43 protein-coding genes (1 of these 43 cut by a window edge) are annotated in these 53,262 nt (G+C 68.3%); 22 read left to right on the forward strand and 21 right to left on the reverse strand.

What is annotated here, in order from left to right:
- On the reverse strand, nt 1–34 hold the start of the coding sequence (locus tag GXY47_15695) for an APC family permease (GenBank protein ID NLV32585.1). 1,304 nt of this gene lie to the left of the window's left edge; the window shows 34 of its 1,338 coding nt (coding positions 1–34); it begins with the start codon at nt 32–34; its stop codon lies beyond the left edge, outside the window.
- Nucleotides 35–263: 229 nt separating this feature from the next.
- On the opposite strand from GXY47_15695, the gene GXY47_15700 reads away from it, so the two are divergent.
- Nucleotides 264–992, forward strand: coding sequence for a PIG-L family deacetylase (locus tag GXY47_15700; GenBank protein ID NLV32586.1), 729 nt, complete (start codon nt 264–266; stop codon nt 990–992).
- Nucleotides 993–1,164: 172 nt separating this feature from the next.
- Entirely contained in the window at nt 1,165–1,377 is a 213-nt protein-coding gene (locus GXY47_15705) for a cold shock domain-containing protein (protein NLV32587.1), read from the forward strand.
- A 58-nt stretch (nt 1,378–1,435) separates the two neighbouring features.
- On the opposite strand, the gene GXY47_15710 is transcribed toward GXY47_15705, so the two are convergent.
- The 9 genes from GXY47_15710 to GXY47_15750 all read right to left on the reverse strand — a co-directional run bounded on the left by GXY47_15710 (nt 1,436) and on the right by GXY47_15750 (nt 12,042).
- Entirely contained in the window at nt 1,436–2,440 is a 1,005-nt protein-coding gene (locus tag GXY47_15710) for an alpha/beta hydrolase family protein (GenBank protein NLV32588.1), read from the reverse strand.
- Between the two features lie 77 nt (nt 2,441–2,517).
- A complete protein-coding gene (locus GXY47_15715) occupies nt 2,518–3,516 on the reverse strand; it encodes a VWA domain-containing protein (GenBank protein NLV32589.1) in 999 nt (332 codons plus the stop codon).
- A 93-nt stretch (nt 3,517–3,609) separates the two neighbouring features.
- On the reverse strand, nt 3,610–5,160 hold the full coding sequence (locus GXY47_15720) for a carboxylesterase/lipase family protein (protein NLV32590.1): 1,551 nt from the start codon (nt 5,158–5,160) through the stop codon (nt 3,610–3,612).
- A gap of 31 nt (nt 5,161–5,191) precedes the next feature.
- Nucleotides 5,192–6,805, reverse strand: a complete 1,614-nt coding sequence (locus GXY47_15725) for a fumarate hydratase (protein NLV32591.1) — start codon at nt 6,803–6,805, stop codon at nt 5,192–5,194.
- 122 nt (nt 6,806–6,927) lie between these two features.
- Complete coding sequence (locus GXY47_15730) at nt 6,928–7,566, reverse strand: class I SAM-dependent methyltransferase (protein NLV32592.1); 639 nt, start codon at nt 7,564–7,566, stop codon at nt 6,928–6,930.
- A 10-nt stretch (nt 7,567–7,576) separates the two neighbouring features.
- Nucleotides 7,577–8,407: a metal ABC transporter permease gene (locus tag GXY47_15735; GenBank protein ID NLV32593.1), complete on the reverse strand. Its 831-nt coding sequence runs from the start codon at nt 8,405–8,407 to the stop codon at nt 7,577–7,579.
- On the reverse strand, nt 8,400–9,170 hold the full coding sequence (locus GXY47_15740; protein ID NLV32594.1) for a metal ABC transporter ATP-binding protein: 771 nt from the start codon (nt 9,168–9,170) through the stop codon (nt 8,400–8,402). Before GXY47_15740 ends, GXY47_15735 begins: the two co-directional genes overlap by 8 nt.
- Nucleotides 9,167–9,988 carry a zinc ABC transporter substrate-binding protein gene (locus GXY47_15745; protein ID NLV32595.1) on the reverse strand — a complete coding sequence of 274 codons (822 nt, stop codon included), beginning with the start codon at nt 9,986–9,988 and terminating at the stop codon, nt 9,167–9,169. The genes GXY47_15740 and GXY47_15745 overlap by 4 nt, the downstream gene beginning before the upstream one ends.
- Nucleotides 9,989–10,008: 20 nt before the next feature.
- Complete coding sequence (locus GXY47_15750) at nt 10,009–12,042, reverse strand: TonB-dependent receptor (GenBank protein ID NLV32596.1); 2,034 nt, start codon at nt 12,040–12,042, stop codon at nt 10,009–10,011.
- 242 nt (nt 12,043–12,284) lie between these two features.
- On the opposite strand from GXY47_15750, the gene nikR reads away from it, so the two are divergent.
- On the forward strand, nt 12,285–12,692 hold the full coding sequence (gene nikR / locus GXY47_15755) for a nickel-responsive transcriptional regulator NikR (GenBank protein NLV32597.1): 408 nt from the start codon (nt 12,285–12,287) through the stop codon (nt 12,690–12,692).
- Nucleotides 12,693–12,698: 6 nt separating this feature from the next.
- Here the strand turns inward: nikR and GXY47_15760 are convergent, their stop codons facing one another.
- The gene (locus tag GXY47_15760) at nt 12,699–14,042 is read right to left on the reverse strand and encodes a deoxyribodipyrimidine photo-lyase (protein NLV32598.1); all 1,344 of its coding nucleotides are present in this window, start codon (nt 14,040–14,042) and stop codon (nt 12,699–12,701) included.
- 171 nt (nt 14,043–14,213) lie between these two features.
- On the opposite strand from GXY47_15760, the gene GXY47_15765 reads away from it, so the two are divergent.
- Nucleotides 14,214–14,777 carry a manganese efflux pump gene (locus GXY47_15765; protein NLV32599.1) on the forward strand — a complete coding sequence of 188 codons (564 nt, stop codon included), beginning with the start codon at nt 14,214–14,216 and terminating at the stop codon, nt 14,775–14,777.
- A 14-nt stretch (nt 14,778–14,791) separates the two neighbouring features.
- Here GXY47_15765 and GXY47_15770 read toward each other — a convergent pair whose 3' ends face one another.
- Nucleotides 14,792–16,429 carry a hypothetical protein gene (locus tag GXY47_15770; protein ID NLV32600.1) on the reverse strand — a complete coding sequence of 546 codons (1,638 nt, stop codon included), beginning with the start codon at nt 16,427–16,429 and terminating at the stop codon, nt 14,792–14,794.
- A 1-nt stretch (nt 16,430) separates the two neighbouring features.
- Entirely contained in the window at nt 16,431–17,543 is a 1,113-nt protein-coding gene (locus tag GXY47_15775; protein ID NLV32601.1) for a cytochrome c, read from the reverse strand.
- A 300-nt stretch (nt 17,544–17,843) separates the two neighbouring features.
- On the opposite strand from GXY47_15775, the gene GXY47_15780 reads away from it, so the two are divergent.
- Nucleotides 17,844–18,047, forward strand: coding sequence for a cold shock domain-containing protein (locus GXY47_15780; protein NLV32602.1), 204 nt, complete (start codon nt 17,844–17,846; stop codon nt 18,045–18,047).
- Nucleotides 18,048–18,291: 244 nt separating this feature from the next.
- Here GXY47_15780 and GXY47_15785 read toward each other — a convergent pair whose 3' ends face one another.
- Nucleotides 18,292–19,767 carry an ammonia-forming cytochrome c nitrite reductase subunit c552 gene (locus GXY47_15785; GenBank protein NLV32603.1) on the reverse strand — a complete coding sequence of 492 codons (1,476 nt, stop codon included), beginning with the start codon at nt 19,765–19,767 and terminating at the stop codon, nt 18,292–18,294.
- A gap of 12 nt (nt 19,768–19,779) precedes the next feature.
- A complete protein-coding gene (gene nrfH, locus GXY47_15790) occupies nt 19,780–20,253 on the reverse strand; it encodes a cytochrome c nitrite reductase small subunit (GenBank protein NLV32604.1) in 474 nt (157 codons plus the stop codon).
- A gap of 235 nt (nt 20,254–20,488) precedes the next feature.
- On the opposite strand from nrfH, the gene GXY47_15795 reads away from it, so the two are divergent.
- From GXY47_15795 to GXY47_15815, 5 genes are all read left to right on the forward strand, one after another.
- Nucleotides 20,489–22,528 carry a glycoside hydrolase family 65 gene (locus GXY47_15795; protein ID NLV32605.1) on the forward strand — a complete coding sequence of 680 codons (2,040 nt, stop codon included), beginning with the start codon at nt 20,489–20,491 and terminating at the stop codon, nt 22,526–22,528.
- A gap of 90 nt (nt 22,529–22,618) precedes the next feature.
- On the forward strand, nt 22,619–24,871 hold the full coding sequence (locus GXY47_15800; GenBank protein ID NLV32606.1) for a glycoside hydrolase family 31 protein: 2,253 nt from the start codon (nt 22,619–22,621) through the stop codon (nt 24,869–24,871).
- A 110-nt stretch (nt 24,872–24,981) separates the two neighbouring features.
- The gene (locus GXY47_15805; GenBank protein NLV32607.1) at nt 24,982–26,295 is read left to right on the forward strand and encodes a phenylacetate--CoA ligase; all 1,314 of its coding nucleotides are present in this window, start codon (nt 24,982–24,984) and stop codon (nt 26,293–26,295) included.
- 21 nt (nt 26,296–26,316) lie between these two features.
- Nucleotides 26,317–27,618, forward strand: coding sequence for a phenylacetate--CoA ligase (locus tag GXY47_15810; protein ID NLV32608.1), 1,302 nt, complete (start codon nt 26,317–26,319; stop codon nt 27,616–27,618).
- Nucleotides 27,619–27,649: 31 nt separating this feature from the next.
- Nucleotides 27,650–28,066, forward strand: a complete 417-nt coding sequence (locus tag GXY47_15815) for an ACT domain-containing protein (protein ID NLV32609.1) — start codon at nt 27,650–27,652, stop codon at nt 28,064–28,066.
- A 303-nt stretch (nt 28,067–28,369) separates the two neighbouring features.
- On the opposite strand, the gene GXY47_15820 is transcribed toward GXY47_15815, so the two are convergent.
- On the reverse strand, nt 28,370–31,840 hold the full coding sequence (locus GXY47_15820) for a TonB-dependent receptor (protein NLV32610.1): 3,471 nt from the start codon (nt 31,838–31,840) through the stop codon (nt 28,370–28,372).
- A 231-nt stretch (nt 31,841–32,071) separates the two neighbouring features.
- Between GXY47_15820 and GXY47_15825 the strand changes: the two genes are divergently transcribed.
- From GXY47_15825 to GXY47_15840, 4 genes are all read left to right on the forward strand, one after another.
- Nucleotides 32,072–33,016: a DUF523 and DUF1722 domain-containing protein gene (locus GXY47_15825; protein NLV32611.1), complete on the forward strand. Its 945-nt coding sequence runs from the start codon at nt 32,072–32,074 to the stop codon at nt 33,014–33,016.
- 37 nt (nt 33,017–33,053) lie between these two features.
- Complete coding sequence (locus GXY47_15830) at nt 33,054–34,328, forward strand: ABC transporter permease (GenBank protein ID NLV32612.1); 1,275 nt, start codon at nt 33,054–33,056, stop codon at nt 34,326–34,328.
- A complete protein-coding gene (locus GXY47_15835; protein NLV32613.1) occupies nt 34,318–35,589 on the forward strand; it encodes an FtsX-like permease family protein in 1,272 nt (423 codons plus the stop codon). Before GXY47_15830 ends, GXY47_15835 begins: the two co-directional genes overlap by 11 nt.
- A gap of 62 nt (nt 35,590–35,651) precedes the next feature.
- Nucleotides 35,652–36,647 carry a D-glycerate dehydrogenase gene (locus GXY47_15840; protein ID NLV32614.1) on the forward strand — a complete coding sequence of 332 codons (996 nt, stop codon included), beginning with the start codon at nt 35,652–35,654 and terminating at the stop codon, nt 36,645–36,647.
- 7 nt (nt 36,648–36,654) lie between these two features.
- Here GXY47_15840 and GXY47_15845 read toward each other — a convergent pair whose 3' ends face one another.
- Nucleotides 36,655–37,476: a hypothetical protein gene (locus GXY47_15845; protein NLV32615.1), complete on the reverse strand. Its 822-nt coding sequence runs from the start codon at nt 37,474–37,476 to the stop codon at nt 36,655–36,657.
- Nucleotides 37,477–37,499: 23 nt separating this feature from the next.
- Complete coding sequence (locus GXY47_15850) at nt 37,500–38,330, reverse strand: SDR family oxidoreductase (GenBank protein ID NLV32616.1); 831 nt, start codon at nt 38,328–38,330, stop codon at nt 37,500–37,502.
- A gap of 184 nt (nt 38,331–38,514) precedes the next feature.
- On the opposite strand from GXY47_15850, the gene GXY47_15855 reads away from it, so the two are divergent.
- The 8 genes from GXY47_15855 to GXY47_15890 all read left to right on the forward strand — a co-directional run bounded on the left by GXY47_15855 (nt 38,515) and on the right by GXY47_15890 (nt 50,938).
- A complete protein-coding gene (locus GXY47_15855; GenBank protein ID NLV32617.1) occupies nt 38,515–39,951 on the forward strand; it encodes an aldehyde dehydrogenase in 1,437 nt (478 codons plus the stop codon).
- A gap of 27 nt (nt 39,952–39,978) precedes the next feature.
- Entirely contained in the window at nt 39,979–41,466 is a 1,488-nt protein-coding gene (locus GXY47_15860; GenBank protein NLV32618.1) for an aldehyde dehydrogenase, read from the forward strand.
- Between the two features lie 60 nt (nt 41,467–41,526).
- Nucleotides 41,527–42,711: an iron-containing alcohol dehydrogenase gene (locus tag GXY47_15865; protein ID NLV32619.1), complete on the forward strand. Its 1,185-nt coding sequence runs from the start codon at nt 41,527–41,529 to the stop codon at nt 42,709–42,711.
- Between the two features lie 35 nt (nt 42,712–42,746).
- The gene (locus GXY47_15870) at nt 42,747–45,269 is read left to right on the forward strand and encodes a hypothetical protein (protein ID NLV32620.1); all 2,523 of its coding nucleotides are present in this window, start codon (nt 42,747–42,749) and stop codon (nt 45,267–45,269) included.
- Nucleotides 45,270–45,327: 58 nt separating this feature from the next.
- Nucleotides 45,328–46,239 (forward strand): glycyl-radical enzyme activating protein, encoded by a 912-nt coding sequence (locus GXY47_15875; protein NLV32621.1) that lies wholly within the window; start codon nt 45,328–45,330, stop codon nt 46,237–46,239.
- Nucleotides 46,240–47,648: 1,409 nt separating this feature from the next.
- Nucleotides 47,649–48,167, forward strand: a complete 519-nt coding sequence (locus GXY47_15880) for a methylaspartate mutase subunit S (protein ID NLV32622.1) — start codon at nt 47,649–47,651, stop codon at nt 48,165–48,167.
- A gap of 36 nt (nt 48,168–48,203) precedes the next feature.
- Nucleotides 48,204–48,668, forward strand: coding sequence for a cupin domain-containing protein (locus GXY47_15885; GenBank protein NLV32623.1), 465 nt, complete (start codon nt 48,204–48,206; stop codon nt 48,666–48,668).
- Nucleotides 48,669–48,682: 14 nt separating this feature from the next.
- On the forward strand, nt 48,683–50,938 hold the full coding sequence (locus GXY47_15890; protein NLV32624.1) for a glycoside hydrolase family 3 protein: 2,256 nt from the start codon (nt 48,683–48,685) through the stop codon (nt 50,936–50,938).
- Here the strand turns inward: GXY47_15890 and GXY47_15895 are convergent.
- The 3 genes from GXY47_15895 to GXY47_15905 form a co-directional block, all read right to left on the reverse strand.
- Nucleotides 50,935–51,645, reverse strand: coding sequence for a hypothetical protein (locus GXY47_15895; GenBank protein NLV32625.1), 711 nt, complete (start codon nt 51,643–51,645; stop codon nt 50,935–50,937). The two genes, GXY47_15890 and GXY47_15895, sit on opposite strands and share 4 nt — an antisense overlap.
- A 62-nt stretch (nt 51,646–51,707) precedes the next feature.
- Entirely contained in the window at nt 51,708–52,082 is a 375-nt protein-coding gene (locus GXY47_15900) for a DUF1667 domain-containing protein (protein ID NLV32626.1), read from the reverse strand.
- The coding region (locus GXY47_15905; GenBank protein ID NLV32627.1) for an FAD-dependent oxidoreductase at nt 52,082–53,262 on the reverse strand (1,181 nt) is incomplete at its 5' end. The genes GXY47_15900 and GXY47_15905, both read right to left, overlap by 1 nt.

The following is a 53,262-nucleotide window of genomic DNA, read 5'->3' on the forward strand; positions in this document are numbered from 1 at the left end:
TTCCCGAATACAGCCCCAAGCGATGATCCTTCATTCACCCCCACCCTTCGTCGCCGTCTCAGTTCTTCGCTGTCAGTCTTCGTCGTTCTTCGTCAACGTTGTGCAATACGCCCCCGCCGGAGTCCTGTTTCAACTCCCGCCGGACGGGGACCCATCATGCCCCGCGGAGCGGCCCGGTACAAGCGCTTTTCCCCGCCCGCCGGCCCGGAGTTTTTCTTGATGCCGGGCCGCGCACACGTTACCTTGAGGATATGATGAAACTCATGGCCATAACGGCTCACCCGGATGACGAAGCCGGCGCTTTCGGGGGGGCGCTTCTCCATTACCACGCGCGCGGGGTGGAAACCTCCGTGATCTGTCTCACTCCGGGGCAGGCGGCCACCCACCGGGGGGCGGCCCGTTCCGACGCCGAGCTCGCCCGGCTCCGGCGCGCCGAGTTCGCCGCCTCCTGCCGCATCCTCCAGGTCACCCACGGGGAGGTTCTCGATTACGCGGACGCGGGGCTGGTTCGCGCGGACCTCCACGCCGTGGTCGGAGACCTGACCGAACGGATCCGCAGGATCCGGCCCCACGTCCTCCTGACCATGGGGCCGGAAGGGGCGGTGACGGGACATCTCGACCACTCCATGGCCTCGCTGTTCGCGACCCTGGCCTTTCACTGGGCGGGCCGGAACGACCGCTATCCGGAGCAGCTGGCGGCGGGGCTCGAGCCCCACCGGACACGGAAGCTCTATTACTCGACGGCCGCGTTCACCCTCCCCGACCGGCCCCCCGTCTCCCCTCCCCCCTGCTCGGCCACGCTGGCGATCGGCCCCTGGGTCGAGGAAAAGATCGCGGCCTTCCGGGCCCACACCACCCAGGCCCCGCTCGGGGAGCCGTTCGCCCGGGCCATGCGCCGGTTCGGGGACAAGGAACTGTACCACCTGGCCGCGGTCTCCGAACCATCGGTCGCGGAAGCCGAATCGGACCTCTTCGAAGGGATCGAGGAATAGGACGCGCGGCCGGGAGGCCTCAACCGCAAGGTTCCGATTGACATATCCGGATTGAACTCAGTAGTATAGGGGGCATCCGGATCGGGTGGCGGCCGCCAGACGGTGTGGCGGCTTTTTCATTTGCGGCCATGACCGGTCAGGGAAACATGCCTAACGACAGGAGCGGGTTCCCATGGAAAAAGAGACTGGGAAAGTGAAGTGGTTCAATAACGCCAAAGGCTACGGCTTCATCGAGAGAAACAGCGGCGGGGACGTCTTCGTGCACCACACCGCCATCCAGATGGACGGGTTCCGGACCCTCTCGGAGGGGGAGGCCGTGAGTTTCTCGGTGACGGAGGGCCCGAAGGGGCTGCAGGCGGAAAACGTCACCAAACCCGAAGAATAGCCGCCCGCCCGCCGGCGCATGGTTTTTCCCGGCCCTGCCGGCGCCGCCGGGAACGGGGCTACAGGTTCGCGCGGATATAACGGCACATCACCAGGCCGAGCACTATGTTGAAGGGAAAGACGCCCGAGGTGTAGTGCCCACAGCGCAACCCGAAGGTGGAATGTTCGAGCCCCAGCCGGCGGTATTCCCCGAGGACGATCTCGGACAGCTCGGGAAGGAACGTGCAGTCGTACAGCGCGTGCACGAGCAGGGAGCGCTTCCCGGACCCCCGGAGTTTCGGGAAATAGGCCATGGGGCTGATGGGCATCCAGATCTCTCTCAGCTCTTCCAGGCTGACGTGTCCCCGGAGCCCCGCCAGGACGTGGCGGGTGGAGATCCCTTTCCATACGACATCGGCGAACCAGGGGGAGACGTGGTTCTGGACCGCCACCCCGATCCTCGGGTCGTGCGCGGCCGTGATCAGGGCGGTGCAGGACCCCAGGCTCGTCCCCAGGATCGCGAACCGGCTGTACCCCTGCCGCTCGAGCCAGTCGATGGCGGCGCGGCAGTCCATGACCGCCTGCCTCGTGGCCTCGAGCGTCCGCCCCAGGTTCGGCGAAAGGGCGTAATCCGCCCGCTCCAGCTCCTCGGGCATCCTCAGGTCGTGGTAAGGCTGGCTCAGGCGCAGCGCCGACAGCCCGAAGGCGTTGAGCAGCCGGCAGAGCGACAGGTGCCCGCCGGCGTCGGCGTTCCACTGCGGGAGCACCAGCACCACCCGCCCGCGCGAGTCGGCCGGGAAAAACCGCCCGTGCACGGTGTTGTTCCGCTCGTAGCGGGTTGCGAGCGGGCTCGTGAACGCCAGGCTGCGCCCGTCCAGGACGTAATCGCGCACCGGGGCGTAGGCGTGGTAGCGGTCGCTCTCCTCGACCGCCCGCCGCGCGTACTCCAGCAGGAACTCCCTGGGGTCGCCGGCCTCGGGCGCGCCCGGTAGGAATTCCAGCCCCCACTCGAACTCCCGCACCTTCCGGTTGGTGTCGCGCCGGGAGAGCTTCAGTTCCCACGCGTGAAAGATCCTGGACAGCACTGCCTTCCCCTCCGATCGAGGCCCAAAAGGATGTACTTTAGCAAACCGGCGGATCGTCGGACAACGGGGGAATGGCCTTACTCGGGTTCCCGGAAGGCGCCGGAGGAGAGGCGGGGGTTCTGCGGCATGCGGGGAAGATGGTAGTAGCCTTTCCGGTAGACCACCCGGGCCGCGGGCCTGAGGCACTCGACGGCGATCCGGTGGTAGGAGTCGGGCTCCAGCGCCTGGTTGGAAACGTAGGTCAGGAAGTAGCGGCTCTTCATCTCACGGGCCACATCGGCGTAGATGCCCAGGATCTGGTCGTAGTCGGTCGGAAAGAAGCTGCGCCCCCCGGTCTCCCCGGCCAGCCGGGTCATCGCCTCCTCCCGTTTCCGGAAAAACTCCTCGATATAGTCCTCGTCATCCCCGAACAGCCTCCGGTAGATGTCGTTGAGGATCACCACCCGCCGTTCGCGCCGGGCGTCGCTGGCGACGATGGCCGTCTTCGAGACCACGTACAGGGACGCCTGGGATTTGGCGATCGCGCGCTCCGCCTCCTCCAGCCCCACCCGGCTCTGGTTGTCCAGGCAGTCGGTGAAGAGGACGATGGCCTTGCGCCCGTCGATGTTCTTGAGCTGTTCGGCCGCGGCCAGGTACATGGCGTCGTAGAGCGCCGTGCGCACCCCCGCGCGCAGCTTCCCCAGCGCCTTGTCCAGTTTTTTCCGGCTGTCGGTCCAGTCCAGGATCCGGGTCACCTCGTCGTCGAACGAGATCACCGAAAACCGGTCCCCCGCGTCGAGCCCCCGGACGAACTCGGTCGCCGCCGCCCGGATCCTTTTCAGTTCGTTCCGGCTGCTCGGGCTGGTGTCGAGCAGAAGCACCACCGATACCGGGTAGGTATCCAGGCCGAAGCTCCGGATCTCCTGCGGCGCCCGGTCCTCCCACAGGCGGAAGTCCTCCGCCCCGAGGCCCTCCATCATCCTGCCTTCGACATCGAAGACGCTGATCGGGACCTTCACCAGGTTGACGGAGGCCGAAAAGGTCGGGGGCGGGTCCTGGGCCGGCCCCGTCCTCGGGGCGAGCAGGGGTACAAACATGAGAAGGACAAGCGCTCGGAGTACCATCACCTGAATTGTAGCAGGGTTCGGGACCGAAGGCACCGGGGAGGGTCCCGGATTCCCCGCCCGCCGTCAGATCGGCTTGGTCAGCGGCAGCTCGAAAGCGTCCCAGGCGCGACGCTCCTCCTCGCGCGCGGCGGCCGTCATCCGGCACTCGCGGTCGAGTACCATCGTCGCGCGGGAGGGGGCGTAAGGCGCCCATCCGCCCAGCGAATCGCAGGAGGGGTCCCCGGTGCGGGCGAACGAGGTCCAGGCGTCCTGGATCTTCCGGGAGAGCGCTTCGACATCGGGGCCGGAGCCGCAGAAGGAGGGGTCGCAGTTGCCGAACACGAACCCGATCTCCAGGGCGTGGCAGCTGCCGAGCGCCCCCTTGACGGCCGGGGACTCCCAGCTGAAGAGGTAGTTGTAGGCCGGCCGCCCGTGGAGCCCCTGCGCCTCCAGCAGCCTCAAAACGGGGATGCGGAACATGAAGTCGGACTGGATCGCCGTGAGGATGTCGGCGGGGCCGGCGGCTTCCCCCCGCCCCTGCCGCCCCCCCCGGTAAGCCTCGACCACGCCGTCGATGTGGGCCTCGGGGATCAGGTCCCGGAGCCTTGAGAGCATGAGGCCCTCGTCCATGCGGCGAAAGGCCGGGTCCATGAAGTTGAAGAGCTTGAATTCGTCCCGGTTGGTGCCGGCCAGGGTCCGGATCCCCGCCGCGGATCCCCTTTTGATCGCCTCGAGCGGGATGTCGGGCATCGCTTCCCCGTCCACCACGGGCTGGAAGGGGGTCAGCCGGTTGTCCCGCCGGCGCATGATGAGGGCCAGCTGCTGCTGGGCGTCGAGGATCCGTTCGGCCGGCAGCGCCAGCAGGGCGTCCGGGCCGGGCTTCGCCAGGCCCAGGATCCCCAAAAACTCCGTCGCCGCGGCGACCCCGTCCTCGAGGGTCCCGACGGTGTTGGCGCCGCCGCTTTCCAGGATGGCCTTCCCGAACCGCCCGCGGGCCGCCGGCATTCCCATCAGGTCGCCGATGCTCATCGCGCCGGCCGACTCGCCGAACACCGTGACGTTGGCGGGGTCACCGCCGAAGGCGGCGATGTTGTCCCGCACCCAGTCCAGGGCGGCGACCTGGTCGAGCAGCCCCTCGCAGCCGGTGGCCGGGATCCGTCCCCCCGTGATCTCCCGGAGGTTCATGAAGCCGAAGGCGCCCAGGCGGTAGTTGAGCGTCACCAGCACCACGTCGCCGCGCGGGACCAGGGTGTTGTCCCGGTACATCTTCTCGGAGCCCGAGCCGATGATGAAGGCCCCGCCATGGATCCAGACCATGACCGGGCGCGCCGCGTCGTCCAGGCCCGGCGTCCAGACGTTGAGATAGAGGCAGTCCTCGTCCTGCGGCTCCGCGGCCGCGAGGGCGGCCATCACGTCCGACCCGGGAAGCGGGTTCTGCGGGGAGACCGGGCCGAACGCCTTCGCGCTCCGGACCCCTGTCCACGGCTCCGCCGGAACGGGCGCCCGCCACCGCAGACGGCCGGTCGGGGGGGCCGCGTAGGGGATCCCGCGGAAGACGAACTGTCCCTTCTCGAAACTCCCCTCCAGGCGTCCCTGCCGGGTTTGGGCGACGACGGGCTTCCCGCTCTGACTCATGGCGCTCCTTTGCGGTCCGGCTGCGGGCCGGTTACATCAGGGACTTGAAAAAGTCGTTCCCCTTGTCGTCCACCAGGATGAAGGCGGGGAAATCCACCACCTCGATCCTCCAGACCGCCTCCATCCCCAGCTCGGGGTAGTCGAGGCATTCGACCTTCCGGATGTTCTCCTCGGCCAGCAGGGCCGCCGGCCCGCCGATGGAGCCGAGATAGAAGCCGCCGTATTTTTTGCAGGCGTCGGTCACCTGCTGCGACCGGTTCCCCTTGGCGATCATGACGAGCGACCCGCCGTTCTGTTGCAGCAGCTCCACGTAGGAGTCCATCCGTCCCGCGGTGGTGGGGCCGAAGGAGCCGGAGGGCTTTCCCGGGGGGGTCTTGGCCGGGCCGGCGTAGTAGATCGGGTGGTTCTTCAGGTACTCCGGCAGCGGCTTGCCGGCGTCGAGCAGCTCCTTGAACTTGGCGTGGGCGATGTCGCGCCCGACGATGATGGTCCCGTCGAGCGAAAGTTGGGTGGCCACCGGGTGCTTCGACAGCTCCGCGCGGATTTTCTCCATCGGCTGGTCGAGGTCGATCCTGACGACGCCGTGGGTGTGGCGGCCGCGGTAGCGGTCGGGGATCAGCCGGCCCGGGTTGCGGTCGAGCTCCTCCAACCAGACCCCGTCGCGGTCGATCCTGGCCCTGATGTTGCGGTCGGCCGAGCAGGAGACCCCCATGCCGACGGGGCAGGAGGCGCCGTGGCGCGGCAGGCGGATGACCCTCACGTCGTGGGCGAAGTATTTCCCCCCGAACTGGGCCCCGATCCCGCACCGTTCGGCCGCGCGCTGGAGCTTCGCTTCCATCTCCAGGTCGCGGAAGGCCCTCCCCCCCTCGCTGCCCGTGGCGGGGAGCGTGTCCAGGTAGCCGGCCGAGGCCAGTTTGACCGTCTTGAGGGTGCTCTCGGCGCTGGTGCCGCCGACGACGAAGGCCAGGTGGTAGGGGGGACACGCGGCGGTGCCGAGGGTCTTCATCTTCGCGGTCAGGAACTTCTCGAGGCTGTCCGGGTTGAGCAGCGCCTTGGTCTCCTGGAACAGGTAGGTCTTGTTGGCGCTCCCCCCCCCCTTGGTAATGACGAGGAAGCGGTACTCCTCCCCTTCGTCGGCGTAGAGATCGATCTGTGCCGGCAGGTTGTTGCCGCTGTTGACCTCCCGGTACATGTCCAGGGGGATCGTCTGGCTGTAGCGGAGGTTTTCCTCCGTGTAGGTCTTGTAGACCCCCCGGGAAAGGTATTCGGCGTCGTTGCAGCCGGTCCACACCCTCTGCCCCTTCTTCCCGATGATGATGGCCGTCCCCGTGTCCTGGCAGAAGGGGAGCTCGAAATGGGCCGACACCTCGGCGTTTCGGAGCATGGCGACGGCAACGCCGCGGTCGTTGGGGGAAGCTTCGGGATCGGCGAGGATTCTGGCCACCTGCTCGTTGTGCGCCGCCCGGAGCAGGAAGGAGACGTCGCGCACCGCCTCGGCCGCCAGCAGGGTGAGAGCCTCCGGTTCCACCTTGAGGACCTCCTCGCCCTCGAAACGCGCGACGCTGACGTGGTCCTTCGTGAGCAACCGGTAGCGCGTATCGTCCGGCCCGAGTGGAAAGGGTTCCTGGTATGTAAACTCCGTCATCTCTGCTTCCCCCATGAAAAAAGGCTTACGCTCCCGCCCACCCGGCGGGGCCGCCGGCAGCCATTATAGAGAACCGCGCGCGTTCTGCCAACGGCGGGAAGGGCGGCAGCGGGCGGCGTGGGCTATTTTCGCGCCAGGAGGCAGTAGAATCCGTCCTCGTCGATGAATTCGTCCAGCCGGAGCCCGGCGGCCTCCACCATCCCCTTCATCGCCTCCGGTCCGGGGAGATGGTCGTGACTCACGGCGGGGCACGACTCGTGGCGGCGGTTGATCTCCTCGGCGGAATTGAAGTGGGAGATCACCAGACTCCCGCCGGGGCGGAGGACCCGCGCCAGGGCGCCGACCACCTCCGGCTTGCGATCGAAATGGGGGAAGCAGGAGAAGCAGAAGACCGTGTCGAACGACTCCGGCTCCAGCGGGGCGCGGGCGACGTCCGCGACCAGGAACCGGATGTTGGGCTCCGGGTGCATCCGCCGGTTCTCCTCGATCATCCGCTCGGCGAAATCGAGCTCCCACAGGAGCCCTTCCGGCCCGATCCGCTCGAGGATCATGGGGACGAGCACCCCGGAGCCGCAACCGGCGTCGAGCACCCGCTCCCCCGGCCGGAGCGGGACCAGGCTGAAGAGGCGGTCGAAGGCCGCCGCGTGCAGGTCGAACCGGCCCGATTGCGGGTCCCGGTAGCAGAGCTCGAGCCACTCCCCCGCCCTGTCGTTGAAAAATTGCTGCCGGTCCCGGTAGATCTCTTCCGCCGATCTTTTCATGACACCCGTTCTATCCAGTCTTCGCCGCCCGGCGCTTCGGCGAAAAAATGTAGGAGAGCGCGAAAATCAGGGTGGCCACCATGACCACCGACGCGCCGGAAGGAAGGTCCAGTATATACGACAGGGCCAGCCCGAGCACGCAGGCGCTCACCCCCGCCAGCGCCGAGATCAGGAAGAAGAGCTTCAGGTCGTACGTCAGCTGCAGCGCCGTGGCGCCCGGCTGGATGAGGAGGGCGAAGATCAGCAGCCCCCCGACGGTCGACAGGTTGGCGGAGACCACCGCGCCGACGAGGAAGAGGAGGGCGTAATAGATGAACCGCTCGGGGACGCCGCTCGAGGCCGCCAGGGTCCGGCTGAAAAGGACCGCCCGGATCTCCTTGAAGAAGAGGAGGAGGAAGAGGAGGAGCGCGAGCGTCGTCCACCCGAGCAGCGCCACGTCGCGCGCCGAAAGGGAGAGGAGGTTGCCCCACATCAGGTCGAGCACCCCCGCCCGCGTTTTCGACAGCATCCCGATCCCCAGAAACGCCAGCCCCATCATGAAGGAGAAAAAGATGCTGAGGGTGTTCTCCGGCGGCAGCCGGGTGCGGTCCGACACCGGTCCGAGCACCCCGGCGACGACGAGGCAGAGGACGAACCCGCTGGCCGTCGGGTTGAGGCCGAGGAGCATCCCGATGACGGCGCCGGCGAAGGCGGAATGGGACATGGCCACGCCGACGAGCGGCATGCGCATCAGCACGACGAATACCGAGAGGAGCGAGCAGCCCAGGCCGCACAGGAGACAGGCCAGGAGCGCACGCTGCATCGGGAGATGGGCCAGGGAATCGAGCAGCTGTTCAACCAAGGGAAATGAACCTCCTGCCGCCGCGCTGGAAGGTCTCCAGGGGGTAGCGGAAGAGCCGGCTCAGGTTCTCCCCGGTCAGGGCTTCGGAAACGGCGCCGTCGTAGACAATCCGGCCGCCATCCAGGAAGACGGCGCGCCGCATCGCGCCTGGGAGCATATTGAAGTCGTGGGTGACGAAAAGCACCGCCGGCGCCTCCCTTTCGTGGATCTCCTCGACGAGGTCGAGGACCTCCTTCTGGACGGCGATGTCGAGATTGGCCGTCGGTTCGTCGAGCAGGAGGATCTCCGGGCGCTGGATGATGGCGCGCGCGATCGACACCTTCTGCCGCTCCCCCCCCGACAGGTGCCCGAGCGGGCGCCGCGCGAGATGGGCCACCCGCATGATTTCGAGCAGTTCCATCGCCCGCTCCCCATCTTTCTTCGAGGGGGAGCGGCAGAGGCCCAACCGGCCCGAGAGGCCGATCATCACCGCCTCGACCGCCAGGATCGGGAAGGCGGGGTCGATCTCGACCGACTGCGGCACGTACCCGACGCGCACCCTCGTCCCCCGGTCGCCCCGCTGCGGCCGGCCGAAAAGCCGGACCTCCCCGGCGCATCTCTCGAACCCGGCGATCACCCGCAGGAGCGAAGTCTTGCCGGCCCCGTTCGGGCCGATGATGCCCACGAATTCCCGCCGGGACACGCTAAGATCGACACGGTCGAGCAGGAGATGCCGCCCCTTGCGGAGCGAGGCGGCGCGCATTTCGATGACGGGCGCGCTCATCGCCCGGCGCCCAGGGCCGCCACGACCGCGCTCACGTTCGCGCGCAGGGTGGCGAGATACCCCTCCCCGGAGGGGAAATTGGAGAGGACGACATGCGGCACCCCCGCCCCTTCGGCGATGAGCCTGCCGGCGTCGGGGCCGGACTGGAGGTTGTCGACCACCATGCGGATCCGCCGCTCGGCGGCGATGCGGGAGAGCCGGACGATGTCGCGGGCCGAGATCGCTTCGGGACGGCCGTATTCGGCCACCACCTCGAACCCCATCCAGCGCAGGGTCTGGGCCTGCATGGAGGAGGCGATCACGGGGACCCCGGCCGTCCCGGCCCGGTCCAGTTCCTCCCTGAGAACGCTCGACTGGGCCACCACCTCACCCTCGTACGCCAGCCTGCGCCGCTCGATCCGGGCGCGCTCACGGGGGAAGCGGTGCGCGAGCTCCCCGCCGAGGAGCCCGAGCCCCCGGATATGCTCCTCCGGCACCATCCAGCTGCGCCCCCCGTCGTCCATGACCAGGAGCTTGCCCCGCTCCGCCTCCACCTTCTCCATGAAGGGGAGCCCGCGCATGGAGATGACGAGGGCGGCCGCGCGGACCCGCCCGATGTCCGACAGCTTGACGTCGTAGTGCCCGGGACACTGGGCCGGGGGGAGAATGGAGCTGACGTGCGCCTCCTCCGGGGAAAGCAGCGCGGCGGTCATGCCCGCCAGGAGCGTGTCGGAGGTCAGGATGTCGATCCGGGAGGGGTTCGGGGCTTCCCTCCGGCAACCGGAGGCCGCAGCCAGGACGCAGAGCGCGGTCAGCAGCGCCAACGCTCTTCCGGACATCCGATCCCTCCGCCTCGTCATCAGAATCTTACCTTGAACCCGCCGCTGGCATGGACTCCCGGCATGGGATAACCCGCCAGTTCCTGGTACTCCCGGTCCAGGGCGTTGTCGACCGCGGCGAAGAAGCTCCAGTGCTCCCCGGCGGGGACGACGCATTTGAGCCCGGCCACGCTGTAGCCGCCGAGGCGCGCCGTCCTGGCCGTATTGGCCCACGTCCGCCCCACGGTGCTGCCGCTGAGCGTGATGAAAGCATATTTCGCATCGATATCCAAAGCATAGTTCCATTTGTGCTCCGGCACGTAGGGGGCCAGGTTCGTGGAACGGAGCCAGGCATAGCCCGAGGAGAGCTGCACCCGCCGCACGAGGCGGTAACGGCCCTGGATTTCCAGGCCGCGGTTGAGGGTGCGCCCGCTGTTTTCGAGCCTCAGGTTGGGATAGCGGCCGGTGGTGACGATCATGTTGTCGGCGTCGGTATAGTACCCGGTGACCCGGGCGGTCAACCGCTCCACCGGCTGCAGCTGCAGCGTCGCCTGGTAGTTCCAGAGATGTTCGGGCCGAAGGGTCGGGGTGGGGGCCGGGAAGAGGTAGAGTTCCCGGATGGTGGGGTTGCGGAACCCCCTCCCGGCGGCGAAGGAAACCGCGTACCGGTCCGTCAGGCGGTAACTCGCGCCGAATTCCGCCGCCGTCACCCCGCCGAAGACGGAGTTGCGGTCGTGACGGACCCCGGCGTTCAGCCTGAGCCGCCCCGTCGCCTCCCAGCGCGCGCGCGTGAACACCCCCCCCTCGCTGACGTGGAACTCGCCGTAATCGAACGCCGATAGGATGTTCCGCGCCCTCCCCCCGTAGCGGGCGGCGTCCCCCCCCAGGTCGAGTTCCAGCCCCGCGACCGGGACGACGGTCTCCATGACCCTGAAGCCGGTGTTGCTGTCGACGGAACGGAAACCGTCGTACAGCATGTGGTGGCCGTGGCTCGAGAAGAAACGGAAGGTGCCCCAGGCCCGCTCGGTGCGGTTGTGCAGGGCGGCGCCGTACCCCCCCCTCCCCACCCGCGACCAGTTCCCGGGGGTCGGGGCGGCGACGGGGCCGGGATCCTCGGTGTTGAAGTGGCCGTAGCGCCCCTCGAGCGACGCCTGCCACGCCGGGCCGAGGTCGTAGGACAGGTTGAGCGCGCCGTCCTGGTTGCGGAACGAGGCGTCGTCCCGGTGGCCGTTGGTATGGTCGATCCCCCCGGCCAGGCCGTAGCGGAAACGCCCCAGCTCCCCGCTGTGGCGGAGCCGGTCCTGCCCCGTCCAGTAGGAACCGAGGCCGACGCTCAGCTCGGTGTGGAACCCGGGGGCGGGGGGCGCGGGTTTGATCTCGACGGCTCCCCCCATGGCGCGGTTGCCGTACAGGACCGATGCCGGCCCCGCGGTGACGCTGACGCTCCCCACCTCGGTCAGGGAGTAGAAATCGGGGATCGGGTGCCCCATCAGCCCCATGACCTCGGGGCGCCCGTCGATGACCACCAGCAGCTGGGTCGTCGGCGACCCGCCGAGCCCCCGCAGGGCGATGGAATTCGAGATGCCGAGCCCGTGCCCCAGCACGCCGCGGCCGGGAACGTGGGCGCTCGGGATCAGGCGGTCGATCGCGTCGTAGACCGTCCGGGCGCCGCTGCGGTCGATCTCCAGGGCGCTGCTCGAAACCGTGCCCTCGAGGACGGCATCCTCCCTGACCGTCACCTCCACCGTGGTGCTGAGGATCGCCGGGACCAGCCGCACGGCGATCTCCGTCCCGGAGTCGGCACCCACCCTGCGCGTGAGGGGCTCGAACCCAGCCGCCCGGACCCGCACCGCGGCCGGGGGCTCCAGGGACAATCGCGCCCTCCCTTCCGCGTCAGTCATCAGGGGGGAAAAGGCGCCGTCTCCCGCGCCGTTCGCGCGGCCCACGATTTCCACGGTCGCCCGCGGCACCGCCGCGCCCCCGCCGTCGAGGACCCGGAGTTCGTAGTCCGCCCCGAACCCGCACCCGAGGCAGAGCCAGACCGCCGCAACCGACAAAACCCCGCCACCGCGCATGGTCACTCTCCTTCCCGAAATAGTATTACTTTTGGCTGATTCGTAACACTAGCAGACTATGCCCCGGGCCACAAGCCCGAACTCCGCCGGGCCCCGTTTTTATGGACCCGGTTATTACGCCTTCCGCATTCGTGCTACGGTCTCTCCCGCATCGACCCCTCAGGGGAGGACGTGCCCCCGCTCCGCGCGCTTTTGAGGTAAAATGCGGGGGTCGACATCCATGAAGGGGGGAACCGCAGCCTATGTCCTCGCTGATACGCACGGGGATCTCGCTGGAAAAGGAGCTGCTCGAAAGATTCGACCGGCTGATCGAACAGAAGGGGTACCAGAACCGGTCGGAGGCGATCCGGGACCTGGTGCGCGACCACTTCGTGCAGGAGGAGGTGGCCTCCAACCGGGAGGTGGTGGGGACCCTGACGCTGGTGTACGACCACCACCAGCCGAAGCTGTCCGAGCAGCTGATCGAGGCGCAGCACGACTACACCGGGCAGGTGCTGGCGACCACCCACGTACACCTCGACCACCACAACTGCCTGGAGGTCATCATTTTCAAGGGGCGGGGGATGGACGTGAAGAAGTTCTCCGACCGGCTGCTGAGCCTCCGGGGGGTCAAGCACGGCAAGCTGGTGCTGACAAGCTCCGGGAAATAGCCGAGGTCACCCCTTCCGGAGGGAGGCGTAGGCCGACAAGGCCCGCTCCGCCGCCTCGGCGTGGGAGACCACCGGGTCCGGGTACTCCGCCGTGCCGAGTTCGGGGATCCAGCGCGCGGCGTACTCCCCGCCCGGATCGAACTTCCCGGCCTGCAGCGCGGGGTTGAAGATGCGGAAATAGGGGGCGGCGTCGGCGCCGCAGCCGGCCACCCACTGCCACCCCAGGGTGTTGTTGGCCAGGTCCGCGTCCACCAGCGTGTCCCAGAACCAGCGGGCCCCCTCCGTCCAGGGGGAGAGCAGGTCCTTCACCAGCAGGGAGCCGGCGATCATCCGCGCCCGGTTGTGCATCCACCCGGTGGCCCACAGCTCCCGCATCCCCGCGTCCACGATCGGGAAGCCCGTCCGCCCCCGCCGCCAGGCACGGAACAGGCGGGGATCGTGGCGCCAGGGGAAGTGCGCGAACCGGGCCCGCAGAGGCTCCGACGCGGTGTGAGGAAAGTGCTGCAGCAGGTGGTGGGCGAATTCGCGCCACCCGAGCTGGCGCAGGAAGGCGCGCGCGGCCGGGGTGCGCCTGCCCGAGCAGGCGGCCCACACCTGCCGCGGGGAGATCTCGCCAAAATGCAGGTAGGGGGAGAGGCGCGAGGTCCCGGCCACGGCCGGGAGGTCGCGGCCGGTCTCGTAATCCGCGAGCGGGCGGCCGACGAAGCGGGCCAGCATTTTCGCGGCGCCCGCCTCCCCGGGCCGCCAGGCTTTACGGAGCCCCCCGGCCCAGTCGACGGCGGGCTCGAGCTTCAGCTCCCCGAGCCCGAGCGGGGGGGCCGCGCTCGCCTTCGGCGCCGCCCGCAGGCGCGGCACAGGCAGAGGGGCGAAATCGGGCATCGCCGAGAGGCAGGAGCTCCAGAAGGGGGTGAAGACCTGGTACGGCTTGCCGCTCCGGTTCGCCACCCGTTCCGGCTCGAGCAGGGTCGAGCCGTTGAACGTCTCCACCCGGACCCCCGCCGACAGGAGGGCCAGGCGGACGGCGTCGTCCCGCTCCCTGAGAGCCGGCTCCACGCGCCGGTTCCAGAAGACCGCGTCCGCCCCGCACTCCCGGAGGAGGCCCCGCAGCGCCCCGAGCGACGCCCCGCGCCGGAAGACGAGCGTCAGCCCTCTCCTTTTGAGGGAAGCTTCCAGGGAGCGGAGCGACTGGTGCAGCCACCAGCGGCTGGCGGCGCCGGGGGGCCACTCCCCCTCCTCCCCGGGGGCCCAGATGAAGAGCGGGACGACGTCCCCCCGCTCCGCCGCGGCGGCGAGCGCGGGGTTGTCGTGGAGCCTCAGATCGAGTCGGAACCAGACCAGGGTCGCGGGCATAGGCGCGATCATAGCACGACTCCTCCCTCCCCGCACCGGTCTCGGGCCGGGCGCCATTCTTTGGACAGCGCCGCTGCGGTCCGGCTATAATCGGGATCCCATGACGATCAGAGGGCAGCGCAGACTGAAGAGCGGCGACCCCCGGGGTGCGAAGGGAAAGGGGTGCGGCCCATGGGTTGGGTAAGCATCCTGGCGCTGGCCGCGGCGCTCGCGATGGACGCCTTCGCCGTGGCCGTCGCGAGCGGCCTCGCCCTCGACCCGATGCGGCGGCGCCAGGTCTTCCGCCTCGCCTTTCACTTCGGCTTCTTCCAGGCGCTGATGCCCGTCCTCGGCTGGGCGGCCGGGAGCGCCCTCTACCGCTTCATCGCGGCCTTCGACCACTGGGTGGCCTTCGGCCTCCTGGCCTTCGTCGGGGGGAGGATGTTCCTGGGCGCGCTCGACCATTCCGGGGAAAGGATCGCGCGGCGCGACCCCACCCGGGGGTGGGACCTGGTCGTTCTGTCGGTGGCCACCAGCATCGACGCGCTCGCCGTGGGGCTCTCCCTGGCCATGATCGGCAGCCCCATCCTGATGCCCGCCCTCGTCATCGGCCTGGTGGCCGCGGCCTTCACCGTGGCGGGGATGCTGCTGGGCCGGCGGATCGGCACCCTCTGGGGAAAACGGGTCGAGGCGGCCGGCGGCCTGATTCTGATCGCCATCGGCCTCCGGATCCTCGTGGAGCACCTGTCGGGCTGACCTATCCGCGTATTTCAGAAGATTTTGTTCCGGTCCGTCCCCATTTTCACCCGGGCGAGAAGGGCGGAAGAGGAGCCGGCGGCGGCCTCGTAGTAACGCACGAAGCGCCGGGGTTCTTCCGCGTCAAAATCCTTCAGGTTGACGGCCCAGCGGAAGCCGATCGGCTGGTAGAGGAGTTCCGCCTCCAGCGTAAAGGGCCCCTTCGCGTTCCCCAGATCGACCGAGTAGCGCACGCGGTCGCCCGACCCGGTGAAATCGGGGTCCTCCAGGGCGCGCCCGGCGACGGCGATCGTCTTCCCCGCCTTCTGCTTGTCGAACCCCCGGGGCAGGATGCGGTTATCCTTGAGATAGCGCACGGCCCGCAGGAGCCCCGTCGTCACGGCGCCCCCGCCGTCCCCCAGGATCGGCTCGTAGATCTGCACCTCCCCGGCGCTCCTGATTTCGGTATAGTGCGGCTCGTAGCGTGAGGCGTCCGCGTCGTTGTCGTTGTCCGGGATGCGGCCGGAGGGGTCCACGGCGCCCGATTCGAACACCTTCCGGTTGCCGCCGTCGCGCACCGTGACGTGGAGCCAGACGCGGCGCGACGGGTAGGCGGTCGGGAGCTTGTGCCCGGCGAGGTTTTCCACCGCCACCTCCGCCTCCAGGCGCCCGGAGCGGACCTCGAGGCTGCTGACGGCGATCCGGGCCGATTCCGACTGGAGCTGGGCGAGCGTCTTCTGCGCCGAGGCGGCGAACTCGTCCGGGGACGCCTCCACGCCGAGCTCGTAGCGGTTCCGGTTCAGGATCCCGTTCATGAAGAAGTTACCCCCGGGAAAGGTATGCCGGGACACGCGGGAGCGCGGCACCCCCAGGACGCTGCTCACGGCGGTCTCCTCCTTCACCGCCGGCATGTGGCACGCCTGGCAGCCCAGGACCTTCCGGTAGGCGCTGTGGGCCCATTCCTCGTAGGGGACCTGTTCGGGAAATTCCCCCAGGTCCTCCCCACCCGGTCCAAGGGAGTGGGTGTACAGGGTGTGGCAGCTCGCGCAGGCCTCGCTCTCCCCGAGGTGGGGGGACTCCACCGGGCGGAAGCCCCCGGTGGAACTGGCCATGACCCTCGCGTGTCCCGCCTCCGGGGCGTAGGGGCCGAAGATCTCGCGCTCCCCGGCGGCGCTGGGTCCGCCGATGATGAAACGGCCGACGAAAGTCTCCCGCGTCCCCAGCTTGTCCCTGGAGATCTGGTGGCAGAGGGCGCAGGATACCCCGTCTTCCGCCAGCGCGTCCTGCGGGTTGCCCGGGACGAACCCCAGGTGGGCGAAAACCGCCCCTTTTCGCCCCGCGCCGGCCGCCTCGTGGCGCGCCATCGGCATGTGGCAGATCGAACATTCGTCCTCGATCCCCCCCTGCGCCCCCGGGTGCTCCATCGACTCGCGCCGGACGCTCGCCTGCCAGTAGGGGTCCCGGGCCGCATTGGCCATCATGGTCGGCCGCCAGGCCAGGCCCATGGAAATGTCCTCCCCGCCCCGTGTCGACAGGTTGTTGTGGCACGGCATGCAGCGGTCGGAGGTCTGAAACCGCGGGGCGACGACCTGTCCCGCGGCGCCGGAAACCAGTGCCGCGATCATTCCCGCCGACAGCGCCGCTCCCCCCAGACAGAGGCTTCTCTTCGCCATCCTATTTCCACCCATCGAACACACTCCCGTCGAACATGTCCCACATCAGGTAAAAGAGAACCTCGGTGGTCCGGGGGCCGAAATCGTTGACCGGCACCCTCAGGCCGAGATTGGCCCGGATATGCTGGCGCCGGCTCAGGGTGACCTGAAACTGCGGCACCACGTCCCAGTGGACCCGCTCCCCGGACGCCAGTTCCCGGTCAGCCAGCAGTTCCACCATCGGGGACCATTGCCGTCCCATCCCCAGCCCCTGGGCGAAGGTCTTCCCCCCGACGACGCGCCAGAAGACCGCCCGGTTGGCGAACTCCGTGTCGGTGGGAAGTTCCACCCCGGCCTGCAGCTGGAGAAAGGCGCTCCGGGGCAGGAGCTGCGCGTAACTCGCGAAGCCCTCGAACACGGTCACCCCCGTGCCCCGGCCGCGGTCGGAGTCGCCGGTGGCCAGCTTGACCTCCCCGGCGGCTGCGAGGAGCGCCCCCCGGTCGAGGTCGCTGGCCAGCACGTGCTTGTAGCCCGCGACCATGTCGCCGACGCCGTTGCGCCACGGCTCCCCCTCGCGCTTCTCGAAATGAAAAGGCAGGATGAAGTCGAGCTGGCCCCGCGGGCCGAGGCGCTTCTCGTAAACGATCTCACTGGTGATCGCGGGGTCCCCCTCGGCGCCGAAGGCGAGGTCGAGCACCATCTCGTCTTCGGGAAAGGCCTTTTCCGTCACCAGCGGCCGGGGCAGGTTCATTTCGCCCCGGGGCCAGGCGGGCTCGCGGCAGAAGGTGCGCAGGTGCAGCATCGCTTCATCGATCTGGTGGGCCGAGAGCGCTTCCCGGAAGGAGGGCATGATTTCCGAAAACCCGCGCGCCGGGCCGCCGTTGTGGAGGATGGCGCCCCAGAAATCGTCCGACTCGCGCGCGGTGGCCTGGCAGTCGGTGAAATCGGGGAAGGTGTCCGGCGCCTCGAAACCACGCACGTTGTCGGGCGCCCCGCGCCCATCCGCGCCGTGGCAGGAGGCGCACGCCGCATGATAGATCTCGCGTCCGCCCGACAGCCCTGCGGACCGGTCCTGTCCCGCCAGCGCGGCGGCGCACAGAGGTATGGCGACGATAGCCCCTATCCAGTGTCTCACGGGAAGCCCTCCGGGAAGTTTGCCCCAGCATAGCAGAATCGATCCGGCCACGCCAGAATCCGCACCATCGGCGTTTTCGCCGCCTGCAATTTTTTTTAAGATTTTTCTATGGTTTGGGGGGGAAGTGAGGTATAGTCTGTCAGCAAGTCAGGTTTTTGTAAGATTTCGTTGCTTGAATAAGCTGCAGACTCCTGAGGGGAAAGCGGCTTTTTTTTATGCTCGAGCGTTTACGGAAGACTTGCCGAAACCTTTAAAGTACACAACACCCCCTTAACCGGGGAAATTTGCTTAGGAAAATCAATGAGAGAACAAGGAACAGTTAAGTGGTTTAACAACGAAAAAGGTTATGGTTTCATCAGCCGCGAATCCGGGGACGATGTCTTTGTCCACCACAGCGCGATCCAGGGTACGGGCTTCAAATCGCTCAACGAAGGGGACAGCATCGAGTTCGATGTCGCCAAGGGCCCCAAGGGATTACAGGCTCAGAACGTAGTCAAGCTGTAGGCCACTTAATTCTGGTTCCGGAGGCTCCGCGCCGGCATCCGCCGGTTTCGGGTCCTCCGGGATTCCCCCCCTCCCGGATCCTGGGACCGACCAGGGTTATTCTTCCATCCGGACAACTCAATCCCGATCCGCCGCTCCCGGCCCGGTATCCTCCCCGGCCCTCGCCCTGTCATCGGGCGGGCCGTGGCGAACTGGGCGGAAACAGCCGCCGCTCGAGTGAGAACTCGGGGACGGGCGGGGCATCTTATTCATGAATCGTTTCCTGCCTGGCCTTGGCGATTCCCAGCGTCTCGATCTGCCCTTTCCGTGCCAGGTCGATCGCCTCCCCCAGGATCCGGGCAGCCTCCTGCGGGGCATGAAAGCCCATGGAGTTTTCCGAGCGGACGAAATCGACCCGCCACTGGGCCCCGCGATGAAATTCGCGCGCCGCCTTCAGGGCCTCGTCCCCCGCTCCCGCGTCGCGCGCCCCCTTGATCCCCCGGATGAGATCGACGACGGCGTATTCGGCCCGGATCAGCAGGTCGTGGTTCCGGTCCTGGATCGTCTCGACCCGCGCCAGGATCTCGGCTTCCGGAAAAGGGTGGCACACCTGGCAGGCGTTGTTGACGTTGAGCAGGGGGCTGCGCACGAAATGGTCGCTGATCTTGACGGCCCCTTCCCGCCGGTACGGCATGTGGCAGTCGGCGCAGGCGACGCCGCTCCGGGCGTGGATCCCCTGGCTCCAGAGTTCGAATTCCGGGTGCTGCGCCTTGAGCACCTCGGCCCCGCTCTCCGCGTGCGTCCAGTCTGAAAAGGGGGTGCCGTCGGAAAATCGGTACGCGGAGTAATGGCGCTCGATATCCTCCACCTTCAGCCCGTTGTTCCAGGGATAGAAGAGATCGGCCTTGGAGGCGCAGTAGTACTCCACGTGGCACTGGGCGCAGACAAGCGACCGCATCTCCTGCCGCGAAGCCATCCGGTTGGGGTCGTAGGGTTCAGCGCGGCTGCCGGAGCGCCATTTTTCGATGGAGGAGAGATGGGGCACGGGGGCGCCGGAAGCCGCGAGCGCCTGGATCCCCAGCAGGAAAGCGGGACGGGTCACCCGCACCTCCATCGACTCGGGGTCGTGGCAGTCGACGCACGACATCGGCTGGTCGACGAGTTTGGTCGCCTCCGCGTAGGGCATTTTCCCGATCTCGACAAAACCGCCGAGCAGTTGCGCGTAAGCGTTTTCGCTCCCCAGCGGGTCCTCCAGCCTGCCCGGCGCCCCCGTTTCGAGCCCCTTCTTCCGGTAGGCGTTCACGTTCGACGCATGGCAATGCAGGCAGGCGCCGGTCTGCCGGAACGGGGGCTTGACCCGCAGCGTTTCGCGCTGGTCGGAGAGCATGTAGGCGTGACCGCGCCGCGCGCGGTAATCGACGCCGAAGGCGTAGCCGGCGAAGATGGTCTTGAGCTGCGGGTACTGAGCCAGTTTGTCGGCGGCCAGGGTGTCGCTGCCGCCCATGCCGCCGTACCGGGTGGTGGTGGGCTCCGCCGTGCGGAGGTAGGCCTCGTACTGGCGCGGGAAGTTCTTGCCCCACTCGGCCGGGTCCACGGTCTGCTCCGTCAGCTCGGCGATCCGGAATACGAAGCTCCTGGCCTCCTCCTTGCGCTCGGCGATATTGCCGAGGATCCACAGAACGCCCGCAGTCGCGGCGGCGACCAGTACGATGGCCAAAACCCACGGCGTGAATCTCTTCATAGCGTGATCCCTCTAGCTTCCCTGCCCGTGTCCCGCACCGGCATGGCAGCGGACGCAGTACAGGTCGTCTTCATCCCCCGCGCGGCGCAGGGCGATGGCGTGCACGAAATCCCGATGGCAGCCGAAGCAGCGCTCGTTCAGGACCCGGGCGTTGCCGGGCTTGATGCGGATCGGTTCGTGAAAGTCCTGGAGCGTGAAGGCGACGGAGTGGTGGTAGCCGTTTTCGGCCTTCACCCGCCATTTGTTCGCGAAATCCGCGGGGAGGTGGCAGTCGCCGCACCCGGCGACCGCCCGGTGGCTCGATTTCTGCCAGCTGTCGAACTGCTCCCGCATGATGTGGCAGTTGACGCACGCGCGCGGGTCGTCCGACAGGTAGGAGGTGCCCTCGGCGTAAAAGAAGGCGTACCCCCCCGCGCCCAGCAGGACCCCCGACAGCGCGCACAACACCCCCTTCAGGACAGGGACGGTCCGGAATATGTTCTTCATGGGACGGGATTCATCCTGGGTTCATACGGATCCGCGAACATGCACCCCTCCAGGCCGGATGAAGCCGGCGTGGCGCTTCCATTATAACCGTAATGGAGACGGACCGGGACACATAATGCGACCGCCATCAACCCTCCGCCTTTCTGGTAGACTGGAAAGCATGAGACTGCGCTCCGTTCTCCTCCGGGCCGTTCTGCTGGTTGCGGCCGCCGGGTGCACCGGCCCCCGGGGAGCCATCGACCGCGAGCGGCTGGTGCGCCGGCACCATCCCGTGCTCGAGCGCGCCGACCCCCTCGCCCCCCTCAGCGTGGGGAACGGGCGCTTCGCCTTCACCGCCGACATCACCGGGCTCCAGACCTACCCCGACCGTTACCGGGACGGCATCCCCCTGGCCACGCAGTCGGAGTGGGGGTGGCACACCGTCCCCGCCCCCCGGCCGGTCGCGCTCGCGGACGCCGTGCAGCGGTTCGACGCCGGCGGGCGGCGCGTCCCTTACGCGTCGCTGCAGGATTCCCCGGCGGGGGGGTGGCTGCGGGCCAACCCGCACCGGCTGAACCTGGGCCGGGTGGGGCTCGCCCTCGAGGACGCCGAGGGGCGGGACCTCCCCCTGGAGCGAATCACCCGCATCCGTCAGGAAGCCGACCTCTGGAACGGGATTCTCCACAGCTCCTTCGAGGCGGCGGGGGTTCCCGTCGCGGTGGAGACGGCGTGCCACCCCGGCATCGACCAGGTCAGCGCCCGGGTCCGCTCCGGCCTCGTGGGGAGCGGCAGGATCGCCGTCCGCTTCGATTTCCCCTACGGCAGCACCGAATGGGGGAAGGACCCCTCCGACTGGCGGAAACCCGAGCGCCATTTCACCCGGATCGTCGCCCGCCGGGACCGGTCGGTCGCGCTCGCGCGCACGCTCGACGGCGACAGCTACCATGTCTTCATCCACTGGTCGGGCGACGCCCGCTTCGTGCAGCACGGGCCCCACTCTTTCGGGCTGGAGCCGGCGGGGCGGGGGAGCTTCGCATTCAGCGTCCGCTTCTCCGCGAAAGCCGACCCCGGCGTCGCCCCCCCGGCGCAGGCGACCTTCGAGGCGGCACGGGACCACTGGCACCGCTTCTGGCTCTCGGGGGGCGCCGTCGACCTGTCCCAAAGCAGCGACCCGCGCGCCCGCGAACTCGAACGGCGCATCGTCCTGTCCCGCTACCTGACCGCCATCCAGTGCCGGCAGTCGATCCCCCCGGCGGAGACCGGCCTGACGTGCAACAGCTGGTTCGGCAAATTCCACCTGGAGATGCACTGGTGGCACGGCGTGCACTTCGCCCTCTGGGGGGACCCGGAGGCGCTCGGGCGCACCCTCCCCTGGTACCGGTCGATCCTCCCCGAGGCGCGCCGCACGGCCGCCGCCCAGGGCTACGCGGGGGCGCGCTGGCCGAAGATGACATCGCCCGACGGGCGCGAAAGCCCGTCCTCCGTCGGAGTGTTCCTCGTCTGGCAGCAGCCCCACCCGGTCTACTACGCCGAACTCCTCTACCGCCTCGATCCGAAGCAGGAAACGCTCGCGCGCTACCGGGACCTCGTCTTCGCCACCGCCGATTTCATGGCCGATTTCGCGCGCTGCGACGACTCCGCCTGCGTCCTGGGGCCGCCCCTGATCCCGGCCCAGGAGATCCACCCGCCCGAAGAGACCCTCGACCCCGCCTTCGAGCTCGCCTACTGGCGTTTCGGCCTCGAAACCGCCCAGACCTGGCGCGGGCGGCTGGGGCTCGGCCGGGAAGAAAAGTGGGACCGGGTGCTCGCCCGCCTCTCCCCCCTCCCCGAAGCGGGCGGCCGCTACCGCAACGCCGACAGCGCGCCCGACACCTTCGCCCACCCGGCCGAGCGGCGCGACCACCCGACCCTGCTCGCCCCCTTCGGGATGCTCCCCGGCGCCGGCGCCGACCGCGACCGGATGCGGGCCACGCTCGAGGCGGTGATGCGGTCCTGGGACTGGCAGAGCACCTGGGGGTGGGATTACGCCCTGATCGCCATGACCGCCGCGCGGGTGGGACGCCCCGACCTCGCCGTCGAGGCCCTCATGATGGACGCGCCCAAGAACCGCTACCTGCCCAGCGGCCACAACTACCAGGACGACCGCCTCCCCCTCTACCTGCCCGGCAACGGCGGCCTGCTCACGGCCGTCGCCATGATGGCCGCGGGGTGGGACGGCGCCCCGGAGCGCAACGCCCCCGGCTTCCCGGAGGAGGGGTGGACGGTGCGCCACGAAGGGCTGCACCCCCTCCCCTGACGGTCGAACCATTCGGAATAGGCTTCGGGGCGCCTTTGTTGCTATGATGGGCGTTCGAAAAAAAACGCCATTCAAAACCAGGGGGACGGAATGCCCTTCATCAACTGCGTTGTGTGGATCGCCCTGCTGGCCGGCGCGCTCGAGCCGGCCCAGCCCCGCCCGGTCTGGGAAAAGGGGGACGTCAGCGTCCGGCTGCGGGGCGAAGCGCTCGAAATCCGGCACGCGCGGGGCGCGCGGGTCGAGATCGCCTCCTTTGCCTTCAACTTCGTCGAGCCGGAGCGCGTCACGGTCACCGGCGCCGACGGCGACGCCCTCCGCCTCACCCTCTCCTTCGGCTCCACCGACGGCTTCCGAGCCGACTTCCCCCGGGAACTCCCGCTGACGGTGACCTGTGCCGACGGCACGCTTCACTTTTCGGCGCGCCACGACGCCCTGCGCCACGTCACCATCAGGATCAGGGACCGCGGCGAACACTACTTCGGCCTGATCGAGAAGCTCTACCCGCACAACGCCCCGACGCCCGACCTGCGCGGGGAGACGGTCGACGTCGACGTCTACGCCGAGGGGGAGCGCGACTACGCCGAAAACTACGCCTCGGCCTGCTCCGCCTTCTTCATGACGAGCGGCGGGTACGGGAGCTTCTTCGACACCTTCGGCCGCGGCCGCTACCGGCTGGGGGTCGGGGGGGTCACGGAGATCTACCACCAGGCGGACGCGCTCGACTGGTACCTCTTCTTCGGCGCCGACGGCGGCGAGATCCACTCGAAATATTTCGGGGTGATCGGCAGGCCCAAGCGCGTCCCGATCTGGGCCTGCGGCCCCGTCGTCTGGCGCGACCTGAACCGTTCGAGCGCCGAGCTCCTCGACGACCTCGGCCGCTTCTCGGAACTCCGGATCCCGCTCACGGCCTGCATGATCGACCGCCCCTACAGCGACGGCGGGCACGAGTGGTCGCGGATGAATTTCAGCGAAAAATTCGCCCGCCCGTCGGAGTGGACCCGCACCATCAGGGAAACCTTCGGGATGGAGCTCCTGACCTGGGTCGCGCCCATGACCTTCACCGACCCCGATTTCCCCGGCCTCCTCCCCGGGCCGAAGAACTACATGGACCTGACCCACCCCGGCGCCCTGGCGGAATTCGAGCGCCGCCTGGCCGCGGAGCAGTACTCCGTGGGCGTCCGGGGGCACAAGATGGACCGCGCGGACGAAACCTTCCCGCTGACGGCCCAGTGGCACGAACCGGTGCCGGAATCGGCCGCGCGCAACCGGTACGTCTACCTCTACGCCAAAACCGTCCACGACTTCCTCACCCGGGCGCACGGGAGCGACCATTTCAACTACGCCCGCGCGGCCATCCACCGCACCCAGCCCTTCCTCAGCGCCCTCTGGGGCGGGGACAGCCGCTCGAACTGGATGGGGATGGCGGGCAACCAGGCCAACGCCATGCGCGCGGCCTTCCAGGGCTTTCCCGTGTGGGGGAACGACACCGGGGGCTACCTGGGGGAGGGGAGGATCCCGGAGGAGCTCTACCTGCGCTGGATCCGGTGGAGCGCCTATAACGGCCTGTTCGAGGTCAAGCTCGACGGCGCCGGCGGCAGCGGGGAGGACCGCCCCCCCTGGAAATACTCCGCCCGGCTGCAGGAGGTCTTCCGCCGCGCGTGCGAAGAGCGGATGCGCCTCCTCCCCACCATCTACTCCCGCGCCAACACCTCCTACAGGGACGGCGTCCTGATGCAGCCGCTGGCCTACGCCTGGCCGGAGGACCCAAACACCTACGGCGTCTGGGACGAATACCTCTTCGGCGGCGCCCTGCTGGTGGCGCCCGTCTTCGAACCGGGAACCCGGCGCGACATCTACCTCCCGCGGGGCGGCTGGTACGCCCTGGGCGACCCCGCGAAAACCATTGCCGGGGGGAGGACGATCACGCTCGAGGTCCCGCTCGAGGTGATCCCCGTCTTCGTCCGGCAGAACTCCATCTACGTCACGGGCGATATCTTCCGCGGCAGCTCGCGCCGCTGGCGCGGGGAGCTCGAAGACGCCGGCAAACTCGAAATCCACGCCTGGGCCGGCGTACCCGGGTCCGGGACCCGATTCACCTACGTGGATTACGCCGACGGCGACCGCGAAAAAAGGATGGAGCTGGGTCATGAAAACGGCCGCGTCACCTTCCGCTCCGAACCGCTCGAGGCCGATGCCTCCATAGCCCTCAGGTGCCCGGGCAAACCCGCGGCCGCGACACTCGACGGCCGCGCCGTCCCCTTCGAATACGACGCCGCCTCGCAGATCGTGCGCCTGCCGCTCGGAGCGCGCCGCGGCGTCCGCCTCGAGCTGGTCATGGAGTGAGGCTGGAAGCCGGGGCCCCGGGGTGTTACCCTTCAACCGCAAAATTCGGAACCCGGCATGGGGCCGGGCCGGCCGGCGTCCGCGCGCCGGCGGTGGAGGAGAGGGAAGCGATGCGTTACCAGTATTGGGATGAAAAGACGGAAACCATGCCCAGGGCGGAACTCGAATCCCTGCAGCTGGGCGCCCTGCGGGCGGCCGTGGCCCGGGCGCTGGGAACCCCCTACAACGCCCCCAGGCTCGCCGCGGCCGGCATCCACGACAGCGGCGACATCCGCTCCCTGGACGACCTCCGGCGGCTCCCCTTCACGACCAAACACGATCTGCGGGAGTCCTTCCCCTACGGGATGCTGGCCGCGCCCAAGGAGGAGGTCGTGCGGCTGCACGCCTCGAGCGGCACGACGGGCGTCCCCACCACCATCTATTTCACCCGGAAGGACATCTCCCGCTGGGCCTCTTACATGGCCCGCTCCATCTTCGCCTCCGGCTGCACCCGCGCGGACGTGTTCCAGAACATGATCCCCTACGGCCTCTTCACCGGCGGCCTGGGGCTTCACTACGGCGCCGAGGAGGTAGGCATGCTCGTCATCCCCGCCGGCGCCGGCAACACCCCCCGGCAGTTCCGGATGATGCGCGACCACGGCACCACCGTGGTCCACGCAACCCCCAGCTTCCTGCTCCACGTGCAGTCCAAAATGATCGAGGAGGGGGTCGACCGCGCCGGCCTGCAGCTGCGCAAGGCGTTCGCGGGCGCCGAGCCCTATTCCGAAGACACGCGGCGCCGGATCGAGGCCCTGCTCGACATCGACGTCTACAACTCCTACGGCCTCTCGGAGATGAACGGCCCCGGCGTCGCCTTCGAATGCCAGGCCAAGGACGGGATGCACCTGTGGGAGGACGGCTACATCGCCGAGATCGTCGACCCCGAAACCCTCGAGCCGGTGCCGGACGGAACCGTGGGGGAGCTGGTCCTGACCATCCTCTGCCGCGAGGCCTCCGTCATCCTGCGCTACCGCACCCGCGACCTGACGGCGTTCTACACCGAGCCGTGCGCGTGCGGGCGCACCCACCGGCGCATCCGCCGCATCAAGGGGCGCACCGACGACATGCTCATCATCAACGGGGTCAACGTCTTCCCGAGCCAGATCGAAGAGGTGATCATGTCGATCCGGGAGGTGGGCAACAACTACCTCATCCAGGTGGAGAAAGAGGGGGCCCTGGACCGGCTGACGGTCAGAACCGAAATGGGGCCCGAGATCTTCCGGGACGACGCCCGCCCGCTCAACGCGCTCAGGGAAAGGATCCGGCACGCCCTGCAGGCCTCCATATCGATCAACCCGAGGGTGGAGCTCGTCGAGAGCGGGAGCCTCCCGGTCGCCGAGGGGAAAGCCAGACGGGTCGTGGACCTGCGCCCCAGGGATGTGTAACCGCAGTCATCGAGGACGGTCATGATTTTCAATCCCGAATACGAGGCGATGGAGCCGACGGCGCGGGAGACCCTGCAGTTCGCCCGGCTCAAGAACCTGGTGGACCGGCTCTACCACTCCCTCCCCTTCACCCGGGCGAGGATGGACGGGGCGGGGGTCCGCCCGCGCGACCTCCGCTCGCTCGCCGATCTTGCGCGCCTCCCCTTCACCACCAAGGACGACCTGCGCGAGACCTTCCCCTACGGCCTCCTCTGCTCCCCCCGGGCGGAGATCGAGGAGATCCACATGTCCTCGGGGACCACGGGCATCCCCGTCGTCGACGCCTACACCCGCCGCGACGTGGAGAACTGGGAGGAGGCGATGGCCCGCACCCTGGCCGGCGCCGGGGCCACCCGCAACGACACGGTCCAGAACTGCTACGGCTACGGCCTCTTCACCGGGGGGATCGGCGTCCACTACGGGGCCAAGCGCCTGGGGGCCAACATCATCCCCATGTCCTCGGGAAACACCCGGAAGCAGCTGATGGTGATGCAGAACTTCGGCTCCACCATCCTCGCCTCGACCCCGTCCTACGCCCTCTTCATGGCCGAGGAGGCGGCCGAGGCCGGTTACGACCCGAGGGCCCTGGGGCTCCGGGCGGGCTGTTTCGGCGCCGAACCGTGGAGCGAGAACATGCGGCGCGAGATCGAGGAGAAGTGGGGGATCGACGCCTTCGACATCTACGGCCTCACCGAGATCACCGGCCCCGGCGTGGCCTTCGAATGCGAGGCCAAGGACGGGTTGCACATCAACGAGGACCTCTTCTACCCCGAGGTCATCGATCCCGAAACGGGCGCGGTGCGGCCCGACGGGGAAAAGGGGGAACTGGTCTTCACCACCCTGGTGAAGGAAGGGACGCCCCTGGTGCGCTACAGGACGCGCGACATCACCTTCCTGCGGCGCGGGCGCTGCTCGTGCGGGCGGACCACGGTGCGGATGAACCGCCTGTTCGGGCGCACCGACGACATGCTCATCATCCGCGGGGTCAACATCTTCCCGAGCCAGATCGAGCACGCCCTGATCGAGATCGAGGGGACCGACCCCCACTACCTCATCGTCGTCGACCGCGGCCCCACCCACCTCGACGAGGTGGAACTGCAGGTGGAGGTGAAGAAGGAGCTCTTCTCGGACGAGACCCGGACCCTGGAAACCCTGCGGACCCGGATCGAGGGGGTGATGAAATCGACCCTGGGCGTGATGATGAAGGTCAAGCTCGTGGAGCCGAAAACGATCGAACGCTCGGTCGGGAAGGCGAAACGGGTCGTGGACAAGCGTACACTCTAGCGGCCGGGCGGCCGGGGAGGAGGAGGCAATCGTGGAGATCAAGCAGATATCGGTGTTTCTGGAAAACAACGCGGGACGGCTGGCCAAGGTCACCCGCACCATGGCCGACGCGGGGGCCAGCATCCGCGCCATCTCCATCGCCGACACCGCCGACTTCGGCATCCTCCGCGTCATCGTCGACCGGCCGGAGGCCGCCATGAAGGCGCTCGTCGACGCCGGCTTCACCGCCCGGATGACGGACGTGCTGGCCGTGGAGATCCCCGACGTCCCGGGCGCCCTGGCCCGGGTCATGGAGCTCTTCCAGGAGACCGAGGTCAATATCGAATACCTCTACGCCTCGCTCGAGGGGGACCGAGGCAAGGCCGTCGTCATCTTCAAGGTGCAGGACGTCGAGCACGGCCGCCGGATCGTGCGCGAAAAGGGACTCGCGGTCCTGGACGGGTTCTAGACCGCATCCGCCCCGCGCCCCGTACGATCTGCTCCCGGAACCCTTCCCCGACGACTGGAAGCACTTCGCCTTTGCCGTCGCCTCTTCCTCCTTCGACCAGAAGCTCGACGACGCCGCTGCGGCCGAAGGTCTGACCGTCCTCTCCCGCTGACCCGGCAGGCCTCCGGACACGGTTTTCCTGGCGCGATCAGGAAGGACCATCGGTGAGTCCGGGGGAACGGCCTTGCGGCGCTGGAGAGGAGGAGGGGAAAAAGGGTTCCGCGGCGCGCCGGGGCTGTCCGGCGCGCCGCGGAACGGGACAGGCTAGAAGCTGATGCGGGCGCCCAGCTGGATCACGCGCGATTCCCGCGTGTCGGTGAATTTGCCGAAAGACCCCCTCGCCTTGTTTGCGACGTTCAGATCGGCCTTCGAGAACTGCGCGTGGTTGAAGGCGTTGAACATCTCGAACCGGAGTTCCAGCCCCGAGGTCTCGTTCCAGAGCTGGGTCTTCTTGCTGATGATGAGGTCCCAGTTGTTGATCCCGTTGTGCAGCCGGAACTGGTTGCGCCGGGAGGTGCCGCGCCGGTAATCGGTCGCGATGTCGGCGACGGTGAAGGCCTCGAAGGCATCCTCGTTGAAGGCCCGGTTGTCATTGGCGCGGGGGTCCACCTGCTCGAACGAATCCCCCAGGTCGGCGTAGGAAACCACCGCGCCCCCGGTCCCGTCCGTGTTCCCCAGGTTGTTCACCGAGAACGGGGTGCCGGACTGGAAGGTCACGATCCCGCCGATGCTCCAGCCGTCCAGGACCCGCCGGAGCGGGGTGCCGAGGTTCTTCGCGAACGGAAGCTCGTAAATCCAGCTCCCCACGAAGCGGTGCGGAACGTCCTGGGAGGAGAGGCCGCGGGTGATCCGGCGATCCACGATATCCAGGTTGTCCCTGGAGTTGTCGGCGTCCGAGATCGACTTCGAGAAGGTGTAGGCGAGCTGGAACGTGATCCCCCCGCCGTAGGTCTTCTGCAGCTGGGCCTCGAAGGCGTTGTAGTTGGAGTACCCGATCGAGGCGAACTCGTCCAGGCCCAGCCGGATGTCGGTGTTGACCCGCCGGGCGTTGGTGTTGGAGCTGCTGGTGGTCGGGGTGGGGATATCGAGCCCTGCGGGCGCCGGGATGAAGGTGCCGTAGGCGTAGTTGATCTGCCGCTCGGCGTAGAGCTTCACCCCCCGGTTCCCCACGTAGCTCAGGCTCATGAGGTAGTTGTCCCAGAGCTTGCGCTCGATCGTCAGGTTGTACTGGTAGGTGTAGGGAGTCCGGATCTTCGGGTCGATCGGCCGCGCGAACTGGCTGAGCGGCGCGGCGACCTCGACCGGCCCGGTCATGTTGGCGAACGGGTTCGGCAGGGCCGGGAGATCGGGCTCCTCGACGTAGTAGCCGGAACCGTATTCCGGGTAGGGATCGGGCGCGAACGGGTCGGCCAGCGTCCCGCTCGACGGCTCGTAGTAGGCTTCCGACTTGCTGTAGCCGGTGGCCGTCAACTGCTGCAGCGCGGTGTCGCCGATGATGGCGCCGTAGTAGATCCCGAAGCCGGTCCGGATGACGGTCTTCTCATCCCCGAACAGGCGTCCCAGCAGACCATCGGTCGCTTTCGGCGTGTAGGCCAGGCCGAAGCGGGGGGCCCAGTTGTTCATGTCGCGGTTGACGCCGCCGCGCGGCACCGTCCCGCCCAGCACCGGATCGGGGTCGCCGATGTACACGAGGCCGTTCGGCGCCGTCCCCCCTTCCGGGAGGATGATGGGGGTGCCGTCCATCTGGGTCAGCTCTCCCGAAGCCAGCAGCTCCGAGGTCACCCCGGGCCGGTAGAACGTCATCCGGTCGTACTTGTCGGTGATGGGGGAGCTGTACTCGTAGCGCAGGCCGAGGTTCAGGGTCAGCCCCCGGGCCATCTTCCAGGTATCCTGGGCGAAGAACGAGACGATGTGCTGGCGGAAATCGCGCAGCCCGTTCGACCCGTACTGCTGCCACGCCGTGGAGGTGCCGATCATGAAATCGGCAAGGTCGTCGCCGGTCGAGTTCCCGCCCCACTCGCTCGAGAAGGCCAGGATCCCCTGGTTGATGAACATGAAGAGCTGATCGCCCCGATACTTGGTCCCGTCGAACCCGAATTTGAAGCGGTGGTTCCCCTTCGTCCAGCTGAGTCCCTCCTGGATCTGGAAGTTCTCGGTCACGCGGGTCTGGGGCCCCTGGATGGAGTTGCCCAGGAAGAGGTTCCTTTCATAGAGCCAGATGTACGGGGGGCCGGCCAGGGCCGGGTCCACCACGAAATCGGCCTCGAAACCGATGTCGGCCGGGGAATCGGTGTTCACCGGCGCCACCCCGGGCTGGTTGTTCCGGGCGTAGGCCAGCAGGAGCGAGTTGGCCACGTTGGGGCCGAAGAAATGGGTGTCGCGCACGATGTAATTGGTCGTGCGGCGCTTGTCCGCCGCCGGGAACCCGGGCACGTCGGCCCCGCCGAAGGCGAAGGGGGATTCCACGCTCGAATCATAGATGTTCGAGCTGAAGCTCAGCATGTTCTTGTTGGAGATCTGGTGATCGATCCGGAAGGTCACGTAGGTGTTGTCGGTGATCTCGTTGGCCCCCACGCTGGCGCTCCCGGTTTCGTCCCCGACGGGGAAAAAGTCCAGGTAGTACTGCGCGATGGGGGAGATGCGGTTGGACGGGATCTCGTTCCCGGGAAAGGGCTCTCCCGTGGCCGGGTCGATCAGGTCGTAGCCCAGCCCGCTGAAATCGCCCTGCCGCTCCGCCTGGCTGGGGAGCCCGGTGACGACCCGGGTGTCACCGATCAACTGGCGCCGCATCTCGTAATCGACGAAGAAGAAGGTGCGGTTCTTCCCGTTGTAGATGCCGGGGAGCCAGACCGGACCGCCGAAATTGCCGCCGATATCCTTGCGCTCGAACCTGCGGCGTTCCTCGTCGAAGTATCTCTTGGACGACAGCACCGTCGGGCGCCAGAAGCCGCGCACGTTCCCGTGGTACTCGTTGGTCCCGCTCTTGGTGACCACGTTGATGATGGAGCCGGAGTTGCGGCCGAACTCGGCCTCGAAGTTCGAGGAGAGGATGCGGAACTCCTGCAGGGCGTCGGGGCGCGGCTGGGCCCCGGTCGATCCGCCCACGGCGACCTCGTTGTTGTTCGACCCGTCGAGCATGACGTTGTTTTCCACCCCCCGGCCGCCGTTGACGCTCATCCCCAGCCCCTGCCCGAAGGTGCTGAGGTTGGGGTTGTTCGAAGGAGCCACCCCGGGCTGGAGGAAAGCCAGGTCGAGCACGTTGCGGCCGTCGAGCGGCAGCCCCTCGAGGCGGGTGTTCTCCACCGTCGTGCCGAGCGTGGCGCTCTCGGTCTCGATCAGCACCTGGGCGCCGCTGACGGTGATCACCTGCGCCATGCCGGCGACGCTGAGCTTGATGGGAATCACCAGGGAGCGGTTGGGCTCGAGCTTCACGTTGCGCATCCGGGTCTCGGAAAACCCGGGAGCCACCGCGATGATCTCGTAGACGGACGGCTCGACCTCGAGGAACCGATAATCCCCGTTATCGTTCGAGATCACGGTCTGGACCGTCATGGCCTTGTCGCGGTCGATCAGCTGGATCGTCGCGTTCGGGACCACGGCCTCCGTCTGGTCGTGCACCGAACCCCCGATCGTTCCGCGGGTCCCCTGTGCACACAGGACCCCGAGCGACAGGACGGCGCACAGGAAGAGCGCTACGCTGCTTCTAAGACATACGTGAACCATTCGATTGGTCATACACACCCTCCTCGCAGTTCATCCCTCCGTGCCGGCCGGACCCTGGGTCCGGGCGGGACGAGCAACCCCCAAAAACCCAATTTGGCTGCATTGTAATCCCGTTTTGTCGCCCTTGGCAATGGATTCCTGCGCCCGGACCGCCTCCCCCGGCCGCGGGAAGCGGGCCGGCCCGGGCCCACCCTGACTCATCGACCGATTGCGGCGGCGCCTTCTCGGATTTACAATAGGGGCATGAAAATCAAGATCGGGATCAGTTCCTGCCTGCTGGGCAACCAGGTCCGCTACGACGGGGGGCACAAGCTGGACCGCTTCCTCACCGGGACGCTGGGCCGATACCTCGACTATGTCCCCGTCTGCCCCGAGGTCGAGTGCGGCATGCCCGTGCCGCGGGAGTCGATGCGGCTCGAGGGGGAGATCGAGGCTCCGCGCCTCGTCACCCACCGCACCCGGGAAGACAAGACCGGGCAGATGCTGGCCTGGGCCGACCGGCGGGTGGCGGAGCTCGAGAAGGAGGAGCTGATGGGCTTCATCTTCAAGAGCGACTCCCCCAGCAGCGGGATGGAGCGGGTCAAGGTCTATGACGAAAAGGGGATGTCGGTGCGCAAGGGGGTCGGGCTCTTCGCCCGCCGCTTCATGGAGCGCTTCCCCCTCCTGCCGGTCGAGGAGGAGGGGCGGCTGCACGACCCGGGGCTGCGCGAGAATTTCGTCGAACGCCTCTTCGCCGTGGCCCGCTGGCGCGATTTCGCCGGGAGCGGGCCCGATCGCGGCGGGCTGGTGGAGTTTCACGCGCGGCACAAGCTGCTGATCCTGGCCCACAGCACCCGCCACTACCAGGAGATGGGGCGCCTGGTCGCGGGGGCGAAGGGGGTCCCCTTCCCCGGACTCCTGGCCGACTACCAGCGGCTGCTGATGGAGGCGCTCAGACTGCGGGCCACCCCGAAAAAGAACACCAACGTGCTGATGCACATGGCCGGGTATTTCAAGAAGCGGCTGACGCCCGGTGAAAAGGCCGAACTCGGGGAGATCCTCGATCTCTACCGCACGGAACAGCTCCCCCTCGTCGTCCCGATCACCCTGATCCGGCACTACGTGCGCAAATACGACGAGGCCTATCTCCGGGACCAGGTGTACCTGAACCCGCACCCGGCCGAGCTGCGGCTGCGCAACCACGTGTGACGGACTCCGGGGCGCACCCGTGCCCGAAAGGGAACCGATGTCGGAAAAAGCGGGGAAAATGAAGATCCGGCGGTGGGCCGTCCCCCTCGGCAATTCCTTCCGGATCGCCGCCCGCACCCTCTGGGCGCACAAGCTCCGCTCGGCGCTCACGATCTTCGGCATCGTCATCGGGATCGCCGCCGTCGTCCTGATCGGCGCGACCCTCGCGGTCATCCGCGAGATCGCCGCCAGGAGCACCGCCCAGACCATCGGCGCGGACGCCTACACCATTTCCCGCGTCGCCGCCTCCGGCCGACTGAGCCGCAAGGAGCTGGCCGACAGGCTGCGGCGGAACCCGGAGCTCTACCGGCGGGAGGCCGAAGCCCTGGTGCGGCGGACGAGGGAAGACGCCCGCGCGGCCCCGGGACTGGCGGCCGTCGCCGACGTCAGGGCGGGCAACCGGACCTTCCTCTCGGCCTCCATCAACGGGTCCACCCCCGAAATCCAGTCGATCCGCAACATCGAACTCGGCTCGGGACGGTTCTTCACCGAGGCGGAAAGCCGGCGCTCGGCCCCCGTCATCGTCATCGGGCAGGACCTGGTCGACGAACTCTTCCCCGCCCGCGACCCGATCGGACGGAGCCTCCGGATCCGGGGGCGCGCTCTCGAGGTCATCGGGGTCCAGAAAAAGCAGGGGGCCAGTTTCGGCTCCTCCCTCGACCGGGTCGCCTACATGCCGATCGGGACCTTCGAGAAGATGTGGGGGAGCCGCCGCTCGGTCACCGTCTACCTGCAGCCCCGCAACCCGGCCGCCCTCGAGGAGTCGCTCGAGCGGTCGCGCGTGGCCCTGCGCCTCATGCGGCGCCTGCGGCCGGCGCAGCCCGACGATTTCGACATCCTGGTCCCCGAGGCCGACCGCGACTTCCTCCTCCGCATCATCGGCATCGTCGGGGTCGCCGTCATCCCCATCAGTTCGCTGGCCCTGCTGGTGGCCGGCATCGTGGTCATGAACATGATGCTGGTGAGCGTGACCGAGCGGACGCGCGAGATCGGGGTGCGCAAATCCCTGGGGGCGCGCAACCGTGACATCTTCGCCGAAATCCTGTTCGAATCGGCCATCCTCACCGCCCTCGGCGGCGCCGCGGGGCTCGCCCTCTCCCTCGTCGGGGCGCTCGGGCTGGGGAGGGCATTCGGGGAGAGCGTACCCGTCTCCGGCGTCTACGCCGCGCTGGCGATCGGGATCTCCGTCCTGATCGGGTGCGGCGCCGGCTTCTTCCCCGCCTGGATCGCGTCCCGGATGACGCCGGTGGAGGCGCTGCGCCATGAAAACTGACCCGCGCCCCGCCCGGTTCAACCGCGAAAACCTCGACTTCGCGCTCGCGAACATCCTGGCGTTCAGATTCCGCTCCCTGCTGACCATCCTCGGCATCATCGTCGGGATCGTCACCGTGGTCCTGGTCGCGTCGGTCCTGGTGGGGGTGCGGCGCAACATCGCGTTGCTGTTCCAGGAATTCGGCCCGGACAACATCTTCGCCTACCACCTCAACGGGGACCCCGGCAATCCCACCATCAAGCCGGAGGAGCTGACGCGCAAACCGCTCCGGACGGAGTTTGCGCGCCTGCTCCCGGAGGCGTGCCCCTCGCTCGAGGACGCCGCGGCCCAGGTCCTGGTGCCGAACCTGGTCGGCGGCCGGGCCGTCACGGCGCGGTACCGCGGAATCGAAAACACCAATATGCAGCTGCAGGGGGCCACCTGGAACTTCGCCCGGGTCACCAACGCCGAGCTGGAGTCGGGCCGCGCCTACACCCGGGAGGAGGAGAGGCGGCGCGCGAAGGTATGCCTCCTGGGGGCCAACGTCGCCGTCTCCCTCTTCCCCGGCGGCGACGCTCTGGGGAAAAGCATCCGGGTCGACGGAGTCCTTTATACCGTGACCGGCGTGTTCCAGAAGCGCAAGGGGGGGTTTCTGGGGGAGAACCGCCAGGACAACGTGGTCATGGTCCCGCTCAAAATCGTGGAGATGCGCTACCCCGACCTAGAAACCGTGGTCCTCTACTGCCAGGCCCGGCCCGGGGCGCGCGCCGCCGCCTTCGACGAGGTGGAGGGCGAACTGCGCCGGCTGCGCGGACTGGGCGCCGACGAGGAATCGGACTTCACCCTCAGCACCGCCGATTCGATCATCGGGCAGATCGACCGGATCACGCTGCTGGTGCAGACCGGCACGCTGGCGATCTCCGGGCTTGGGCTTTTGGTCGGGGGGGTCGGGGTCATGAACATCATGCTGATGTCGGTCACCCAGCGGACGCGCGAGATCGGCGTGCGCAAGGCGGTGGGGGCACGCCGCCGCGACATCGTCTGGCAGTTTCTGCTCGAGGCGGCGCTGCTCACCACCATCGGGGGGCTGCTGGGGGTCCTCATCGCCGGCCTCCTCGGCCTCGTCCTGTCCTGGTTCGTCCCCAACCTGCCGGCCGTCCCCCCCGCCTGGGCCGTCGGGTCGGGCCTGGGGGTCTCCACCGCCGTCGGCATCCTCTTCGGCCTGTGGCCGGCGGTGAAGGCCGCGCGCCTCGACCCCGTGGACGCGCTGCGATACGAGTGATCCCCGCGCCGGGCGGGGTGATCGCATGCCCTCCCGCCGGCCGGGCGGAGGAAGGAGTCGCCATGGAACTGGATGTTTTCGTCACCCAACCGATCCCGCAACCGGGCCTGGACCTGCTCGCGGGGGCGCATCCGCACTTCCGCATCAACCCCGAGGAGCGCGTCCTCGGGCGCGCGCAGCTGCTCGAGGGGGTCCGGGGGGCGGCGGGGATCCTCGCCCTCCTGACCGACCGGATCGACGCCGAAGTGCTCGACGCGGCGGGGCCGCAGCTCCGGATCGTGGCCAACATGGCCGTGGGCTTTGACAACATCGACCTCCGGGCGGCCTCCGCGCGCGGCGTGATGGTCACCAACACCCCCGGGGTCCTGACCGACGCCACGGCCGACCTGGCCTGGGCCCTCCTTTTCGCGGCGGCGCGCCGCATCCCGGAAGCGGAGCGGTTCCTGCGCGCCGGGCGCTTCCGGTACTGGGGCCCCCTCCTCTTCCTCGGCGCGGACGTCGCCGGCCGCACCCTGGGCGTGGTCGGCGCCGGCCGGATCGGGAGCGCCGTGGCCCGCCGCGCGCGCGGCTTCGACATGAAGGTGCTCTACTGCAACCGCTCCCCGCGGCCCGGGCTCGAAAGCGAACTGGGCGCGCGCAAGGTCCCGCTCGAAGAGCTGCTGGCAGAGGCCGATTTCGTCTCGCTCCACCTCCCGCTGACGCCGGAAACCCGGCACCTCATCGACGCCCGCGCCCTCGCCCTGATGAAGCCGACGGCCTGTCTCATCAACACCGGCCGCGGGCCGCTCGTGGACGAAGCGGCGCTCGTCGAGGCGCTCGCGGCGGGACGGCCGGCCGGGGCGGCGCTCGACGTCTTCGAAAGGGAGCCGGAGGTGCACCCGGGCCTTCTCGCCCGGGACGACGTCGTCCTCACCCCCCATATCGGGAGCGCGACCGTCTCCGCCCGCGCGCGCATGGCGGAGATGGCGGCCGAAAATCTCCTCGCCGGCCTCCGGGGGGAAAGGCCCCCCAACCTGGTTGGCGGGGATGCCCGGGAGAAAAAACGGCCGCGGGAGTGAGGGGTCTTCAGGGATGGGTGTAGAGCACCGCCCGCTCCCCCTTCTCGAGGACCAGCCGGTCGAAGTGCTCCACTATCCTGTCCCGGCGCGCCATGAGCCCGTCGATCTCCAGGCGGGTGAGCCACCGCCCGGCCCGGGCCTCGACGTCGGCGCGCCGGAGCTCCCGCAGCCTCTCCAGGAGCCGCCGTTCGCAGCGGACGAGGTTTGCCGGGGTGCGCAGGGTGGTGTAGAGCCGGAAGGCCCGGCTGAAATCGATCATCCAGACGTGCCAGTCCTTCGAGTAGAGGATGTTCCCGAGGTTCCGGTCGGTGTCATAGACCCATTCGGAGAACACGGCCATCTTGAACATCCGCCGGTTCCAGTCCGCCGGGTCCGGGGGGGGGATGCGGTCCCGCCGCCTCTTTTCCTCGTCCATGACCACGGGCAGCCACCAGCTCAACGACCCCGTTTTCCGCTTCCACCGGCGCTCCACCGTCACCGGCATCATGTCCCCCAGTCCGAGCAGCCGCGCCAGTTCATAGGCGGCGATGTTGTATTTCCAGGAATCGCGGAAATTGATCTCCGTCTTTCCGTCGTCGAAGCGCTTGAGCGGCGTCCGCTCGTCGACCGGCTGGAAGGAGGCGTCGTGCTCCCGCTCCCCCTTGCGGAGGGTGAACCGGTAGGGGCTTGTGGTCCCCTTCCCGGTCTGAATCGCGCGCACCACCTCCGCCGTCAGGAGGAAATCGCGCATCTCCTCCTCGGTGAGTTCCGCGCCTCCGGCAGCCCCGGCGGCAAACATGGCCGGGACCAGCGCGAAAAGCGGGAGGAAGATGCGGCTGATCGGTCTCATGGGTCCCCCCGGCGCGCCGGCGGCTACTTCTTCATCCGGTTCATGAGAAAAGCTTCGATATTGAAGGTGGCGCCGTGGGCCAGGAGCGGCTGCCCGCCGGCGGCGTAGACCACCTGGCCGGTGACGTAGTCGCTCAGCCCGGAAGCCAGGAAGAGGGCGGGGCCGGCGATGTCGTCGGGGCGCCCCACCCGCTCCAGGGGGACCTCCTTCTTCGCGATGGCGTCGAAGAGCGCCTCGCGCTCCGGCCCGGCCGGCACCAGCGCGTCCCAGAAGGTGGTATCCACCGGGCCGGGGACGATGGCGTTCACGAAGATGCGCTGCGGGGCCAGCTCGAAGGCCAGGTTGGTCGCCAGCCCCAGCACCCCCGCTTTGGCCGTGTGATAGTGCAGGACCGAAACGCAGGGGCTCACCGCCCCCATGGAGGAGACGAAGAGGATCTTCCCGTACCCGGATTTCTTCATGTGGGGGAGCACCGACATCGTGACCAGGAAGGGGCCCTTCAGGTTCAGGTCCACCACCCGGTCCCACTCCGCCTCGGTGATGTTGTCGGAGTTGCCGCGCCCCGCCGTCCCCGGGACGCCGCCGGCGTTGTTGACCAGGATGTCGATCTTCCCGAATTCCCCTATGGCCGCCGCCGTCATCGCCTCGATCTCGTCGCCGCGGGTGATGTCGGCCTTCGCTGCGAGCGCCCGGCGCCCCTTCGCCCGGATTTCGCCCGCCACCCGTTCGCACGCGGCCTGGTCGAGATCGTTGATGACGAGGTCGCACCCCTCGTCGGCGAACCGGTGCGCGATTCCCCTGCCCATGCCGTTGGCGCTCCCCGTGACCAGGGCCACCCTGTTCTCCAGAAGCATCTGTACCCTCCCCGATTCAGCGCAAGCCGGGCCGCGGCGGACTCCGCGCCCCGGATCACTTAGGTGAAGACATCATTTTGGCACCTGTGATAAGGTAGTTCCCGCTCAAAGTGCCGGTTGCAGAAGCTCTTATAACATACAACAGAAGCCGCCCCGGGCGCTCGCCCTTTAAGGAGGAAATCCCATGCAGAGCCATAAGATGTTCATCGGAGGGGAGTGGGTCGACGCCCTTTCGGGCAGGACCTTCGCCACCCTGAACCCCTCCACGGGGGAGGAGATCGGCCGGGTCCCGCTCGCGGACGCGGCGGACGTGGACAGGGCGGTCCAAGCCGCCCGGGCCGCCTTCCCGGCCTGGTCCAAAAAGAGCCAGGCGGAGCGCTCGAAGATCCTGGTCCGGGTCGCCGCCCTCGTCCGGGAGCACGCCGAGGAGCTGGCGCTCATGGAGGGGATGGAGCACGGGACCCCCTACCGGGACGCGTTCGGGGTGGCGATGGGGGCCGCGGACAAGTTCGAGTACTGCGCCGGGACGGCGCCGACCCTGATGGGGCAGCACGTCCCGGTCAAGGACGGGACGCTGTCCTACCTGCAGAGGGAGCCGGCGGGGGTGGTGGGCTTCATCATCCCCTGGAACCTCCCGACCATCATGACGGCGGTCAAGCTCGCGCCCGCCCTGGCCGTCGGCAACACCTGCGTGCTCAAGCCCCCCAGCATCAACTCGATGATCGGGCTGAAGTTCGCCGAGATCTTCGCCCGGTCCGACCTGCCCCCGGGAGCCGTCAACATCATCACCGGCCCGGGCGGGAGCGTCGGCACGGCCCTGGTCACCCACCCCGGGGTGGACATGATCGGGTTCACCGGCAGCAGCGAATCGGGCAAGCGGATCCTGGCCGACGCCGCCGGGACCTGCAAGAAGTGCGTGATGGAGCTCGGCGGCAACAACCCCGTCATCGTCATGGAGGACGCCGACCTCGACGCCGCGCTCAAGGTCCTCGGCTGGAGGCAGTTCAACAACAGCGGGCAGCACTGCTCGGGGCCGGGCCGGTATTACGTCCACGAGAAGGTGTATGACGCCTTCATCGAAAAATATGTCGCCTACGCCAAAACCGTCGTGGTCGGCAACCCCGCCGACCGGAGCGTCACCATGGGCCCCGTCGTCAGCCGGGAGCACCAGGCCAGGGTGGAAGGCTACATCCGCAAGGGGGTGGAGGAGGGGGCGCGCCTCGTCTCCGGGGGGGACAAGCCGGAGGCGCTCGCCGGAGGGTTCTTCGTGATGCCTGCGATCCTGGCCGACTGCACCCACGACATGACCGTCGCCCGGGAGGAGATCTTCGGCCCCGTGGCCGTCATCCTTAAATACACGGACCGGGACGACATCGTGGCGCTGGCCAACGACTCCCCCTTCGGCCTGTGCGCCCACGTCTGGACGGGCGACATCGCCCGGGGGATGAAGCTGGTCAACGACCTGCGCGTCGGGTCGGTCTTCATCAACTGCCAGATGCTGACCAACGAAATGCCGTGGGGGACCAGTGTCAAGGAAAGCGGGATCGGCAAGGAGGGGAGCCTGCACGGCATGGCCGAGTTCACCGACCTCAAGCTGGTCTGCGTCAACTACGACGTCTAGAACGGAAACGGCACGACAGGAGGGCCTATGGCACACACTTACACGATTCTGATCGACGGGAAACTGGTCCAGCCGGTCCGGGGCGGGACCATGGAGGTCATCAACCCGGCCGACAACACCGTAGTCGCCGTCGTCCCCAAATGCGGCGAGGAGGACGTCGAGCTGGCGGTCGCGGCCGCCCGGAGGGCGCTGCCGGGGTGGAAGGGCACCTATATCGGGGCCCGGAGCGAACTCCTGATCCGGCTCGCGGCCATCCTGCGCGAGCACCAGGACGAACTGGTGCCGCTCGAGACGATGCAGTACGGGGGCCCGATCAGCAAGACCAGCCGCTTCGACATCCCCTTCGCCCCGGCGGAGCTGGAGTACATGGCGGGACTGGGCCGGAGCATGACGGGACACACCATCAGCGCCGACCCGGACGCCCGGGTCATGACGGTGCGCGAGCCGATCGGGGTGGTGGGGCTGATCACCCCCTGGAACTTCCCCCTGGTCACCGCCGTCTCCAAGCTGGCGCCCGCCCTGATCTGCGGCAACACGGTGCTCCTGAAGCCCCCCTCCTGCGCCCCGCTGACGGTCCTGAAGCTGGGCGAATACGCCGTCGAGGCGGGCTTCCCCCCCGGCGTCATCAACATTCTGTCCGGGCCCGGTTCCACCGTGGGGGAGGCAATCGTGCGCCACCCCGGCGTCGACAAGATCAACTTCACCGGGGACTCCTTCGTCGGCAAGCGCATCCTCGAACTGGCCAGCCGGAAGGTCATGCCGGTCGGGGCCGAACTCGGGGGGAAGAACCCGATGATCGTGCTCGACGACGCCAACCTGGACGGGGCGGTCGAAGGCGCCGCCTACGCCGCCTTCTTCAACTCCGGGCAGAACTGCGGCTCCCCGAGCAGGTTCTACGTCGAGGCGGGGATCTACGACCGGTTCGTCGAAAAATTCGTGGCGGCCGCCGGACGGATCACCGTCGGCGACCCGATGGACCCGGACACCATGATGGGCCCGCTCGCCTACAACGCCTGCCGCGATAACGCCGAAAGGCATATCGCGCGGGCGAAGGAGCAGGGAGCCAGACTCCTCCTCGGGGGGGAGCGCCCGAACACCCCCCGGACGAAGGACGGCGCCTTCGTCATGCCCACCATCTTCGAGGTCCACGACAACTCGATCGAACTGATGCAGGAGGAGATCTTCGCCCCCGTGGTCGGCGTCATGAAGGTAGGGAGCGCCGAAGAGGCGGTCGAGCGCGCCAACGACAGCCGCTACGGCCTCTGCGCCTCGGTCTGGACCGGCGACTACCGCAAGGGGATGCTGCTCGTCGACCGGTTGAAGGTGGGGACGGCCTGGATCAACCAGCACCTGGCCATCGTCAGCGAAACCCCCTGGGGGGGGCAGAAGGAATCGGGCTGGACCAAGGAGAACTCCATCCTGGTTCTGGACGAATACACCTACCAGAAGCACGTGTGGATCCACCTTTCGGAAACGCCCAACACCTTCTGGAAAGAACAGATAGCCCTGGACTGACACCCGGCGCATTGCGCGGGGAAGCCCCGCGCGCTACCATCACTTGAAGGAGACGATCGCATGCAGAGCGTATTTTCCAGTCCCAACCCGATTCTTTTCGGCCCCGGGTCGGCCGGGCTGACAGGGGAAAAACTCAAGGGCCTCGGCTGCACCAGGGTCCTGGTGGTCTACGATCCGGGGATCCGGGATGCCGGCATCGCCGACAAAATCGTCGGGGTCATCGAGGCCGCGGGGATCGAGGTGGTCCGCTTCGACCGCGTCGAAGCCGACCCCCCGGACTGGATGGTGGAGGAGGCCGGGGCCCTCGGCGTGCGGGAGGGGGTCGACGGGGTCGTCGGCCTCGGGGGGGGGAGTTCGCTCGACACCGCGAAGGGGGCGAAGCTCCTCTTGACCAACCCGCCGCCCATCAGCCAGTACTTCGGGCGCGAAGGGGTCGTCACCCGGCCGAGCAAGCCGCTGGTCGTCATCCCCACCACCGCGGGGACGGGGAGCGAGACGACTCCGGGCGGGGTAATCACCGACACGAAAAAGGGGATCAAGACCAACATCGCGGGGGTGGGGTGCCGAATCGACCTCGGCATCGTGGACCCCGAACTGACGGTCGGCCTCCCCCCGGCCGTCACCGCGGCGACCGGGATGGACGCCCTCTGCCACGCGGCCGAGTCGTACACCTCGGCGCTGTCGAACAGCTTCGCGGAGATCACCGGCCGGGAGGCGCTCCGCCTGATCGGCAAATACCTGGTCCGGGCCTACGAGAACGGGTCCGACATGGAGGCGCGCGAGGGGATGATGCTGGCGTCCACGCTGGGGGGGATGTCGATGTCCGGCCCCCTGTGCCACCTGGCCCACGACATCGGAAAAACCCTGGGAGCGAAATTTCACGTGCCGCACGGCAACGGCTGCGCCTCCTGCCTGCCGCAGGTGCTGGAGGCGGTCGCCGAGGCGGTGCCCGAAAAGGTCCGCTACGTCGCCGAGTGCCTCGGGGCCGAAATCCCGGCCGGCGCCTCCCCCGCGGAGATCGGGGCGGCGGCGCGCACGACGGTTCAGGCCCTCATGAAGAAGATCGGGCTTCCAAACCTCAAGTCCTTCGGCCTCGACAAGGCGGAGATCCTGGCCGTGGTGCCGGAAGGGGTCGAGATGATGCAGCAGGGGCTCACCCGGCTTTTCGGGCGGGGGACTTCGCCGGTGCCGGCCACGCGGGAGCGGGTGACGGACATCGTCTCCCGGGCCTACGACGAAAACTGAAGAGGGGAAAAATGGCAGAAAAGGCGGGATTGGATATGTCCACCAACGAAACCGGGGTCGACCCCGGTGAAATCCGCAAGGTCCAGGTCCTCACCCCCAGGCTCCAGAAACTGAAGCGGGAGTGGGAGGAGGCCGAACCGCAGGTCTACGTGGACGACACCCTCCTGTTCACCGAGTCGTGGCGGGAGACCGAGGGGCTCCCGCTGGACATCCGCTGGGCCAAGGCGCTCGAGAAACGGCTGCTGGAATGCCCCGTCGTCATCCGGGACGGGGAAATCGTGGTCGGGTCGCTGACCAAGTTCATCCGGGGGAACGGCACCCTCTGCGCCATGAAGCCGCGCGAAATCCTCGAGATGTGCGAGAAGGGGAAATTCGCCCGCAAGACGAGCGACACCGAATCGACGAAGATCACGCCCGGGGACCTCGAGGCGCTCCGGGCGGACGCCGAGTATTGGATCGGGCATATCCCCGGGGTCAGCACCGTCAACGCCGCCCTCGAGTACGACATGGGACCCGAGGTGTTCGACCTCCTCTTCGACACCGGGTGCGTGTTCGAGGGGCGCGGGGTCCGCTACAAGATGGACCGCGGCCTGTTCCAGAATTACAGCGCCTACGGCGGGGGGGTGGCCCAGGTCAGCGCCCGGTGCATCGGGGTCGGGCTCAACCACGTCATCGGGCTGTGCCAAAAGGAGCGGGAGCGGATGATGCTCGAGGGGGACGAGCGCTCCCACGGCTCGGCCCAGTTTTTGCGCAAATACTGGCTGCTCGAGGCCTGCATCATTTCCTGCCGCGCCTTCATCCGGTACGCCGAGCGGCACGCGTCGCTCGCGCGCTCGCAGGCGGCGAAGGAAACGCGGGGCTGGCGCAAGGCGGAACTGCTGCGCATCGCCGAGGCGTGCGAACGCTGCCCGGCCGAACCGCCGCGCGACTTCTTCGAGGCGGTCCAGTGCGTGCGCCTCTACCACCTCGTCTGCTGGAAGGAAAGCTCCGACCGGCCCGAGGTCCCGATCGGGCGGCTCGACCAGATCCTCAACCCCTACTACGAGAAGGACAAGGCCGAGGGGAAGATCACGCCCCAGGGGGCGGCCGAACTCCTCGGCGCCCTCTGGCTGAAGATCCGCGAGTGCGAGAACCTGGTGACCATCCCCCGCTCCCAGCGCGCGGCCCCCGGCTCGCTCCTTCCCAACATCACCCTGTGCGGGGTGGACGCGGAGGGGCGAGACCTCACCAACGAGGTCTCCTGGCTGGTGCTGGAAGCGATGGCGCAGGTCAAGCTCTCCGAGCCCGCCATCTACATCCGCTACAACCCCGGCATGGACCCGCGCTTCCTCCTGCACGCCCTGAGATGCAACGTCGAGTTCGGCGGGGGCAACCCCGCGTTCCTGAACGACGCGCTGGGGACGCGGCGCTATCTCGACCGGGGGGTCCCGCTCGAGGACGCCTGCGACTGGAACGCCAGCGGCTGCCTCGGCTACCACCTCGACTGCATGGAACACCTCGGCGGGGGGCACAACATCAACCAGATCAAGCTGCTCGAACTCGCCCTCAACGACGGCTTCGACCCCCGGACGCAAAAGCAGCTCGGCCCGAAAACGGGGGACCCGAAGACCTTCACCAGCTTCGACGACGTCCTCGGCGCCTACCTGCGGCAGCTGGAGTATTTCGTCCCGGTGCTGCACCGGATCAAGGTCCTCACCCTCTGCACCGAGGTCGCCGACGGCCCGATGAGCGGGCTGCGCTGCGCCATGCAGTTCGAGGACTCGATCCGCGAAGGGCTCACCCCGAAGGAGGGGGGGGCGCGCTACCCCGAGGGGAGGACCTCCTGGCTCGGCAGCCGCGGGATGGTCGACATCGCCGACAGCCTCGCGGCGATCAAAAAACTGGTCTTCGACGAGAAAAAGGTCACGATGGAGCGGTTGCTCGAGGCCTGCGCGCGGAACTGGGAAGGGCACGACGCGCTTCACCAGATGTGTCTCAACGCGCCCAAGTACGGCAACGACGACGAGTACGTCGACGCCATCTACGACCGGCTCTCCACGGAGGTCCCGGAGATCATGCAGCGGTGGATCGACCCGATCACGGGCAAAAAGCCGATCCTCTTCATCGGGGCGGCGGCCGGGCACGTGGCGATCGGCAAGGCCGTCGGCGCCCTCCCCAACGGCCGGCGCGCGGGGACCCCCGTCAACGACGCCGCCTGCTCCGTCATGCCCGGCATGGACGTCAACGGCCCGACCGCGGCCATCAACTCGGCGACCAACGGGCCCTACGCGCGGGAATTCTGCGGTTACGCCATGAACATGAAGTTCTCCAAATCGGTCCTCAACACGGAGGAAAAGCTCGAAAAGCTCTCCTGGCTGGTCAAGGCCTTCATGAAGCGGGGGGGGTGGCACATCCAGTTCAACATCCACAGCCGCGAGGAGCTCCTCGACGCCCGGAAGAACCCGGCCGAGCACAAGAACCTCCTGGTCCGGGTCGGCGGCTACAGCGCCTATTTCATCGACCTGCCGCCCGAGCTGCAGAACGAGATCGTCGAGCGCTCCATGCACGACCGCCTCTGATCGATCCGGGCCGGGGGCGCCGCGGCGCTCCCGGCCGATAGCGCGAAAGGCCCGTCCGATGAGTGCGGTCGAAGGCATGGTTTTCAATATCCAGCGATACAGCATCGACGACGGGCCCGGGGTGCGCACCACCGTCTTCCTCAAGGGGTGCCCCCTCTCCTGCATCTGGTGCAGCAACCCCGAGTCGCTCGACCCGCTCCCCGAGGTGACCTGGCGCTACACCTCCTGCCGCCGCTGCGGGACCTGCGTCGCCGCCTGCCCCGAGGGGGCCATCACCCTCACCGACGACGGCATCCTCATCGACCGGAACGGGTGCAGCCGCTGCGGCAGCTGCGTCGCGGCGTGCCTGCCGGGGGCGCTCGCGCTGTCGGGCAGGAAAATGACGGTCGAGGAGGTCTGGAGCGTCGTCAAAAGGGACCGGGACTACTACGAAGTCTCGGGGGGCGGCGTCACCTGCTCCGGCGGGGAGGTCCTCGGCCAGCCCGAATTCGTCGCCGCCCTCTTCCGGCGCTGCCGGGCGGAGGGGATCCACACCTGCGCCGACACCTCCGGCTGGGGGAGCCCCGAAGCGATGGAAACGGTGCTCCGGGAAAGCGACCTGGTCTACTTCGACCTGAAGCACCTGGACCCGGCGGAGCACCGGAAGCTGTGCGGGCGGTCGAACGGGCCCATCCTCCGGAACCTCGAGCTGACGGTCGCGCGCGGGGTCCCGCTGGTGGTGCGCCTGCCGCTGGTCCCCGGCTGCAACGACACCGATGAAAACCTCGCGGCCACGGGCGCCCTCGTCGCGCGCCTGGCCGCCGGCGCCGAGGTCCACCTCCTCCCCTACCACCATTACGGGGAGAGCAAATACCGGATGCTGGGGAAGGAGTACCCGCTCCCGGAGGTGGAGAGCCCCGCACCCGAAGCGCTGGAGCGGGCGAAAACCATCATCGAATCGTACGGGCTGAAATGCGACATTAAAAAGTAGAACGGAGAAAGGCCATGATCAGAGTCAGGCAGGAGCGGATCGACGACGCGGCTTTCGCCCGCAGGCGCCGGGAGGTCCTGTCGGCCTGGCCGACGGGGCGGGAGGTCGACCTCGACGAGGCGGCCGAATATCAGCGGAAAATGCCGGAGGGGAAGAATTTCACGAAGGTCCTGGCCGGCTACCGGGCCTCGGGCACGATCGGCCTCTTCCCCCGCTCCGGGGTCCCCGTCGTCGAGGAGGAGATCCGGCTCCTCCGGGCGATGAACGGCGCCGGTGTCCGGCTCTTCCCCTTCACCACCGATTCCTACACCCGCAACCTGCAGCTCGAGAAGGCGCAGAAGGGGCTCGAGGAGAGCATCCGGACCGGGAAGGCCAAGCTGAACGGCTACCCCATCATCAACCACGGCGTCGCCGTCACCCGGCGGGTGGTGGAATCGTGCGACGGCGCCTTCGACCCCCGCAGTTCGCGCGTCGCCAACAGCTTCGTCGGCGAAATCGCCTTCGCCTCCGGCATGACGGCGATGCCCAACAGCTTCTTCGGGTGGATCGGCGGGTACGACAAGACGGCGACCCCGGAGGAGTGCATCGAGACCGCCCAGTACCTCGGCCGGCTGATCGGCTGCTACGCCGACCGCGGCGTCGTCATCGGCACCGACACGCACGGCTGGCTCCCGAACGGCGTCGTCCCGATGTACGTCAACATGGCGACCCAGATCATCGAGGCGCTCGTGAGCGCCTGCCAGGGGGTCCAAAGCGTCGTCCCCCTGACCAACTTCCAGGGGAACATCGCCCAGGACATCGCCGACATCCGGGTCTCGGAGCGGCTGTTCCGGAAATACCTGGACCGGTTCGGCTACCACGACACCGTCATCCCCGGCGTGATCGGGAACCAGTCCTCCCTCTTCCCCTTCCCCCAGGACATCGGCAGGGCGTTCGCCTACATCAACTACACCGCCATGGTCGCCGCCATGACGCCCCTGGCCGCCTGCTCGGTCAAGACGGTCGACGAGGCGCTGGGGGTCCCGAGCATCGAAAGCCACGTCCAGACCTACCGCTCGGCCCACTGGATCTTCAACATGATGCGGCAGCAGCGGTTCGAGCCCGATTCGGACTCGATCCGGCAGGAGGAGCGGATGGCGGAGCTGGCGGTGACGGCCATCCTCGACCGCGTGATCGAGATGGGGGAGGGCGACGTCGCCGTCGGCACGGTCCGCGCCATCGACGAGGGGGTGCTCGACTCCCCCTTCTCCATCAACATCTACCCCAAGGACCAGGTCCTGGGGGCCCGCGACCTCCTGGGTGCGTGCCGCTACATCAAGTACGGGAACCTCCCGATTCCGCCGGAGGTCCGGGAGTACAACGACGAGAAGATGCGGGAGCGGGAACTGGCGGAAGGGTCGAGGCTCGACATGAAGACCTCGGTAGCCGATTTCTGGGCCCTGGCCGAGGGCGCCGTCCACGGCACCGTGGACCGGGCGGAGGCGGAGCCCCGGACTCTCGCCCTGTCGCGCCGCCCGGTGGTGGTGACGGGGACCGTCGGCGTCGATTCGCACGTCATCGGCACCAAGTTTCTCTCCTGCGTCCTGCGCGAGCGCGGCGTCCGGGTGATCGCCCTGGGGGCCCAGACCCCGCCCGAGGAGTTCATCCAGGCGGCGGCGAAGAACGGCGCCGACGCCATCATGATCACCTCGCTGTACGGGATGGCGCGGATGGACCTGGAGGGTTTCCGGGAGAAGTGCACCGAGGCGGGCATCGGCGGCATCCTGCTCTACATCGGCGGCATTCTCGGGATCGGCGCCCGCAACTTCCGGGACGACGAGGCCGCCTTCAGACGGCTCGGGTTCGACCGGGTCTACCCCCCCCAGTCCGACCCGGCCCAGTCGGTCCGGGACCTGGTCGCCGACCTCGAAGCAGGGGGCAGACTGTAACCGGCCCGCGGGCCGCACCACCGGGAGGAGTCACCCATGACCGAATCCAAGTACGGCAAATACATCGTCACCGAAGACCTGATGCCCCCGGAGCCGGAGGCCTGGGTGAGGTCGATGGAGGACCAGGCCAGGGAGGGGAAGACGCTCGACCGCACCATGCTGCTGGGCATCATGGATTCGATCGTGCCCGGCTGTTCCCTCTTCGCCGGGTGCGAGATCCTCTGGGGCCTTCCGGGCGGAAAGCCGGTGGCGATCGAGATCCCCCACAGCCACGATTTCGACGAGGTCATCGGCTTCGCGGGGACCAACCGGAACTACCCGCGCGACCTCTGCGGCGAGATCGAGTTCCACATCGGGGGGGAGACGCACACCCTCACCAAAACCTGCCTCCTCTTCGTCCCCAGGGGGGTGGAACACTGCCCCGTGGTCTTCAAGAGGATCGACACCCCGATCTTCATGTTCGAGGCGGCCAACCACCAGCAGTACGTAAAGAAGCTGTAAGGCGGGAGCGAACCATGAATAGAACCTCTGTCCCCCTGGCCGCATTCCTCCTGGCGGCCTGCCTGGCCGCCGCCGGCTGCTCCCGCTGGAGCGAGACCGACACCGGCTCCTTCCGCGTCGTCCATAACAACGGGGGACGCACCCTGGCCTACGCCCCGGCCTCGGGGGTGAAGCTGGTAACCGAAAACCGCTTCGCCTTCAAGGACCTCAACCAAAGCGGCGCACTCGACCCGTACGAGGACTGGCGCCTCCCCGCCCGGGAGCGGGCGCGCGACCTCGCGGCGCGGATGACGATCGAGCAGATCGCCGGCCTGATGCTCTACAGCAGCCACCAGGCGGTACCGGCCCCCGATCTCACCGAAGACCAGGTCCGGTTCCTCCGCGAGGACAACGTGCGCCACGTCCTGGTCACCTCGATCGCCGACCCCGAGACCGCGGCGGGGTGGAACAACAACCTCCAGGCACTGTGCGAGAGCGTCCCCCCCGGCATCCCGGCCAACGTCAGCTCCGATCCGCGCCACCTCCCGGTCGCCGACGCCGAATACAACGCCGGGGCGGGGGGCCGGATCTCCATGTGGCCCTCCTCGCTGGGAATGGCCGCCGCCTTCGACCCCGGCCTGGTCCGGGAATTCGGCAGCATCGCCGCGCGGGAGTACCGCGCCCTGGGGATCGCCACCGCCCTCTCGCCCCAGGTCGACCTGGCGACCGACCCGCGCTGGAGCCGGGTGAGCGGCACCTTCGGCGAGCACCCCCGGCTCGCCGCCGACCTGGCGCGCGCCTACGTGGACGGTTTCCAGACTTCCACCGGCGCGGAGGAGATCGAGGAGGGGTGGGGCTACACGAGCGTCAACACCATGGTCAAGCACTGGCCGGGCGGGGGGACCGGGGAGGGGGGGCGCGACGCCCACTACGCCTTCGGCAAATACGCCGTCTACCCCGGCGGCAACTTCGCCCGGCACCTCGTCCCCTTCCTCGAGGGGGCCTTCCGGCTCGAGGGGCCGACCCGCCGGGCTTCCGCCGTGATGCCCTACTACACCATCTCCCACGGGATCGACCCCGGCGGGGAAAACGTGGGGAACAGCTACAGCCGCTACATCATCGACCGCCTGCTGCGCACGGAAGCGGGCTACGACGGGGTGGTCTGCACCGACTGGGGCGTCACCCGCGACGCCCGCGCCGTCGACGGCTTCGGCACGACCCCCTGGGGAGCGGAAGCCCTCACCGTCGCCCAGAGGCATTATAAGATCCTGATGGCGGGGGTGGACCAGTTCGGGGGGAACAACGAGGCCGGGCCCGTGCTCGAAGCCTGGCGGATGGGGGTCGCCGAACACGGCGAGGAGTGGATGCGGGCCAGGATGGAACAATCGGCCGTGCGCCTCCTCACCAACATCTTCCGCGTGGGGCTGTTCGAAAACCCCTACCTCGACCCCGGCGCAACCGCCCGCACCGTCGGCAGCCCCGATTTCGTGCGAGCGGGGTATGCCGCGCAGCTCCGCTCCGTCGTGATGGTGAAAAACCGCGCCGCGGCGCTCCCGGCCGCCCGGGGGAAGACCGTCTACCTCCCCATGAAATTCACCCCCGCGCGCCGGGGCTTCCTCGGCCGGGAGGAGCCCGCCAAGCTCGACTACCCCGTCAGCCGGGCGATCGCGGAGAAGTATTTCCGGGTGACGGACGACCCCACCGCGGCCGATTTCGCCCTCGTCGTCGTCGACAGCCCCGAGGGGGGGTCCGGCTACTCGGCCGAAGACGCCCGGCGGGGAAGAAACGGTTATCGCCCCATCACGCTGCAGTACCGCCCCTACCGGGCGACGGCCGCGCGCGCCCGCAGCCTGGCAGGGGGAGACCCGCTGGAAACCTCCACCGACCGCTCCTACCGGGGCAGGACCGCCCGGGCGGCCAACGAGCGCGACCTGGAGACGATCCTGGCCGCGCGGCGGGCGATGGGACCGAAGCCGGTCGTGGTCGCCGTGCGGGTGTCCAACCCGATGGTGTTCGCCGAATTCGAACGGGAGGCGGACGCGATCCTGCTCTGTCTGGGCATCCAGGACCAGGCGCTGATGGAGATCGTTTCGGGCGCGGCCGAGCCGTCGGGCCTCCTCCCAATCGGGATGCCGGCGGACATGGCGGAGGTGGAGCGGCAGGACGAGGACGTCCCCTTCGACATGAAGTGCCACGTGGATACGGAGGGGAACGCCTACGACTTCGGCTTCGGCCTCTCCTGGCACGGCGTCATCCGGGACGGCCGGACGGCCAGGTACCCGAAACCCTAGCGGGGGAGTTTACAAAGGGAGATCCTGCCGGTCGCGGGCTTGAAGATCATCATCTGGAAGATCCCGGGGCCGTCGTAGCGGTTGCCCCTGACCGCGTACGACTCCGCCGCGCCGCCGGTGGCGAAGAGGGGGACGCCGGAGCTTTCGCGCCGGGAATAGCCGTGGATGTGCCCGAAGAAGGCGGCCCGGATCCTCCTCCGGTGGCGCCGGAGCAGGGCCAGGAAACGGTCGGAATAGACCGGCGGGAGGCTGTGAAACCCCCACCCCTCCACCCGCGGGGGGACGTGGGAAAAGATCAGGGTGCCGGGCCGGAGGTGCTGCTCGAGAAACGCCGCCTCGCTCCGGCGGAAGGTCCGGTCGGAGGTGTTGAGCCCGACAAAGCGCCAACGGCCCACGTCCACGACCTTGCGCGTCGGGCCGAAATGGCGCACGAACTCCGCGAGCGGCCGGTCGTGGTCCCCCGGGACCGCGGCCAGCATCGCCGGGTACGGATCGAGGGCGCGGAGGATGGCCCGGTATTCCCGGCGCGTGGCGTGGACCGCCAGGTCCCCCGCAACCAGGAACAGGTCCGGCCGGTGGAGGCGCCATACATGCTCGAGGAGCGGGGGGAAATTCCCCCTCCATTCCGGGCGGCACGCCGGGTCGGCCATGACGGCGACGGTCCGGACCCCCTCGATCCCCAGGTACTTCTCCCTGATGATGTCCATTCCGGATCCTCAACCTGCAAGTCTGGCGTATACCACGGCGCCAATCAAGCCCCTCCCGGCCCCTACGAAGGTCTGCGGACGCTCCGGGTGACGATGATGTCGGTGTCGCAGCCGGCCGGCCGGCTGAGGACCACAGCCCCGATCTCCACGGGGGCGTCGACCGTGACCTTCCGGATCTCCTCCATGACGTCCATGATCCGGGCAAGCGGGATGGGGCGGTCGGTCCGGACGCTCGCCAGGGGGGCATCCCCCCCCCGCACCCGCACGCTCGAACTGATCGTGCGCATGGGGTTCAGGATCTCCTGCCGCACCCAATCCTCCCCCTTCGGGCACACGCTCCCCTCGACCTTGGCGATCACGGGGGTTTCGTCGTCGTCCACGTAGGCCACCAGGGGGCAGCCGTTGGGACAGAGCACGCACGTATACTCTTTCTTGATCATTCTACCGACACCTCCAGGGGGGAACCGTCCGCGCCGGCCCCCTTCTTGACCGGGATCCGGATCATCTCCGCGGGGTGCAGCCGCATCATCTTCTTCTTCCGGATCGTCCTCCCTCCCCCGTCCCGGATCACGACCGTCCTGTCGCGCCACGGGGCGGTCACGCGCAGGGAGAGGATGAAGTCCCGCTCGCCCGAAACGGTCTGGGGGAGGACGTAGCGCACCCCCTCCCCCGCGCGGACCGGGGTCCGCCGCCGGGGCTCCTCGCGCCGGTCCTGCACGTAGGCGGCCGCGAACCGCCCCGCCTCCTCCGCCTCCACCGACACCCAGTCGGCCAGGTCGTGCACGTGCAGCACGTTGCCGCAGGCGAAAATGCCCGGGACTCCGGTCATGAACGTGTCGTCCACCAGCGCCCCCCCCGTGACCGGGTCGATCGCCACCCCGGCCTGGACCGTCAGCTCGTTTTCCGGGATCAGCCCCACCGACAGGAGCAGCGTGTCGCAGGGGACCGTGCGTTCGGTCTCCGGGATCGGGACCCGGTCCCCGTCCACCTGCGCCACCCGGATCGCCTCCAGCCGCCCCTTGCCGATGATCTCGGTTACGGTGGTGTTGAGGAAGAGGGGGATGTCGTAGTCGTTGAGGCACTGCTGGATGTTGCGCGGCAGGCCGCTGGAATAGGGGAGGATCTCGAACACCGCCTCCACGCGGGCCCCCTCGAGCGTCATGCGCCGCGCCATGATCAGGCCGATGTCGCCCGAGCCGAGGATGCACACCTTCCGGCCCACCATGATGTTTTCGAGGTTGATGAAGTTCTGGGCCGAGCCGGCGGTGTAGACCCCCGCGGGGCGGTGCCCCGGGATGGAGATCGCCCCCCGGGTCCTCTCCCGGCAGCCCATGGCCAGGATCACCGCGCCCGCCTCGATGTGCCGGAGTGCGCCGCGGGCGCTCACCTCCAGGACCCTCTCCGCCGACAGGGAGAGGACGATGGTGTTGTCCATCACCTCGACCCCCGCGCCCGGCAGCCTGCGGATGTATCGGTCGGCGTACTCGGGGCCGGAGAGCGCCTCCTTGAACGCGTGCAGCCCGAAGCCGTCGTGGATGCACTGGTTCAGGATTCCCCCCAGGATCCGGTCGCGCTCGATGAGGAGCACCTCCCTGCAGCCCGCCTCCCGGGCCGCGA

The sequence above is a fragment of the Acidobacteriota bacterium genome, assembly GCA_012729555.1.
GTDB lineage: Bacteria > Acidobacteriota > UBA6911 > UBA6911 > UBA6911 > UBA6911.

What these genes read in the sequence shown, in the direction of transcription:
- GXY47_15700 (NLV32586.1), top strand. Translation starts at nt 264, where the DNA reads ATGGCCATAACGGCTCACCCGGATGACGAAGCCGGCGCTTTCGGGGGG.
- GXY47_15705 (NLV32587.1), top strand. Translation starts at nt 1,165, where the DNA reads ATGGAAAAAGAGACTGGGAAAGTGAAGTGGTTCAATAACGCCAAAGGC.
- GXY47_15715 (NLV32589.1), bottom strand. Translation starts at nt 3,516, where the DNA reads ATGTTTGTACCCCTGCTCGCCCCGAGGACGGGGCCGGCCCAGGACCCG.
- GXY47_15720 (NLV32590.1), bottom strand. Translation starts at nt 5,160, where the DNA reads ATGAGTCAGAGCGGGAAGCCCGTCGTCGCCCAAACCCGGCAGGGACGC.
- GXY47_15725 (NLV32591.1), bottom strand. Translation starts at nt 6,805, where the DNA reads ATGACGGAGTTTACATACCAGGAACCCTTTCCACTCGGGCCGGACGAT.
- GXY47_15730 (NLV32592.1), bottom strand. Translation starts at nt 7,566, where the DNA reads ATGAAAAGATCGGCGGAAGAGATCTACCGGGACCGGCAGCAATTTTTC.
- GXY47_15740 (NLV32594.1), bottom strand. Translation starts at nt 9,170, where the DNA reads ATGAGCGCGCCCGTCATCGAAATGCGCGCCGCCTCGCTCCGCAAGGGG.
- GXY47_15745 (NLV32595.1), bottom strand. Translation starts at nt 9,988, where the DNA reads ATGTCCGGAAGAGCGTTGGCGCTGCTGACCGCGCTCTGCGTCCTGGCT.
- GXY47_15750 (NLV32596.1), bottom strand. Translation starts at nt 12,042, where the DNA reads ATGCGCGGTGGCGGGGTTTTGTCGGTTGCGGCGGTCTGGCTCTGCCTC.
- nikR (NLV32597.1), top strand. Translation starts at nt 12,285, where the DNA reads ATGTCCTCGCTGATACGCACGGGGATCTCGCTGGAAAAGGAGCTGCTC.
- GXY47_15760 (NLV32598.1), bottom strand. Translation starts at nt 14,042, where the DNA reads ATGCCCGCGACCCTGGTCTGGTTCCGACTCGATCTGAGGCTCCACGAC.
- GXY47_15765 (NLV32599.1), top strand. Translation starts at nt 14,214, where the DNA reads ATGGGTTGGGTAAGCATCCTGGCGCTGGCCGCGGCGCTCGCGATGGAC.
- GXY47_15770 (NLV32600.1), bottom strand. Translation starts at nt 16,429, where the DNA reads ATGGCGAAGAGAAGCCTCTGTCTGGGGGGAGCGGCGCTGTCGGCGGGA.
- GXY47_15780 (NLV32602.1), top strand. Translation starts at nt 17,844, where the DNA reads ATGAGAGAACAAGGAACAGTTAAGTGGTTTAACAACGAAAAAGGTTAT.
- GXY47_15785 (NLV32603.1), bottom strand. Translation starts at nt 19,767, where the DNA reads ATGAAGAGATTCACGCCGTGGGTTTTGGCCATCGTACTGGTCGCCGCC.
- nrfH (NLV32604.1), bottom strand. Translation starts at nt 20,253, where the DNA reads ATGAAGAACATATTCCGGACCGTCCCTGTCCTGAAGGGGGTGTTGTGC.
- GXY47_15800 (NLV32606.1), top strand. Translation starts at nt 22,619, where the DNA reads ATGCCCTTCATCAACTGCGTTGTGTGGATCGCCCTGCTGGCCGGCGCG.
- GXY47_15805 (NLV32607.1), top strand. Translation starts at nt 24,982, where the DNA reads ATGCGTTACCAGTATTGGGATGAAAAGACGGAAACCATGCCCAGGGCG.
- GXY47_15810 (NLV32608.1), top strand. Translation starts at nt 26,317, where the DNA reads ATGATTTTCAATCCCGAATACGAGGCGATGGAGCCGACGGCGCGGGAG.
- GXY47_15820 (NLV32610.1), bottom strand. Translation starts at nt 31,840, where the DNA reads ATGACCAATCGAATGGTTCACGTATGTCTTAGAAGCAGCGTAGCGCTC.
- GXY47_15825 (NLV32611.1), top strand. Translation starts at nt 32,072, where the DNA reads ATGAAAATCAAGATCGGGATCAGTTCCTGCCTGCTGGGCAACCAGGTC.
- GXY47_15830 (NLV32612.1), top strand. Translation starts at nt 33,054, where the DNA reads ATGTCGGAAAAAGCGGGGAAAATGAAGATCCGGCGGTGGGCCGTCCCC.
- GXY47_15835 (NLV32613.1), top strand. Translation starts at nt 34,318, where the DNA reads ATGAAAACTGACCCGCGCCCCGCCCGGTTCAACCGCGAAAACCTCGAC.
- GXY47_15840 (NLV32614.1), top strand. Translation starts at nt 35,652, where the DNA reads ATGGAACTGGATGTTTTCGTCACCCAACCGATCCCGCAACCGGGCCTG.
- GXY47_15845 (NLV32615.1), bottom strand. Translation starts at nt 37,476, where the DNA reads ATGAGACCGATCAGCCGCATCTTCCTCCCGCTTTTCGCGCTGGTCCCG.
- GXY47_15850 (NLV32616.1), bottom strand. Translation starts at nt 38,330, where the DNA reads ATGCTTCTGGAGAACAGGGTGGCCCTGGTCACGGGGAGCGCCAACGGC.
- GXY47_15855 (NLV32617.1), top strand. Translation starts at nt 38,515, where the DNA reads ATGCAGAGCCATAAGATGTTCATCGGAGGGGAGTGGGTCGACGCCCTT.
- GXY47_15860 (NLV32618.1), top strand. Translation starts at nt 39,979, where the DNA reads ATGGCACACACTTACACGATTCTGATCGACGGGAAACTGGTCCAGCCG.
- GXY47_15865 (NLV32619.1), top strand. Translation starts at nt 41,527, where the DNA reads ATGCAGAGCGTATTTTCCAGTCCCAACCCGATTCTTTTCGGCCCCGGG.
- GXY47_15870 (NLV32620.1), top strand. Translation starts at nt 42,747, where the DNA reads ATGTCCACCAACGAAACCGGGGTCGACCCCGGTGAAATCCGCAAGGTC.
- GXY47_15875 (NLV32621.1), top strand. Translation starts at nt 45,328, where the DNA reads ATGAGTGCGGTCGAAGGCATGGTTTTCAATATCCAGCGATACAGCATC.
- GXY47_15880 (NLV32622.1), top strand. Translation starts at nt 47,649, where the DNA reads ATGAAGACCTCGGTAGCCGATTTCTGGGCCCTGGCCGAGGGCGCCGTC.
- GXY47_15885 (NLV32623.1), top strand. Translation starts at nt 48,204, where the DNA reads ATGACCGAATCCAAGTACGGCAAATACATCGTCACCGAAGACCTGATG.
- GXY47_15890 (NLV32624.1), top strand. Translation starts at nt 48,683, where the DNA reads ATGAATAGAACCTCTGTCCCCCTGGCCGCATTCCTCCTGGCGGCCTGC.
- GXY47_15895 (NLV32625.1), bottom strand. Translation starts at nt 51,645, where the DNA reads ATGGACATCATCAGGGAGAAGTACCTGGGGATCGAGGGGGTCCGGACC.